Source organism: Streptomyces sp. NPDC032161, from assembly GCF_040636995.1.
Classification (GTDB): domain Bacteria; phylum Actinomycetota; class Actinomycetes; order Streptomycetales; family Streptomycetaceae; genus Streptomyces.
Map to the genome: position 1 here is coordinate 1 of NZ_JBEZVN010000015.1, position 57,671 is coordinate 57,671.

Sequence of the window (57,671 nt, forward strand, 5' to 3'; positions counted from 1 at the left end):
GTCGAGCAGCAGGACGTCCTTGACCTCGCCCTTGAGGACACCGGCCTGGAGCGAGGCGCCGATGGCGACGACCTCGTCCGGGTTCACACCCTTGTTGGCCTCGCGGCCACCGGTCAGCTCCTTGACGAGCTCGGCGACGGCCGGCATACGGGTCGAGCCACCGACGAGGACGACGTGGTCGATCTCGGACAGCTGGATGCCCGCGTCCTTGACGACGTTGTGGAACGGCGTCTTGCAGCGCTCCAGCAGGTCGGCGGTCAGCTGCTGGAACTGCGAGCGCGTGAGCTTCTCGTCCAGGTGCAGCGGGCCCTCGGCGGACGCCGTGATGTAGGGCAGGTTGATCGTGGTCTCGGTCGAGGAGGAGAGCTCGATCTTCGCCTTCTCCGCGGCCTCGCGCAGACGCTGGAGCGCCATCTTGTCCTTGGACAGGTCCACGCCGTGCCCGTTGGCGAACTGCTTCACCAGGTAGTCGACGACGCGCTGGTCCCAGTCGTCACCACCGAGGTGGTTGTCACCGTTGGTGGCCTTCACCTCGACGACACCGTCGCCGATCTCCAGCAGCGAGACGTCGAAGGTACCGCCACCAAGGTCGAAGACGAGGATCGTCTGGTCGTCCTTGTCGAGCCCGTACGCCAGAGCGGCGGCCGTCGGCTCGTTGACGATGCGCAGGACGTTCAGGCCCGCGATCTCGCCGGCCTCCTTCGTGGCCTGGCGCTCGGAGTCGTTGAAGTACGCGGGAACGGTGATGACCGCGTCGGTCACCTTCTCGCCCAGGTACGCCTCGGCGTCACGCTTCAGCTTCTGCAGGATGAAGGCGCTCATCTGCTGCGGGTTGAAGTTCTTGCCGTCCAGGTCGATCTTCCAGTCGGTGCCCATGTGGCGCTTGACCGAGCGGATGGTCCTGTCGACGTTGGTCACCGCCTGGCGCTTGGCGACCTCGCCGACCAGCACCTCGCCGTTCTTCGCGAAGGCGACGACGGACGGCGTGGTCCTGGCGCCCTCTGCGTTGGTGATGACGGTGGGCTCGCCGCCTTCGAGAACGCTGACGACGGAGTTAGTCGTGCCCAGGTCGATGCCGACCGCACGTGCCATTTCAATTCCTCCAGGATGACTACTTGAGCGGAACTCACTCAAGGATGCATGACACGAATCCCAGTGTCAACAGAGTTGAGTCGAGTCGACTCAACTAACGTGCACCCACCGCGCTCGCGTTGATCATCCCGGCCGCCCTGGACAACACTCGCCCGCCCCACGAGCCACACAACCCCTCCCCATCATCACGCCATGGGATCGTTCTGACATAAACCGCCGCGAGTCGTGCAAACCTGGCACTCCGGCCCAACGATCCCACCAGGCAGGTGCGAACAATGCAGAGACAGGGGCAGCGGGGACAACGGGAGCAACGGAGACAACAGGGGCAGGCGCGGTCGCGGGGGCGGCGGCACCTCACGCACCGACCGTCGGCGGCAGCCCTCGTCCGACTCCTGGAGCGCCGCCCGGGACGACTCGCGGGACACCGTCCGGACCGCGCCCCACAGCGGTGTCCGGGGCGGCGTCCGTCGGCCGAGCGCGCCCTGGACCTGACCCTCGGATCGGCCCTGCTGGTCCTCTCCGCCCCGGCGCTCGCCGCGGGCGCCCTCGTCCTCGCGGCACGAAGGCCGCCGGGCGGCATCATCGAGCGCTCGCCACGGGTCGGGCAGGGAGGCAGGGTGTTCGTCCTGTGCTCGCTGCGCACCCGTCGGCTGCGACTCGACGTGCTCTCCCGCCTGCCGCACGTCGTACGCGGGGACCTCTCCCTCGTCGGCCCGGAACCCCTGTCGCCGGACGACCCCCGGTCCCACCCCACGGACACCACCGCCCCCGCCGACCCCACAGGCGCCACCGGACCCGGCAGCCCCGGCGACACATCCGGCACATCCAGCACATCCGGCGCGCGACACTGGCGGCAGGAACTGAAACCGGGCCTCACCGGCCTGGCACAGATCCGCTCCCGCTCCGGAATGCCCTGGGACGAACCCGACCTGCTCGACCAGCACTACGCCGAGCACCGCGGGGTGCGCCTCGACCTGGCCATCCTGGCGCGTTCCGTACGGATTCCGCTGTTCCGGGGCCTTCTCGGGGCGGCCCGCCCCGAGAAGGCTCACCTGAGCGACACAGATCACCGCCGATGCGGCTACAGCGCCGCGGAATATGTGGGTAGTGTCAGCACGGACTGATTAAGTTACTGCTTAGTAGATGCGAGTATTCGCTCGTAGACGCTGGATCCCACCCTCGCAGGCCCGAGGAGCCCCCAAATGCAACTCGCCGCGATCATCGTGTCGCTGGTGCTGACTGTGGTCGGCGTTGCGCTCATCGCCCGAGCAGTCGCGCAGATCTACCGGTTCGTCACACTCGGACAGCCGGTCCCGGCAGGCAGCCGTACCGACAACCCGAAGCAGCGCACGATCACCCTGGTCAAGGAGTTCCTCGGCCATACCCGGATGAACCGGTGGGGGATCGTCGGCTTCGCGCACTGGTTCGTCGCCATCGGCTTCCTGACGCTGCCGCCGACCCTGCTCCAGGCGTACGGCCAGCTCTTCAAGGCCGACTGGGTGCTGCCGATCATCGGCGACTGGACGCCGTTCGAGATGTACACCGAGTTCATCGGCCTGATGACGGTGGTCGGCATCCTCACACTGATCGCCATCCGGCTGCTGAACCTGCCCTCGCGGGCCGGCCGCAAGTCCCGCTTCGCCGGCTCCAAGGCGTGGCAGGCGTACTTCGTCGAGTACGTCATCCTCATCATCGGCCTGGCGATCCTCGCCCTGCGCGGTCTCGAAGGCGCGATCCACCACATCGACGGCTACGAGGCCGGGTACTTCATCTCGTACCCCTTGGTCCTCGCGTTCCAGGGCCTCACGCTCGGCACGCTGCAGAACCTCATCTACCTCGTCGCCGCGATCAAGATCAGCACCTCGCTGATCTGGATGATCACGGTCTCGCTCAACACCAACATGGGTGTCGCCTGGCACCGCTTCCTCGGCTTCCCGAACATCTGGTTCAAGCGGAACGCGGACGGCGAGCCGGCCCTGGGCGCGCTGCAGCCGATGACGTCCGGCGGCAAGGAGATCGACTTCGAGGACCCGGGCGAGGACGATGTCTTCGGCGTCTCGCAGGTCGAGCAGTTCTCGTGGAAGGGCATCCTCGACTTCTCCACCTGCACGGAGTGCGGCCGCTGCCAGTCGCAGTGCCCGGCCTGGAACACGGGCAAGCCCCTCTCCCCCAAGCTCCTGATCATGTCCCTGCGCGACCACGCGCACGCCAAGGCCCCGTACCTGCTGGCCGGCGGCGGCAAGACGATGGAGGGCGAGGAGAAGGCGTCCGAGGAGCAGCTCAAGGATGTCCCGGCCGCGGCGCTCGCGGAGGCGGAGCGCCCGCTGATCGGCACGGTCGAGGAGAACGGCGTCATCGACCCGGACGTGCTGTGGTCCTGCACCACCTGCGGTGCGTGCGTGGAGCAGTGCCCGGTCGACATCGAGCACATCGACCACATCGTCGACATGCGCCGCTACCAGGTGATGATCGAGTCCGCGTTCCCGTCCGAGGCGGGCACGATGCTCAAGAACCTGGAGAAGAAGGGCAACCCCTGGGGTCTCGCCAAGAAGCAGCGCGTCGAGTGGACCAAGGAGGTCGACTTCGAGGTCCCGATCGTCGGCAAGGACGTCGAGGACCTGACCGAGGTCGACTACCTGTACTGGGTCGGCTGCGCGGGCGCACTGGAGGACCGGGCCAAGAAGACCACGAAGGCGTTCGCGGAACTCCTCCACATCGCGGGTGTCAAGTTCGCGATCATGGGCGGCGACGAGAAGTGCACCGGTGACTCGGCCCGCCGTCTGGGCAACGAGCCGCTGTTCCAGCAACTCGGCCAGGAGAACGTGGCGATGCTGAACATGGCGTTCGGCGAGTCCCTCGACGAGGACGGGGGCGCGGACGACTCGACGAAGAAGGCCAAGTCGGCGAAGAAGATCGTCGCGACCTGCCCGCACTGCTTCAACACCATCGCCAACGAGTACCCGCAGCTCGGCGGCGAGTACGAGGTCATCCACCACACCCAGCTGCTCCAGCACCTCATCGACGAGGGCCGGCTGATCCCGGTGACCCCGGTCGAGGGCCTGATCACGTACCACGACCCGTGCTACCTGGGCCGTCACAACAAGATCTACACCCCGCCGCGCGAGATCATGGACAAGGTCCCCGGCCTGCGCCAGCAGGAGATGCACCGCCACAAGGAACGCGGCTTCTGCTGCGGCGCGGGCGGCGCCCGGATGTGGATGGAGGAGCGGATCGGCAAGCGCATCAACGACGAGCGCGTCGACGAGGCCCTGTCCCTCGACCCGGACATCGTCTCCACCGCCTGCCCGTTCTGCCTCGTCATGCTGACCGACTCGGTCAACGGCAAGAAGAACGAAGGCAAGGCGAAGGAGTCGGTCCAGGTGGTCGACGTCTCGCAGCTGCTGCTGGACTCCGTGAAGACCCCGGCCGACCCGGCGGGCGACGCCGAATCGGCGGACGAACCGGAGCCGGAGCCGGTGAAGTAGACCGCCCGGACCGCCCTACGACGGAAGCGGCCGGACCTGCCTCGGGGGCGGGCCCGGCCGCTTCCGCGTTCCCGTGTTTCCCCGCTCCCGCGTTCCCGTGTCCCCGCAGGCACACCCGTTCGCGTACGGGCACGGGTACCGGTACGGCGGAGCCGCCCCCGCCCCCCTCAGCGGGATTCCAGGGCCCCGGCGCCTCCCCGGGTCTCCCCCGGGGTCTCCCTTAGGGGATGTCACAGCTCGGCCGCAATGGCGGGCGGGTTTCCCCGGCCCTCTCACCACACCCGCGCGGACCAGGTACGTTCGACGAGTGGCTGGATTCAGGATCGGACGCGGCCGGGACAACCGCACCCCGCAACAGGCGCAGCAGCAACCGCAGCAGCAGCCGTACGGCACACAGGCACCACCGCCGTACGGGCAGCAGCCATGGCCGCCGGCGGGCGGCAACGGCGCCCCTCCCCCGTACCACCACGGCGGCTACGCCAACGACGGCAACGGCGGCTACCAGGGCGGCTACAACCCCGGTGGCCCCGGGCCCGCTCATCACCCCGGCCACCACGCCGGTGGTCACGGCGAGCCGGAGTACTTCGGCGACCCGTACCAGCAGCAGCCCCACCCCCACGGAGGCCCGCGGCAGGGCGACCCGTACGCCAACTCCCCGGGCCACACCCAGGCGTTCAGCCTCGGCGAGGACCCGTACGGCGACGGCAGCACCTACCGCGCAGGTCAGGCCCCCGCCCAGCCCGCAGGCCCGCGGCTGCACTGGAAGGACCTGCTCAGCGGCATCGTGCTGCGCCCGGGGCCGACGTTCTGGCAGATGCGCGACTACCCCGTCTGGGGCCCGGCGCTGATCGTCACGTTCCTGTACGGCCTGCTCGCCCTCTTCGGCTTCGACCAGGCCCGGGAAGACGCGATCAACGCGACGATCTCCACGGCGATCCCCTACGTCGTCGTCACGGGCGTCTGCTTCGTCATCGGCGGCCTGGTCCTGGGAGCGGTCACGCACACCCTCGCCCGCCAGCTCGGCGGTGACGGTGCCTGGCAGCCGACCGTGGGCCTCTCCATGCTGATCATGTCGATCACGGACGCGCCCCGCCTGATCTTCGCCCTGTTCCTCGGCGGCGAGAACTCCCTGGTCCAGATCCTCGGCTGGGTCACCTGGCTGGCCTCGGCCGCGCTCTTCACCACGATGGTCAGCAAGTCGCACGACCTGCCGTGGCCGAAGGCCCTGGGCGCCTCCGCGATCCAGCTGATCGCCCTGCTGTCGATCATCAAGCTGGGCACGATCTGACCCACGGCACCGCTTCGCACCGCGTCGGCGTGTGCGCGACGGCCCCGGCACCGCACGAAGGTGCCGGGGCCGTCGCACGTGCGGACCGGGCCTGCACGGGCTGCGCGTTCGTGGTCCGCGCCCGCATGCGCTGCGCCGTCGCGGTCCGTGCCCGTATGCGCTGCGCCTACACGGGCCGTGCGTTCGCCGAGGCCGACGGGAGCGACGTCCGGTCCGCCCCGACCCGAAGGGTGTAGCCCTTCGGGATCCCCTCGTCCGGCTTCCCGCTGACCGCCGTAGCGGTCGCCTGGGCGGAGAAGTCGTCCTCGACGGCGAGCATCGGCGTGTACTTGGTCTGCCCTTCACGCACGGACGCGGCCTGTCGCTGTGAGGGCGTGGTGTTGATCGTCACCGTGTCCCCGGGCCGTGCACCGGTCAGCTTGCCCCACACCGTCGCGCACCGCTCGCTGTACCGGATCTCCAGCTGCATCGTGCCGACCCAGTCCTTCTCCAGCGTCCGCGCGCCCACATCGCACCCAGCCGTCCTGGGATCCAGCCCCACGCACGTCTCCGCCGCGCAGGAGGGCGAGGCGGCGGGCCTGGGCGTCGCCGTGCCCGGCGCCCCGGACGCGGCGGGGGGCGAGCCCTTCGCCTCCTCGTCGTCACCGCCTTCGAACACCGAGGTGAGGATCACGGAGGCGACCGCGCCGACGACGGTCACGACCAACGCGCCGATCAACGTCTCGGGCCCGTGACGCCCTGCCCAGCCACGCCATCGGGAGCGGGAGGTCGAGGAGCCACCGGCTCCTTCGGGTAAACCGCTCGGCCCTCCGGGCGACGGAGTGCCGTTCCCCTCTGCCATCTCTCCCCCAGTTCCGCCACAGACCATGGCAAGACCTGTCCGCCTGGAAGGAGAGTGTTCCCCGCCGGACGTCACGGCTACCCCGCACAAGCGCACGCCCGGGGCCCGTCGGGCCAGGCCCGGCGGGCCTGACGTCCACCGTGTCTCAGGCCTCCGCGTCCGCAGGGCCCCAACGTCCGAGTGCGCCGGGTCTCAGGCGTCGAGGACCTGTCCGCCACGCCGTACGACGGGCTTCTCCACGCTCCACGGGAAGTTGATCCAGCGATCGGTCTTCTTCCACACGTACTCGCACTTCACGAGCGAATGCGGCTTCTCGTAGATGACCGCGCTGCGCACCTCGGCCACGTGATCGATGCAGAAATCGCGTACGAGCTTCAGCGTCTTCCCGGTGTCGGCGACGTCGTCGGCGATCAGCACCTTCTTGTCCGAGAAGTCGATCGCATTCGGAACGGGTGCCAGCATGACCGGCATTTCCAGGGTGGTCCCCACCCCGGTGTAGAACTCGATGTTCACCAGGTGGATGTTCTTGCAGTCCAGCGCGTAGGCGAGGCCGCCCGCGACGAACACCCCGCCGCGCGCGATGCTCAGCACGATATCGGGCTCGTAACCGTCGTCGGCCACGGTCTGCGCCAGCTCGCGCACGGCATGACCGAATGCCTCGTACGTCAGATTCTCCCGCACGTCATCGCTCATTCGGTATCACACCTGGGTCCGATGGAAATTCAAGTACGAACGCGACGCGGTCGGCCCGCGCTGGCCCTGGTACCGGGATCCGTACCGGTCGGAGCCGTACGGGAACTCGGCCGGCGAACTCAGCCGGAACATGCACAGCTGCCCGATCTTCATGCCCGGCCAGAGCTTGATCGGCAGAGTCGCGAGATTCGACAGCTCCAGCGTCACGTGCCCGGAGAATCCCGGGTCGATGAAGCCTGCGGTCGAATGCGTCACCAGCCCGAGCCGCCCCAGGGAACTCTTCCCCTCCAGCCGCGACGCGAGATCGTCGGGAAGCGAAATGACCTCGTACGTCGAGGCGAGCACGAATTCACCGGGGTGCAGGATGAACGCCTCGTCCCCGTCCGGCTCGACCATGCGCGTCAGATCGGTCTGCTCGACGGCCGGGTCGATATGCGGGTAACGGTGGTTCTCGAACACCCGGAAGTAGCGGTCGAGCCGCACGTCGATACTCGATGGCTGCACCATCGACGCATCGAATGGATCAATGCGTACACGTCCGGCGTCGATCTCGGCCCGGATGTCCTTGTCTGAGAGAAGCACTCCCCGAGGATACGCAGAACGCGCGGGCCCGCCCCAACCAGGGACCGCCCCGCGCGCCTGTCACCGCTCCCGCCGCGTCATCCGCGGCCTTCCGCTACCGCTGCTCGAACACCACGGGCACGGCATGCCGCAGCCGCGCGCAACGAGGACAGCGAATGAGCCGCCCGGGGCCGATCCGTCCGGACCCGAGCTGCTGCATCGGGAACGAGGCGGTAGCGAAAACGTGCCCTTCGGCACAGCGGACGACGGTGCGCTCCATGGAGTCCATCAAGTCCCTTCCCCATCAAGACGTGGACGAGAACGCCACATTAGGGGATGAACGGGACGCCGCTCCAGGCGGCACTCCGACGCCCTACGCTACGCCCCCAACTCCCGCCCCCAGCGCCCGCATCCACCCCTCGCGCCGACGTCTTCACACACCAAAAAGACCCACGGCGCCGCCGGGGGTCTGGCATGGGGTAGAGTGTGGGACGCTGCACAAGGGATCGATCGAGACGCGATGATCAATGATCACTGTGCTTCGCGGGTGTAGTTTAATGGTAGAACATGAGCTTCCCAAGCTCAGAGCGCGAGTTCGATTCTCGTCACCCGCTCTTTGATGAAGGCCCCGGTCAGCGACCGGGGCCTTCATCGTTGTCCAGCCTGTCAGGTCGGCCGTGTCCTCCGGCGCACCACCGCAGCCGAGCGTCCGGACTGCTGGGGCCCACTCCGGCCGTCCCTGAAGTCACCGGAGCGGGCGGTGGCGGGCGGAGCGGCGGGTGCGCAGGGCCATGTAGAGGAGATCTGCCACGAGCACCGCGATGCCGATGAAGAGCAGGAAGAGGAGTCCGTCGGCGACGGCGCCAATGAGTCCCAGAATGATCGCGACGATGATCAGGGCGAGGAAGAGTGTCATGGGGCCGCCTCCCTGGCGGTCGTCGGCTCAGCGTCGGGCCAGTTGCCGTTCGCCGGTTCGCACCGGGCTCGTAGGCGAGGCCGTAGTGGCGGAAGACGGCTCCCTCGTCCTCGAAGGGCAGGACGCCGTCCGTGCCGATCGAGGGACTCCGTTTCACCAGCTTCTTGATCGTGGGCGACCCGCGCGTACCCCGGCCCCACCGTCGCTCCTCGAGGGGGACGCGGCGGTGCCGGGTGGGCGGGCCCACACGGACCGTGGCCATGGCCGGTTCGTCGGTGCTGGTGTCGACGTAGACGGATTCCAGCTCGCCGATCTTGCGGCCGCCGGAATCCACCACTTCCTGGTGGCGCCACTCGCGGATGTCCGCCATCTGGATCATGCCGCTCCTCCGTGCTCGGCCGTCGGTGGGGGAAGCGTGGCGACGAGGATCTCGGTGGCCTGCGTGATGTTGTCGGCGTGGACCGCGCGGGCCATGGCCGTGCGGGCGGCATCGGGTTCCGTGTCCGGCGGGACGACCATCAGCGCGAAGTGGTCCTTGTCGCCGCGGGTGATCAGGACGGTGTCGTCTCCGACGGGGAAGGAGTCGAGGTGCACGATCCGGTCGTCGATGATCAGGCGCGTCGGTATCGCGTCCCAGGCGGCGGCGTCCAGGCCGACCCGGGTGATGGGTCCGAGGTGTTCGGTCAGGACGGACACCAGCGCGGGAACCTCCTGCTCCACGTCGCGGGTGCGCGGCCACCACGCCCCGTCGAGGACGCCCTGCCGGGAGCGCGTCGTCTCCAGCCGGAGCAGAGCCGTACCGGGTCGAACCACCTGGTGGATCGCGTCCGGAAGGAGCAACGGGGGCGTGGGCGGGATGTCTGAGTCGGCCATGGTGGATCCGCCCGTCTACGGGTGAGCCGCCGTGGCCCTCGCGGGCCCCACCTGTGTGGGTGCCGGGCCGTCGGCGGGGGGACTGTGCCGTCGTTTCACGGTAACTCCGGCTCCCGCATATCCGCCCGTCGCCGCACACTCGTCCGCACGAAACCGGAAGTCTCGCCCCCGTATCAGGACGAAAGCGAGCTGCTCGGACGTACGCTGGAAGTACCGGAAGTACTTCGAGCACCGGCTTCCACGCAGGTGTCGTTTCCGGGGAACACGAAAACCGGGCTGCCGACGGGCAGCCCGGGGGCAGGTTCGCACCATGACCACCACCCTCGACAGAACAGCGAGCCGCGCCCCCTCCCCAGGACTTCCGGCACGCTTGTCGCTCACCCCGAAGACCACGCTGGCCGGCCGGCTCGAGGGCGCCTGGTGGCCCCGTTCACGCGACCTGGCAGCCGAGCTGCCGCCGCTGGCCGACGCCCTCGAAGGGCGTTGGGGACGCGTCACTCGCGTCCTGGTGAATCCCGACCACTGGCCCATCGTCCCGCACAAGGTCGCCGTCACCGCCCACGTCCTGCACGTGGGTTGGTTCACCGAGCAGGATCCCGACAAGATCATCCTGCTCTCCTACACGACCGGCCGCTGCGACCTGCTCGTGATTCCCCCCGAGACCGAACCCGCCTCCGCGGCCCGGCTGATGACCGCCGCCGCCCTGCCCGGAAGCATTCTCACCGCGGGCAGGCTCATGTCCGACGAAGCCGCGACCGGCCGCCGTATGCGGGAGGCCCGAAGCAGCGAAGACGCCTGGGAGAGCGAGGGTGGGGCCGCCCTGGCGCCCCAGCCGCACCCAGCGGCGCACTCGATCGTCGGCGCGCGGATGATCCCCCTGCCGGGGTACATGCGAGTGACGGCGTGGAGGCCGTGATCACCCTCGTGGCAGGCTCGCTTCCGATCGCGCTCGGCATACGTCTGATCCATCGGCTGAACACCCAGCACGACGCACGCACAGCGGCCCACCGCTTCAGCGCTCTCTGCCCCTCCCCGAGCCGTCCCCCCGGCCACGGCCACTCCAGGTCGCCCGAACGAATCGCCGGTCTCGGCGTGCGGGCACCTGGCCCCAACCCCATACCACTCCTCCGACCGAAGGCCGCGGGTGGGCACCCGACACCAGGGACAGCCCACTCGTCGGCCTCTCGCTTCGTCCCGAAGGGAGCACGCTCTTGCACCCCGCCGAGAACGAGCCTCTGCCACAGGCCGGGCACGCCGAGATCCGTATCGTCTCCGCCACCCCCGAGGCCGCCCGCGCGGTCGCCGAAGTGATCCGCCGGTGCTTTGCCGGGGCTGAGCAGCGCAGCTACCCGACGCCGGGCGGCGGCACGCGGCTCCACCTCACCGTCGACACCGAGACCGCAGCCGGACCCGCCCGCTCCTGGCTCGCCACCAGCAGGCCACCCACCGGCACCGGCTCCCACGCCGAGGAACCCTGACCGGCCACGAAGAACCCTGGCCGGTCACGAACGACACCACACGACGACGGGACCACGCGGCCATGGCGACACTCCACGAGCGGCAGCGGTACCGCCGACAGATCCTCCAGGCCCGCTACGCAGCCGCCGAGGGCAACCGCCTGCTCGGCGTCACCGGAGCCGCGCTCAAACACGATCTCCGCATCCCGGAGCAGGACCTTGCTGCCGCCTGCGGCTACCTCGCGGGCGAGGGACTGGTCACCGTCGACTGGAAGCCGGGAAACACACCCGCGATGGTCTCGCTCACCCACCAAGGCATCCGCCTGATGGAGGCGGAGGAGGAAGAGCGCGGCTGAGCCCGTTCGCCTCCGGATCCGGTGGGCGAAAGCTCGGGGAAGGAGGGCGGGGTCACCTGCGGCCGGCGCCCCCGCGCGGTGGTGGCCATGTGGCGTGACCTGCCGCCGAGGAGCATCCTGGAGGACACATCTCTGGTGCGGCCCGCTCCGGTATCCGGTCGCTGCGTGCCCTCGGCACCCGCCCCGTACGGCAGCACCGGACGAGGTCCCCGCCGCCCGGTTGGAGGCAACGGGATGACCGTCGGACGGCTCGGGGAACCCGATCGCTCGGAGAGCTTCGGGGAGGGACTCCTGGGTACGATGCTGGACCGGGCTCACGAGCTGCCGCCCCATCGGATCGGGTCGGTCGTCGCCGAGACAGTGAGCCGGTTGGGGGGCCGGGACCCGCAGATCCTCCTCCAGGACTACGGGCAACAGAAGCTGGTGCCCCTGCACGCCGAAGGGCTGACGGGCGGCGAGCCACTGCCCATCGGCGACTCGGAGGCCGGCAGGTGTCTTCTCACCTCGCGCTTGGTCGAACTGCCGCTGGCCGACGGAGTACGCGTCCACGTATCACTGCTCGACGGCGGCGACCAGGCCGGCGTCCTGGCCGTCACCCTGGACGCGGTCGACAACGACGACCGCCGCATCCTGCGCAGGATCGCGGGCCTGGTCGCCGGACTGCTGCAGACCAAGAACGGCTACACCGACCTCTTCTTCCGCACCCGCCGCAGCGAACCGATGAGCGTCGCCGCGGAGATCCAGTGGTCGCTCCTGCCGCCGCTGACCATGACCATGCCGCGCGTCGCCGTCGCCGGAGTTCTCGAACCCGCCTACGACGTGGCGGGCGACAGCTTCGACTACGCCCTGAACGGCGACACCCTCCACCTCGCCATGATCGACGCCATGGGCCACGGCCTGGACGCGGCCACCATGGCCACCGTCGCCATCGGCGCCTATCGGCACGCCCGCCGCATCAGTATCGAGCTGTCCGAGATCTACCTCTTCATGGACCGTGCGGTGGCCGAGCAGTTCGCCCCCGACCACTTCGTCACCGCGCAGATGCTGCGGCTGGACACGAACACCGGCCGCCTCCAGTGGGTCAACGCCGGCCACCCCGCCCCCATGCTGATCCGCGGACACCGCGTCGTGCACCGTCTGGACAGCCCCACCACCCTCCCCGTCGGCTTCGGAGGGGCACAGCCGCAGATCAGCGACCTGACACTCGAACCCGGTGACCGCATCCTCTGCTTCACCGACGGCCTGATCGAGGAACACGCGAGCGGACAGGAGCAGTTCGGCGAGGACCAGTTGATCGACTGGGTCCATCGACTGGACCAGGTCGACCGAGCAGTACGAACCGTGGCACGCGACCTGTCCCACACGCTCAAACGGGCCCGCGGCGAGACCACCACCGACGACGCCACGCTCGTCCTGGTCGAGTGGCGTGGCTGATCCGCCGTCGTGCCACAACGTGCCAGGAGGGGCGGTGAACAGCGGTCACCAAGGGGGCTTCCGAAAGGATCACGTCTAGACCTCTCCAGGAGCCTCGCACCACCTCCACACCGCCTACTCCCACCTCACGGACGCCACTCTCGAATGCGCCGCGCCTCAGGGGCGCCCCTGACCTGAACCTGGCCATCCGCCCACTCCCGAGGTGCGATGTCAGATGCGTGGTGCAAGGTGGCAAAGGGCGGCGCTGTCGCGGTCTGCCTGGACAGATGAGGAACCTCTGGAGAGAGTGACATGCCGAAGATCCCCAAGGGGCGGCGCGTAGGGCAGGCTGCGGTGAACGCGCTGCGCGCACTGCTTGAGGAGCACGATCACATCGTGCAGGAGATATCCGGGCAGAACGACTTCGGTGAGGATTTCTACGTCACCTTCACCGATGACGGGGACGTCACCAGCGACACGATCAAGGTCCAGGTCAAGGGAGGGGAAAGCTGGCGTCGGGGAAACGGCTACGCCGTGCCCGTCGACCGGCACGGCGACACCTGGTCAGAGGGCAACGTCCCTGTCTACTGCGTGGTGTACGACCCGAACAGCAAGAACCTGTACTGGGCAAACGCCACCCAACAACTCCGCCGCTTCGGCACCTTCAATACACCAGGCTTCATCGGGATCAGCCCCAATGCGGTGCTGGGCGACACCACCATGGACTCCTTCGTCGCCCAGGCACGCCGCTACGTCGGGCGCTATCGGGGCCGGCAAGCCGTCCTCACCCATCTCGGGGAAATGTCCGGAACGGAATTCGACCCAGCAGATCACGTTCTGCACTTCGTCAACGGCGACGACGATGACCTCATCTTCTGGAAGCGCCCGGGCGACGCAGTGGCGACGCTGCTGCTCAGCACCCAGGAATGGGAACCAGCTTGGGTCACCCTGGAATCGCTGATGCGCTCCGAGCTTTCGATGCCGGAGGGCTGGAACGGCCGCAGGATCCCGGACCCCGATCTGTGGACCGCCGAGGACCTGGGGCTGAACCAATCCGAGATCATGTGGGTGGCTGCGTGCTTCGCCTCCACCCGGCAGGCCGACGAAGGCCCGGAGGACGAACTCGTCGAAGCCGTCGAGTGCGAGGGATGCCCCAGTTGCACAGGGGAGGCACCCAAGGAACACGGCAGGATCGAAGCGGACGTCATCCATGCATACGTGCTCGCCCGCGTACTCGACCGCATCGATGCCGAGCCAGACCTCGTGCAGCGCTCCATCGGAGCGATGCGAGAGGAGACCGACCTGGAACCGAACATCGTCGCCGAACTCGGCTCCCTCGAAACCGACCCACGTGTCGTCCGCCAGGTACACAAGCTCAGCCGGGCGACGGTGGAGACGGTGGACGACATCGAGCCGGAGGCATACCGGCTGGCCATTATCTATCTCATCCATTGCATCTACGTAGGTGGCCCCTCGCTCCCCCTCGACGAACAGGTCCGAATCGTCTGGCGCGTCCCCGAGCCCACGACACCCACGTCGCAGGCTCGATGAACGCAAAAGAGGGTGCCCAGTGCCCCGCAGCGGCCTCGCCACCCGCCCAACAGGGAAGGGCCAGCATCCGGGACCGTCGCCGTGGGCGTCCGTGCCTGACGGCGATGCCGTCAGCCACACCGATACTGAGACCGTGCCACAACGTGCCAGTAGCGGTGGTAGGTAGCGGTCAACAGAGGGGCTCAGGCGGCCTGGCGGATGATGCCCCACACGGACGTTTCCCCAGGCCAGGGGCCAGGCATGTACCCAAGTACCGGGTGATTCCCAAGCGCAGAGCGCGAGTTCGATTCTCGTCACCCGCTCCATGACGAAGGCCCGGGCCAGCGACCTGGGCCTTCGTCGTTGTCTAGATCTCTCATGCCCTGCCGTGGCCTCCGCGTGCCCCAACTCGCGGGAATGCCCTGGCTGGAGTGCCTTCCACGTGGTGCTTGCGACGCAGGGACACGAGGCTTTCTCGAATCACGAGACTCACTTCGATCGTCCCGACCGACATCCGACCACCCCTTTACGGCTGGGTGCTCACCCCCTCACCCGGAGCATGGCGTCGTCTCGCATCCTCCAACCCGCTCCGCGCCACGCAAGGCAACATTGAGCGGGCGGCTGTAAGCCGCTGCAAGGACTGCGACGCAACGCAGTAGGGAGACTTCTCACGCCTGGCCGCCATGGCCCCACACACGCGTGCTCCTGCACACCCCTGGGGCCGGGGGACTCTCCTTCACCACGGCCCCGGCGCATCAGGCTTCGCTGACCTGCCTCCCCTGGACCTCTGCCTCGTCCCGGTCGGCAACTTCCTCGCCGCGAAGGCCGGGGTGCACGGAGCGTCCGGGTCCTCGCCATCGGGCTTGCCGCGACTCGGGGACGTACCGGTCCGCGAGCGTGCTTCCGTGGACCGCACTCGCGTCCGGAGCGACGCGCCCGGCAACCGCCTTCTGTGAGGCGGGAATTCGACTCCCGTCACCCGATCCGCGGCGGAGACCGGGATCCGGGGCCTTGTGCGTGCGGCGGGGCGCCGCCGTCACCGGACAGCCGGGCCGGTGGCCAGCCGGGTCGTCACCGCGGTCAGCCAGAGGAGGCCGATCCCCGCACCGGCGGTGAACGCCGCAACGGCGACCGAGGAGGCACCGAATCCGGCGAGGACGGCCATGGAACCAGACGCGAGGCGACGGCCCGGCCACGGTGGCCCCGGGCCGCGAGCGGACGGGCCAGGACGACGAACGCGCCGCACAGCGCCAGGTATCCGAGCATCCCCGCCAGCATGTGGACGGCGCCGTGCGCGCTCATCGCGGCGGTGTCGGGGGCACCGGCGGGGAACCCCGCACCGGCATCGGCCGGGAACAGTGCGGCGGCCCAGAACGAGGCGCCGAACACACCGACGAGGACCGGACCCCAGGTGCCGCCCGCGCCACCGCTCAGCGCCCGGCGCAGCCCGACCGCCCCGGCGACCAACAACGCGCCGGTCAGCAGGAAGTTCACCGTCTGGATCCAGCCCGCCTCGCCGAGGGCGAGCTGGCTGATCGCGTTGCGCGTGAAGTCGAATCCGTCCCGCGCGAGCCCCTGGACGATCCCGGCGGCGAGGAACAGCGGGCCCGCCGCCGCCCCGCCGACCAGGGCGAGCCGTGCCATCGGCCGCGACGCCGGAGCTGCGACGGGGATGGAGTGGGTTGCGCTGAGTGTGTGAGCCATGAGAGGACCTTCCTCGCGTCGCCGGTGTCGCTCATATGACCGACGTCGAGAGGGGAACTCATCGCTCCTTCACGAATCAGCGCGAACGGGAACCGGTCGGCCGGTGGGCCTTCGCCGCTGACCGGCAGGTACCGGGCGGGCCCGGAAGCAACGCTTCCGGGCTCTCCGTACGAGGCCGTCCTCTTCAGGGAAGAGGCCGCGGAAGTGGGCTCAGTAGGTGACGGCCACCGCCTCCGTCGCGGCGGACTCGCTGCCGTCGGCGTAGCGGACCGAGAGGCGGTAGTACACCGTGGTGGCGGACGGCTGGGTGAAGTCCCAGTACGAGGAGCTGGAGTTGCTGGGCGAGGTGTTGATCAGGTCGAACTCCCCCGTCCGCGGGTTCCAGCGGCGGACCAGGATGTCGGTGGCCGGGCTGCCGTTCTCGTTCCCGGTGGTGTCGACGAAACCCCAGGAGATGTAGCCGCTCGCGCCCGCGCCCACGAAGGAGAACGGGCCGCCGGTGGCGGGCGGGGCAGTGGGGCGGAGGTCCAGCGCGGTGACGGCGACGACGGTCGCGCCGGTGTCCGGGGTGAGCTGGTTGCCGTACTGGTCGACGCCGACGACCGCGTAGCGCGCCTCCTGCCCGTCGGCCGGCACCATGTCGTGGAACGTCGTCTCCTTGATCTCCTTCGGGCGCCGGGTCGAGGAGTCCTCGACCGGGGCGTACGTCCACTGCCCGTCGGAGAGGGTGCCGCGCAGCACGCGGTAGTGGGTGAGGCCGGGGGCGTCGCTCGCGTCCCAGGAGAGGGTGACGCCGTTCTCCCCGGGGGTGGCGGTCAGTCCGGTGAGCGCGGCGGGGGCGGTCGTGTTGCCGGTGACGGTGACGGTGACCTTGTCGGAGGAGGGGCCCCCGTTTCCGGCGTGGTCCAGGGAGATGACGTAGTAGATGTACGTGGTGCCGGGCGGCGGGGCGACATCGGTGAAGGTGGTGCCCTTCACGCCCTTGCCGACCTCCTCGGGCGCGGTGCCGGTGGCGGCCGTGGCGCGCCTCCGGAAGACCGAGTAGCCCGCGAAGTCCCTGCTGGTCCCCTCGGAAGGGTCCCAGGTCAGCGTGACGCCCGCCTCGTTCTCCTCGGCCCGCAGGTTGAACGCGGTCTCCACCGGGGGTGTCTTGTCGCGCGTGTAGTACATCGCGTAGGACGAGGCGGCCGATTCGAGGCCGTGCGTGTCGACGGCGGTGACGACGTAGTAGTGGACGTCGCCGGTCTGCGGCACGGGGACGCTGTAGTAGCTGTAATACGTCGGCTCGTCGCCGCTGAGCAGGTTCTCGGGGGTGAGGGCGACGGGGAGCGTCGTCGAGCGGTACACCCGGTAGCCGGCGAGGTCCGGCTCCTTGTTCTCGTCCCAGTAGAGGGTGACCCGGTCCGGGTAGTCCATGGACCAGTTCTTGTCGACGCCCTTCGGGGCGGCCGGGGCGGTCCGGTCGACGGTGGTGATACCGATGTCCGCGGTGCCCGACGAGGTGTTGCCGGCCTTGTCGTAGGCGCGGACCTCGTAGTAGTAGACGTAGCCGTCCTTCGGGACGGTCGTGTCGGTCCACGAGGTGGCCGTCGTCGTCGCGATCGGCTTCGTGGGGAAGGAGGTGCCCTTCAGCCGCCGGTACACGCGGTACCCGGCGAGGTCCATCTCCTTGTTCTTGGCCCAGGAGACCTTCGTGGACGTGCTTGTCGCGTCGTACCTGACGGTGGTGCCGGTCGGGACGAGCGGCTTGACCTTGTCGACGCTCGCCGACGTGCGCGGGGCGTAGCCGAACTTGACGTTCGCGGCGCCGGTCCAGTTGACGTAGTCGACGCGGAGGCTGTGCTTGCCCTTCGGGACGGTCACGTTGACGGTCCTGGTGACCGTGGCGGAGCCGTCCTTCCACACGTCGACCTTGCGGACGCCGTCGAGATAGACGCGGATGCCGTCGCGGGCGGAGACGGTGAACGAGAAGGGCCCACCGGAGCCGAAGTCGCGGCTCATGGACCAGCGCACGCCGAACTTGTTGGCGGGCATGCCCTTGTACCCGGGCGCCCGGGTACCCCAGTTCTCGTTGATCGTGGAGTCGCAGTCCGTGCGCTTGGGCGTCCCGGAGAACGTGGTGTTCGCGTAGAACGTCCGCTTGAAGACGGGCGACGCGCAGGTCACAGCGGCGGCGGAGGCGGAGGGGGCCACACTGAGCAGGCCGCCTGCGGTGGCGAGTACGACGGCGCAGGCCGCGGCGACCGTGGTGCCTCTGGGTCGGTTCATGCGTTCCTTCGGTGTGGATCGGCGGCCGAGAAATCCGGCCAACCACCATGACTCACGGAGTGGTTGCCCGGTTGTAGTGATTGGTGTATTTGGCCCCGCGTCCCGGCAGATGATCCTTCCTGAGGGGCTGCGGACTTGTGGAGTCGCCCGCCCGTGCCCGCCGCCCCTCGCCTTTCCGGAACGCGGTTCGCGGGACGGGGCTCAGAACGGGCGGGTGTACGGGTGCGCCCGCACCCGGTCGTGGATCTCGCGCAGCCACGGCCGTCGCACCGCCGGCAGCCGCGCCAGCGTGTCGAGGAATATGTACGGGTCCGGGCGGAGGAATTGCCAGGCACGTGGCGGCAGCGGGTCGTCGCGCAGCACACCGTCGGGCAGTCCGCCCGTCGCGGGCACCAGGGAACGTTCGTCGTGGAGGGCGAGGTACGTCCACACGCCGGCGGCCAGCGGCACCGTGTCCGCGGCACCGGGCGAGACCCACACCCGCCCGGTACGCGGATGCCGCGGGACCAGGGCGATGTCGGGGGCCGGGTCGGGGGAGGGCAGGCACGGTCCGTCCAGGGTCAGCCTCCTCACCGAACGGACCGGGTTGGAGGGGCCGAGCCCCCTCGTCGGCGGGCCCGGTGGGAGCAGGGCGTCGAGGGCACGGCCGAAGGTGTCCGCGAGGAGACCGGCGGACATGGTCACCCGAGCGCCCGCCGAGGCCGCCAGCAGATGGGCGAGGGACGCGCCGATCGCCGCCCCCCAGCGCGGGTCCCAGGCCCCGGACTGCTCGACCGGTGGCGTGCCACCCTGCTGCTCCCGGATCAGCGTCTGCCAGTCGACCGCCGGGCGGTGGTCCCGGACACCGTCGACGGGGACGCGGCGCACGGCGTGCGGAACGAGCCATGCCGTCTGCCAGTACGAGCAGTCGTCGATGCGGGTCGCCACCGCCCGCCCGCAGTTCGCGCAGGCCACGTTCGGGCCGTCCCGCCCGTCCAGGCCCATGCAGGAGCCGCCGAGCCGGTCCGGGATCAGGACGGTGCCGCGCAGGTCGCCCGGCGCGACGACGACCGCTCCGGGCTCCCCGAAGGACAGGCCGTGAAGCGGCGCGAACACTCCGCGGGCCGCCGCCTCGTCGGGCCCGATCTCCTTCCACGGCCGCCAGGGCGGGCCGGATGGCTCCGGATCGACGGCGTACGTCCCCGATTCCATGAGGGCGGGGAGCAGTTGGTGCCCGTACGTCTGGCGGGCGTGGACGGGAAGCGCGACCGGTGACACGGGAGCCGTCAGGGCGACGCCGCACCGCGCGCACACGAACACATCGGCCATCGGCCCTCCCCCTCCGCCGGACTGATTGTCATGGCCGGACGGAAAGGAGTCCACTCACCGGCAAGGAGTCCAGTCATCGCGGAAAGGAGTCCGGTCATCGCGAAAGCCCAGGCCGTCGGCCTGGGCTCTGCATCATCGGATACGTGGGCGGCTCGTGGCGCGGGTCAGCCGACCCTGCGGACCGGGCTGATCTCCAGCTTGGTGCCGTCCGGGTGGTCGGTCGCGGGCAGGCTGCCGGCCGGCCAGGAGACGGTGACGGACTTGGTCTCGTTCGGCGGCGTGACCACGATCTTGGTCGGGCGGATACCGGAACCACCGGAGTTGTTGACGGGGAAGTAGATGTTGAAGGCCGCCACGTCGCCCGTCTTGATGACGTCCCGGCCCGTGGCGTCGCCGTTGCGGTCCAGGGAGATCGAGGAACCGTCGGCCGTCTTGAGGTCGGCCGCCAACCACGCAGTGCACGGGGAAGGAGTCCACGAAGTCCGCTCGACGACCTTCCAGGGCGGGAGGCCGCGCCCCTTGTCCGCACGGCAGAGCGCGGCGGTCGACGTGGGCAGGTCGATATCGCGGGAAGTCTGCGCCATACGGCCGTAGGCAAGGCCGGAAACGCGGCGGAGCGACCGGAGCCACTCCGCCAGGTCCCTCAGTGCCTTGTCGGCACGGGCGCTCGTCGGGCGCCCCATCCGCGGTCCTCAGCGAGACCGGCGGGGGGGAGCGCCTGGACGAGCCGGCGGACCAGCTCGATCCCGAGCAGGCCGCCGAGGCCCACCGTGGTCGCGGCGGTCTCGATCGGCATGCCGGTCGCGGTAAGGCCGGTGAACAGGCCCAGGACGACGACCACCACGATGACGGGAGCGGCGGGCAGGGACTGGGCGGGACGCTTCGGAGCCCCGACACAGGGAGAGTGCTGCGGCACGTACTTCACGGTCGCCTCTTGGCTGGTAGTTGCTCGACAGACGGCGCCGTACCGATCTCCTGGCCTGGCAGGGCACACAAGATCCGACACCTGCATGGCATGGTCGCGGTTCCCGCCCCGAGGAGTAGGCGCCGCCGGGCGCGGATGCGGGACAACTCCGTGTGCTCATGGGCCCCATGCGGACCTCGTACGGCCTCGTTCCCCGGCGTGAGCAGCGGGGACAAGAATGACGGCGTTTCACGAGCACCTGGGACGAAGTGAAACGCCCTCGTTGGCACGCTTCCTGTCAGCTGCCATTCTCATGCGCATTGGAACAACGCGCACGGAGTCATAAGGAGAGCCGGATGTAGGCTGCCGCGGGTCACTCATCGCCGAGAGCGGGCTGGCTCTGTCTCTTATCAGGCCCATCCATGCCCTTTTGCCCTCGGACACCTGGCATCAGTCTGCCTTCCGCCGACCACCAGGGGTGGGTACCTCCATGCCTTCCGTCTCCCTGAAACACGGTCACCCTGGCCGGAAGTTGCTCGACAGACAACAGGAATAGGGCTGCAGCCTGTGGCAGCAGGTCAGCCCGTAGTGCCACAACAAAACACTCCGACCGGTGCCCGTCCACCAGCCGACGGTCCGGTGTGCGTCATTCCGAACGCGCGAACGGCCCGCGCCATGCAGGCGCGGGCCGTTCGCATGCCGGCCGGACGGGCCCGGTTCGGTTCCGCGGCGGGCGTCGTGCGGGCCGTCCGCCTCGCCGGGGCCCGGCTCGCGGTCGGCGACGGACATCAGCCGTCCACCAGGAGACCAGGAGTCACCGGCCCTCGGCCCGGGTTCCCCTTCCGGTGCCGCCGGGCTCTTCCTCGGCCTCCCGGTCCGTCACGGTCGGCCGGTCGGCGGCGGCGACGAGGTCGGCGAAGGACAGCGGCCGGGCCGGTGGCAGGTCCGGGTCCGGCGGCGGGACGCTCGCGGCATCGGCGGCTAGCCCGTCGAGCGCCAGGTCGAGATGGCGGTGGAGAAGTCCGCCGTCGGCGTCGAGGCGGGACAGCCCACCGGGAAGGGGGCGGGACAGCCGGATCGAGAGCAGCACCAGGTCGCCCATGCCGATGTCGCGGCGGAGCCGGCCGGCCCGGTGCGCGGCGTCGATCAGGCCCTCCACCGCGTGCACGGCACCGGTCCGGACGCGTACCAGCTCCTCGTCGACCACGAGCCCTTCGAGCAGCACGAGGATCACCGCGCCCGCCCGCAGGTCCGCCGCCGCGCGCATGAACCGGCGCACGGCCTCGAAGGCGTCGCCGTCCCCCACCGCGTCCGCCGCGCCGGCCGCTGGAGATCCAGCACCCCGAATTTCCATCGGGTTCAGGCCATATGCCCGGTCGTCGCCCCCGCAGAGCGGGGCACGGCCGGGCCAACCGCGCTGATGGGAGTGCCGGTTCCGACCCAGTATGTGAACATTCCGCGCCAAGAGTGCAACTGGCATGGCGGTCTTGACATTTACCCGAGAGCCCGATGCTAAGATCATCTTACTTCCAGTGGGCTGATGGCATGTGGGGGCATTCCGGGAGGAATGAATTCCTCGGCCCCACTTTCGGAGGGGCCTTCCCCGCGTGACCCGACCGTGGCTCGACCAGCCCGGACCACGGGGCTCATGAGGGAGCGTCAAGCCGTTTCCACAGCCATGGCACTTGAAGTGAGTCTCATGACATTTGTACAGGGCCCGCTCTTCTGGGCGCTGGTTGTCGTAGCACTGGTCGCCGTCGGCGCCGTTCTGCGGGCTCGAAAGACCAATATCGGGCTTCGTAGACAAAACTCCCAACTCCGTGGTGAGCGCGACGCGCTGCAACGGCAACGGGACGAACTCCACGCCGCCCACACCGGTCTGCTGCATCGACAGACCTCCGAACTCGCCGAGGTCCGCAAGGACGCCGAGGAGGAGACCAAGGCCGTTCTGAAGGCGGCCGTCCGTACCCTCCAGGGGCTCGCGGACGAGCAGCAGGTGGTCATCGAGAACGCCCAGAAGAAGTACGGCGACGACCCCGGCATGCTCGCCGACCTGATGGCCATCGACCACGCCAACAGCCAGCTCGGGCGCCGCGCCCAGGGCATCGCGGTGCTGTGCGGCGGCTGGCTCGGTCGCCGCGAGACCTCCGCCTCCGTCTTCGACGTGGCCCGCAGCGCCCAGGGACGTATCCGGCACTTCGACCGGGTCCGGGTCAACGGCCAGGTGAACTTCTCGGTGGTCAGCAAGGCCGTGGAGCCGGTCGCGGTGGTCCTCGCCGAGCTGCTGGCCAACGCCACCAACTACTCCGCCCCCGGCACCCCGGTCGAGATCAACATCCAGGCCGTGCCGAAGGGCGTCTGCCTCATCGTCGACGACGCGGGCCTCGGCATGGGCCAGGAGGAGAAGGACCGCGCGTCGGCGCTCCTCGCCCCCCAGGCCGCGATCAGCGTGTCCAGCCTGGGCATTCCGCCGCAGTTCGGGTTCGCCGTGTCCGGTGTGCTGGCCGCCCGCTACGGCTTCAAGGTCTCGGTGGACTCCGTTTCCCCCTATGGAGGTGTGCGCGCGGTGGTCCTGCTGCCCGACGAGCTGCTCACCGCCGACGCGCCCACTCCCGCGCCGGCCGAGGCAGTCCCGGCCGCCCACGACCCGGGGGTGTCGACGCTGCCGCGCCGCCCGGTGGCCGCGCCTGCCCCGACCCCACTGTTCCCGCCGGCCGCGCAGTCGGCCACCGCCCCTCAGCCCGCGGCGCCCTTCACCACCGCGGGTGGTCTGCCCAAGCGTCGTCGCAAGAGCCCGGTGTCGGTAGTGCCGTCGGCCGAGCCCGCGCCGGTCCGCAGCAACGAGGAAACGGCTTCCCGTCTGGGTGCGTTCCAGCGTGGAACCCGGTCCGGACGTGACACGACGACGATGGAAGGACCCGAGATCCAGTGAACCCCGATCTTTCCTGGGTGCTCAACGATGTGCTCCAGGTACCCGGAGCGCGGCACGCGATCCTCGTCTCCGCCGACGGTCTGCTGCTGGCCAACTCCAGCGAGATCGGCCGGGACGACGCGGAGACCGTGGCGGCGGCGATGAGTTCCATGCAGTCGCTGAGCCGCGCCGTCGCCCCGTTCATCGGGGCCCAGACCCCCGGGCGCTGGCGCCAGACGCTTCTGGAGTACGAGCACGGCTGGATCTTCCTGATCGCCGCCGGGACCGGTGCCTACCTGGCCGCGGCCGCCGCGGCCGACGTGGACATGGAAGCCATGTCGTTCCGCATGCAGCAGCAGGTCACCGCGCTGGGGAAGGCGATGACCACTCCTCCCCGCCTGAACGCCGGAAGCGACATATGACGGCCCCGGGCGAGGAGCAGTCGGTCAACAGCGGCTTCGTCCGTTCCTACGTCATCACCGGAGGACGCGGGCTGCCCGACGCGGAGAACCTCTCACTCGTCACCCTCGTCACCATCGCCCCCGACCGGCAGCCGCCGCCGAACCCCAGCCCCGAGGTCAGGGCCATCTGGGAGCTGTGTTCGGGCGGGTATCTGTCGGTGGCCGAGGTCGCGGGCCGCCTGGGGCTGCCCGTCGGAGTGGCGCGTCTGCTGCTCAACGATTTAGCGGAACAGGGTCATCTGATGCGCCGCAAGGCGCCGCCGCCGGCTCAGCTCGTTGACAGGAAGATCCTCGAAGAGGTGTTGCATGGACTCCACGTCCGGTTCGGCTGAGAACATCTATGTGTCGGACGCGGTGCGGCGTGCGGCGAAGATCCTCGTCGTCGGACACTTCGCCGTGGGCAAGACGACGCTCATCGGCACCCTCTCCGAGATCACTCCGCTGCGCACCGAGGAGCGGATGACGCAGGCCAGCGAGCACGTCGACGACCTGCGCGGCGCGCCCGACAAGGTCACCACGACGGTCGCGCTGGACTTCGGCCGACTGACCCTCAGCGACGAACTGGTGCTGTATCTGTTCGGTACGCCGGGCCAGCAGCGATTCGTCGAACTGTGGGAGGACATGGCGCGCGGCTCGCTGGGCGCGCTGCTCCTCGTCGACCCGGCCCGACTGGCCGACACCTTCCCGGTGATCGACCTGGTCGAGACGTACGGGCTGGAGTACGCGGTCGCGGTCAACAGCTTCGACCCTTACTCCCAGCATGCCGAGGAGGAGCTGCGCGAGGCTCTCGACCTGCTGCCGGACACCCCGGTCGTCTACTGCGACGCCCGGGACGAGAAGTCGTCCGCACAGGCCCTGATCACGCTGGTGCAGCACCTTCTCGCGCGCGTGGCCTGACCCGGCCACCGGTGCTGGTGGGCCTCCCCGCCACCCGTCGCGGTGGGCGTCCCGCCGCGTGGCCGGCCCGCCGTCCGGCGCCTCCGGGCCCGGACAGCGGGCCGGCCCCCGCTCCGACCACCGCCCTCCGATACGGGTGGCCGAGCCCCCATCTCCATCCGTCGTGCGGGCCCATCGGTCCGCGTTCACATCGAGGAATCAACATGGACTCGTCGCCGGGAGCCACCCCGTACAACGCCCCCAGCGGGTGCCCGATGCACGGTGAGCGCCAGACGTCGCTCTACGGGCCGGAGTTCGCGGCCGATCCGCAGCGCGTGTACGACGCGTTCCGCGCACACGGGCCCGCCGCCCCGATCGAACTGGCCCCCGGCGTGGACGCCACCCTGGTCGTGCAGCACGAGGCCGCGCTCCGGGTGCTGCAGAACCCCTCGTACTTCGCCCGCGACTCGCGGCGGTGGGCGGCGCTCCGGGAAGGGCGCATCGCGCTCGACAGCCCGGTGCTGCCCATGATGGCGTACCGGCCGAACTGCCTGTTCACGGACGGCACCGAGCACCTGCGACTGCGCAAGGCGGTCACCGAGAGCCTCTCCCGGCTCAACACCACCCGGCTGAGCCGGGACGTCGAGCGCATCGCCGACTACCTGATCGACCAGTTCATCGAACGCGGCTCCGCCGACCTGCTGGGCGACTACGCCAAGTTGCTGCCGCTGCTGCTCTTCAACCAGCTGTTCGGCTGCCCCGGCGACATCGGCGACCGGCTCACCCGCAGCATGTCCGCGATCTTCGACGGCGAGGACGTGCTGCGGGCCAACGCCGAGCTGACCGAGTGCCTGATGGAGCTGGTCGCGCTCAAGCGGCGGCAGCCCGGCGAGGACATCACCTCCTGGCTCATCCAGCACCCGGCCGGTCTGCGGGACGAGGAGCTGAAGGACCAGCTCGTCATGCTGATGGGCGCGGGCATCGAGCCGGAGCGCAACCTCATCGCCAACGCGCTGCTGCTCCTGCTGTCCGAGGACACGGGAAGCGCGCAGCGGCGCGGCACCGGGATGCTGGTCGAGGACGCCCTCGACGACGTGCTCTGGAACAACCCGCCGATCGCCAACTACGCGACGCACTACCCCGTCCAGGACATGGACCTGGGCGGCGTGACGCTGAAGGCGGACACGCCCGTACTGATCAGCTTCGCCGCCGCGAACACCGACCCGGCGCTCACCGACGCCCGCCAGACCCTGAGCAAGGGCGCCCATCTGGCCTGGGGCGCCGGCCCGCACGTCTGCCCGGCGAAGTCCCCGGCCCAGCTCATCGCCCTCACCGCGATCGAGCGGGTCCTCAACAGCGTTCCGGACCTGACCCTCGCCATTCCGGCCACCGGCGTCGAATGGCGGCCGGGCCCGTTCCACCGCGCCCTGGTGTCGCTGCCCGTGCGATTCAGCCCGAGTGCGCCGCGCCGGGTCGCGAACGTGCCGAACACCGCCGCCGCTTCGCCCGTGTCACCTCGTGTCTCCCCTCTTGACGACGTCACCACGACGCGCCACGACACCGGGGAGCCCCAGAAGAGGAACAAGGGCTGGTGGAGTTCCTTCCTGGACGTCTTCCGGGTGTGAGCGCGGACGACGGGGAGCGGACCGCGCCACGCGCCAGGCGCTGAGCGGTCCGCGACCCGCGATGCGTGATCCGTGATCCGTGATCCGTGATCCGCGCAACGGTCTCGGTCCGCTCAACGGTCCGTGATCCGCGGTACGATCCCGCGACCCGAGTCCGGATACCGGTCGGAAACTTCCGGCCGTCGGCTTCCGAAAGACTCGGCTCCCCGGCGACCGGAATCAGCCGACTTTCGCGCATAACTTGCCTTTTCCGAAAAGGGGATTGGGCACCACTCGGCATATGACAAGAGGTCACGGGGGCATTTCTCTGTGATAGGAGCAACAGGCACGGGGGCTTGGCGAACATATACGGAGGGGTAGGTTCTGGCCGTAACCATGAGCCCGGATCAAGGAACTCTGTGTGAGCGCTGCAAGTGGTACCGAAAGGCCCGCCGACGACCGCCGTGCCCTCATCTCTCTGATACGGCGTCTCAAATCACCGGAGGGACAGGCGGATCCCTACGGCCTGCTCGCCGAGGTGAGGGCCATGGGGGACGTCGTGCGCGCCCCCTGGGACGCGTACTTCGTCACGGGCTTCGACACATGCGGTGAGGTGCTCCGCGGCCGCAACTGGCTGGCACCGGACTTCGCCTGGCAGGAACGCCAGGACGACCCCGAACGCTGGGGTGCGGTCGCCACGCAGGAGATGACCAAGACGCTCTCCCGCCTCAACGCTCCGGAGCACACCTGCCAGCGCCGCAGCCTCGGCAACCTCTTCGACCGCTCGACCATCCAGCGGCTGACCCCGGTCATCGAGGAGCACAGCGCCCGCCTGCTCGACGACCTGGCCGAGAAACTGCGCTGGGGCGAGGCCGACTTCGTCAGCACGGTCAGCGAACAGCTGCCCATCAGCACCATCGGCTCCTGGCTGGGTGTCCCGGCCGCGGACCACCCCCACATCCTGGAGATCACCCACAACCAGGTGCACGCCCAGGAACTGCTCCCCACCAAGAGCGAACTCGCCGTGTCCGCCGAGGCGACCGGGCATCTGCGCGCCTACTTCACCGAGATGGTGCGGCAGCGGCGCGCGCAGCCCGGCAACGACATCCTGACCGGCTGGATCCACCACTGGGACGCGCGGGAACCCGACCGCGAGACGGCCGACGAGATCCTCTACCGTCTCACCATGTTCGTCACCATCGCCTCGCTGGAGACCACCGCGACGCTGCTGTCGGCCATGGTGGGGCTGCTGCTCGGGGAGCCCGGCCGGTGGGCGTGGCTCAGGGAGAACCCCGGGCACATCGACGCGGCGGTCGACGAGGTGCTGCGGTACGACCCGCCCATCCAGATCAACACCCGGGTCGCCGCCGAGGACACCGTCCTGGCCGGTGTCCCGATCGCGAAGGACAGCATGGTCCACGTCATGTACGGCGCCGCCAACCACGACCCGCGGCGCACCGAGAACCCGGACGCCTTCGACATCGAGCGCCGCGGCACCCACCTCACCTTCGGCGGCGGGGTGCACTACTGCCTGGGGGCGGCCCTCGCCCGGCTGGAGGCCCGCACGCTCCTCATCCAGCTGCTGGAACGTTTCCCCACCCTGCGGGTCACGACACCGCCCGTGTACGCGTCCCGGCTGGTCTTCCGGCGCGTGACCTCGATGGGCGTGTCGATATGAAGCTCTCGCTCTCGGAACGCCTGTCCGGGTACCGGCGGCCGCGCACGGTCCGCACCCTGCGCGAGGGCCCGGTCCTGCGCGTGGAACTCGACCGCCCCGAGTCGGGCAACGCCGTCAACGAGGAGATGCTGGACGACCTGCTCGCGATCCTGACCGCTCCGGACCCCGAGGTCCGGGTGCTGGTGCTCAGCGCGGCCGGGGACGACTTCTCCCTCGGCGGGGACCGCAACGAGTTCGCGGACTGGCTCGAGGAGGACCGGGAGGGCCGGGGCATCCGGATCGCGGGCGACAAGGCCCGCCGCGTCTGCGAACTGCTCTCGACCAGCCGGATCGTCACCATCGCCCGGGTCCAGGGCAAGGCGATCGGCGCGGGGATGGCCCTGGCGCTCGCCTGCGACCTGCGGGTCGGTGCCGAAACCGCCAGTTTCCGGCTGCCGGAACTGGCGCTCGGCCTGCCCACCGCCTGGGGCGGCATGCTGCCGCGGCTGATCCATGAACTGGGCGCCGCCCGGACCCGGGAGATCATCCTGACCGGACGGCCCATCGGCGCCGCCGAGGCGTACGAGCTGTCGGTCCTCCAGCGCGTCGTGCCCGAGGACGAACTCGACGCCGCCGTCACCGCGTGGGCCAAGCCCGTCGCGCGCCGCCCGGAGTCCGCGGTACGGATCACGAAGGCCCTGCTCAACTCGTACATGGCCGCGAACCGGATGGCCGATCCCGCGGTCCTGGACTCCGAGCTCATGGCCGCGGTCGCCGCCGCGAGCAGGCGGGCCCGGGACGCCCAGGAGAGCGCGACGGGCGCGGCGCCGGTGCGCTGACCTCCCGTACAAACGTCCGTACGGCAGTGACCGCCGTACCGCGTCCGTACGACATCGGCGCGACGCCGTACCGCGTGCGTACGACATCCGCGCGGCGCCCGCATGACGTCCGTGGCGTGTCCGTCAGGCGTCCGGCGCGTCCGTACCGCCCCGCGCTGTGACATGAGTCACCGACGAGTCACCGGAACCTCCCCGCGGCGCCGGACAGCCAGGGGAGGTGAGCACACATGCGTTACCCGGACACGGCCCGGGGACCCGAGCGCGTTCGCCACCAACACCGCGCGCGACCAGACCCGCGGCAGCCGTCGGACGGCAGCGATCGAGCGGGGGGCGTCAAGCCGCGCAGAACTCGTTGCCCTCCGGGTCCCGCATGAGCCACCAGCGCCCGGCGGGCCCCTTGTCGACCTCCTGGGCACGGGTCGCTCCCAGGCCCTCCAGCCGAGCCACCAGTGCGTCGAGGCCGCCGGGTTCGCCGTGGACGTCGATGTGCAGACGGTTCTTGCCGGACTTGCCCTCGGGCACGTCCTGGAAGAGCAGCCGTCGGCCGCGCCCCACCCCGCTGGTCGCGTCGAACGGGTCCTCGGGGTGGCGGATCGCGGCGTAACCGCGGAAGGTCCTGCGTCCGCCGTGCTCGACGATCGCGTTCTCGTCGATCCGGCCCGCGGCCAGCAGCCGCTCGACCAGAGCGCTGGGATCCTCCACCTCGTACTCCAGGGCCGCGGCCCAGAAGTCCGCGAGAGCCGACGCGTTCGCGCTGTCGATGACCAGTTTCCAACCCAATGCCATGTAACCGATTTTATTGGTTACACCGTGCCTCCACAACCGGAGTCGGACCGGACTCGGACCGGACTCGGACCGGATTCACGGGCGCCCACCGTCTCGCCTCGTCATCCTGTGCGCCCGTCGGCCGTCCTGCGCGAGGGGGAGGACGGACGTGCCGCGTACTGCGGCGACAGTACGCAGGAGTCCATGCAGGTGAACGACGACGATGACGCCCCCGTTCACGAAGGATCGAGGTATTCCTCCGGCCCCGCCGTGCGCCCGACGTGCCACCGGCGTGCACCGTCGCGCCCGGGCACAGGCCGTGTGCACCGGTCCGCGTACGGCCCGCACGCGGCTCACGCGCGGCCGGAGCACGGCATCCGTGCCGCCGATCCGTCGCCCGAACCAGACTGGAGCGCCTCTTCGTGGCTACCTTCCTCTACCGGCTAGGCCGCTTTTCCTTCCGGAGGCGACGACTGGTCGCCCTGCTCTGGGCGGTGGTCCTGGCCGCCTGCGCGTTCGCGGCGGCCAAGGCGCCGACCGCCCCCGAGGACGGGTTCTCGATGCCCGGCACGGAGTCGCAGAGGGCGTTCGACCTGCTGGACGAACGCTTCCCCGGCCAGAGCTCCAACAGCGCCGACGCCCGTATCGTCTTCGTCGCCCCCGAGGGCCAGAAGGTGACCGCGGACACGAACAGGGCGGCCGTCGAGCGGGTCGTCGCGGACGTGGCGGGCGGCCCGCAGGTCAAGGCCGCCCTCAACCCGTTCGACATGGCCGGGGCCGTCAGCAAGGACGGCCGCACCGCGTACTCGACCATCACGTACGACGTGCAGAGCGTCGACCTCACCGACGCCACCACCAAGGCGCTGGAGGACGCCGAGGAGGACGGGCGCAAGGCCGGGCTGACCGTCGAGCTCGGCGGCTCGGCCCTCCTGCCGGACTCCGAGGCCGGCGGCGCGACGGAACTCGCCGGCGTCGTCGTCGCCGCGGTCGTCCTGCTCGTCACGTTCGGCTCGCTCGCCGCGGCGGGGCTGCCGCTGCTCACCGCGATCGTGGGCGTGGGCGCGGGCGTGGCCTCGATCATCGCCGCCGGGATGTCCACCACGACCACCACGCTCGCCATGATGCTGGGGCTCGCGGTGGGCATCGACTACGCCCTGTTCATCGTCTCGCGCTACCGATCGGAACGCGCGGAGGGCCACGATGCCGAGGAGGCCGTGGCCCGGGCCGCGGGAACGGCGGGTTCCGCCGTGGTCTTCGCCGGTCTCACCGTGGTCATCGCCCTCGCGGGACTGTCCGTCGTGAACATTCCGGTCCTCACCAAGATGGGCCTGGCCGCGGCGGGCACCGTCGTGATCGCCGTCCTGGTCGCGATGACGCTGCTGCCCGCGCTGCTGGGCTTCTTCCGGACGGCCGTACTGCCGCGTGCCGACCGGAACGCGTCCGGGAACGGGCGTGCACGCCGCGGGCGCCGCGCCGGAGCGTCCGGGGCCTCCGGGAGCACGAGCGGCACGGATGGCGCCGCCCGGCCCGACATGGGCACCCGCTGGGCCCGCTTCGTGATCCGCCGCCCCCTCGCGGTCCTCGTGCTCGGGGTCCTCGGCCTCGGCCTGATCGCCGTACCGGCGCTCGACCTCCAGCTCGGCATGCCCGGCGACGAGTCGCAGCCCACCTCCAGCACCAAGCGCCGTGCCTACGACGCGCTGGCCGACGGCTTCGGCCCCGGCTTCAACGGGCCGCTCACCGTCGTCGTCGACGCCAAGGGGTCCGACGACCCGAAGGCCGCGGCGGCGCACGCCACGAAGAAGCTCGCCGCCACCGACGGCATCGTGGCCACGACGCCCCCCGCCTTCAACAAGGCGGGCGACACCGCGGTCCTCACCGCCGTGCCCGCCACCGGGCCGAGCTCCGAGAAGACCACGGACGTCGTCCACACCATCCGCGACAAGGCGCACGGCCTGGAGGCCGACACCGGCGCGAAGATGCTCGTCACCGGCACGACGGCGGTGAACATCGACATCTCGCAGAAGCTCTCCGACGCTCTGGCGCCCTACCTCACGCTCGTCGTCGGTCTGGCCTTCCTGCTCCTGATGATCGTCTTCCGTTCGCTGCTGGTCCCGCTCAAGGCGGCGCTCGGCTTCCTGCTGTCGGTGGCGGCGGCCTTCGGCGTGATCGTCGCGGTCTTCCAGTGGGGCTGGCTCGCCGACGTCCTCGGCGTCGAGCAGACCGGGCCCATCATGAGCATCACGCCGATCTTCCTGATCGGTGTGGTCTTCGGCCTGGCCATGGACTACGAGGTCTTCCTGGTGACCCGGATGCGAGAGGCGTACGTCCACGGCGAGCGGCCCGGCCAGGCGATCGTCACCGGGTTCCGGCACAGCGCCCGGGTCGTCGTGGCCGCGGCGGTCATCATGATCGCGGTGTTCGCCGGGTTCATCGGGATGAGCGAGGCGATGATCAAGATGATGGGCCTGGGCCTCGCCGCGGCCGTCTTCTTCGACGCGTTCGTCGTCCGCATGACGATCGTCCCGGCCGTTCTGGCCCTGCTCGGCGACCGGGCGTGGCGGCTGCCCCGGTGGCTGGAGAAGGTCGTTCCCCGGGTGGACGTGGAGGGCGAGCGGCTGAGCCGGAGCGGTCCCGCGGCCGTGCACGCCGAAGCGAGGGCGGCGGGGACGTGGCCGACGGGAGCGGAGCCGACGGGCACCGAGAAGGACTCCGAGCACGGTCCCGTGCGCGTATGAGCCCTCCCCGTACGGGCCGACTCCCCGTACGGGACCTCGTACACCTTCGGGACGAGACACGCCCCCTCGGGACGAGGCACACCCTCGGAACGGGATGAGGCGCGGGGTGCCCGGAGGCCGTCCGCCGTACGTCACGACGGACGACTCCGGATACCTTGCGCAAAACGGACGGCCGCGTCGGCGACCATGGTGGGACCGAGAAGGAAAGAAGAGCGCATGTTCACCGACTGGCGGCTGTGGGCCCGGCGCCACCCCCGGGCTGTCGACGCGGCGGTGGCCGTGCTGCTGTGGGCCTTCGCGGTCTTCTCCAGCACCGTGACCGACGCCCGGATCGTCCGCGGCCCGGCACCCTCCTTCGCCCTGGCGGCCGCCGTGCCCTCCGCCGTCCTGCTGCTGGGACAGCGCACCTACCCGCGCACCATGGTCGTGGTGACGACGCTGTGCGGCAGCGCCCTGGGCCTGATGGGCAACGACATGGGCTTCGACCCCTCGCCGAGCCTCACCGGCGCGGCCCTGGTGGCCCTGTACCAGCTGGCCCTGCTCACGGACCTCCGTACGACCTCGGTGTACACGCTCGGGGCGGTCGCCACCCTCGCCACCGTCTCGGTCGTCTGGGGCGACGGCGCGCTGCTGCGACCGGACCGGATCGGCATCCTCTCCTGCGTCTTCCTGGCGGGTGCGGTCGGCGAGTCGGTGCGCAGCCGCCGCGACTACGTGGCCGCCGTGGAGGCACGGGCCGAGCTCGCGGAACGCACCCGCGAGGAGGAGGCACGCCGCCGGGTGAACGAGGAACGGACCCGGATCGCCCGCGAGCTGCACGACATCGTCGCGCACCACATCGCCCTCGCCCACGCGCAGGCCTCCACCGCCTCGTACCTGCTGCGCAACCGGCCGGAGCAGGCGGGGCAGATGATGGACCAGCTCGCCGGGACCACCTCCTCCGCACTGCGCGAGCTGAAGGCGACCGTGGGGCTGCTGCGCAGCGAGGACGACCCCGAGACACCGCTGGAGCCCTCCCCCGGACTCGCCCAGCTACCGGAGCTGATCGCCTCGTTCGAGCAGACGGGTCTCACCGTCCAGGTGTCGGTGGAGGGCACGGTGCGACCGTTGTCGCCGGGCGCGGACCTCACCGCGTACCGGATCGTGCAGGAGGCGCTGACCAATGTCACCAAGCACGCGGGGTCCGCGACGGCCTCGGTCCGGCTCGGCTACTCGCGCCGGTTGCTCACGCTCACCGTCACCGACGACGGACACGAGCCGCAGGCGTCGGGCACGCCCGGGTACGGCCTCATCGGCATGCGTGAACGGGCCCTGTCCGTCGGCGGCCGGCTGTCCGCCGGGCACCGGGCGGCCGGCGGTTTCGAAGTGACCACGGAGCTCCCCCTGGAGTCGCAGACCGAGCCGGAGAAGGACGCGGAGACGGCGACGGGCGCGACCGTGGCCACGAAGGCGACCGCGGGGGCGTCTGTGGCCACGGGGGCGACCGCGGAGGCGGCCACGGAGACAGAAGCAGAGGTGGCCGCGGAGGCCGGGCCGAAGGTGGACACGGCGGCGGGAAGGGCGGCAGGAGCGGGGAGGGCGCGGCCCGAACCGTTCCGGAACGATGACGACACGCACGGGACGAGAGGACGGCACGGTGACGATCCGGATACTGCTGGCCGATGACCAGGCACTGCTCGCCGGGACCTTTCGGCTGCTGATCGAGGCGAACGACGACATGGAGGTCGTCGGCGTCGCGGCGGACGGCCGCGAGGCGGTGGAGCAGGCCCGCGCCACGCTGCCGGACGTCGTCGTGATGGACATCCGCATGCCGGGACTCGACGGTGTGGCGGCGACGGAGCTGATCTGCCGCGACGAGACGCTGCGCGGAACCCGCGTCCTCATCCTCACCACGTTCGAGATCGACGAGTACGTGACCCGGGCCCTGCGCGCGGGCGCCAGCGGGTTCCTCGGCAAGGGCGTCGCCCCCGGGGAACTCCTGGACGCCATCCGCACGGTGGCCGCAGGGGACACCCTGCTGTCGCCCACCGCGACCAAGGCCCTGATCGGCCGATACCTCGCCCTGCCCGAGGGCAGGGTCGCCGCGCCCGACGTGCTGGGCGTCCTGACCGCACGCGAGCGCGAGGTCATGGCGCAGGTGGCCGAGGGCCTGTCGAACGACGAGATCGCCGAGCGGATGCACGTCAGCCCGCTGACCGTACGCACCCATGTCGGGCGGGCGATGACGAAACTGGGGGCCCGGCACCGGGCCCAACTCGTCGCGATGGCCTACCAGTCGGGGCTGGTGCGGGTGGACCCGCCGCGGCCCGGAGACGACTTCCAGAACGCGGGGCGCTGAACGCGGGCCGACGGGCACAAGCCGACGGACCACGTCCGATGAGCCTCCGTTCCGCGGGCCCCGCTCCACGGGCACCCGTTCGGCGAACCTCCGTACGGGTACCCGTGCCCGACGGTCTCACGGCCGCGGACGCCGCCCGCCCCACGGGCCTGATTCCGCGACCCCCACGAGTTCTCCCTCCTCCGCGCCCCGGCAGCCGCACCGGTGCCGGGGCCGCCCGAGGTTCGCCTCGATGCCGTCCAGGGCCCGCCGGAGCATGGCGATCTGCGCCCGCAGGGCCTCGGTCGCCTCGGCCGCGTCGACCACCTCGACCGCCTCGGTCGCCTCGGTCGTCGGCCCGACGGCCCGCGACATCGTGGCGGCACCGGACGCCGTGACGGCCTCGGAAGTCGTGGCGGCACCGGACGCCGTGACGGCCTCGAAAGTCGGGACGGCCTCCGCATTCGTGGTGGGCTCGGGGATCGCGGTGGCACCGTAGATCGCGGCGGCACCGGAAGCCGCGGCGTTCTCCTCCCTCTCGCGCGTCATCTCCAACTCGCGTGCTTCTTCCAGCGAGTTGATGACGACACCGATGAGGAGGTTGACGAGCAGGAACGAGCCGAGCAGGACGAACGACGCGAAGTACACGATCGTCCAGCGGGAGATCTCCAGCCCTTCACGGACCGCGTCCCCGAGACCGTCGAGGGTGATGAGGAGGAACAGGCTGAGCGCCGCACGACCGAGCGAACCGAAGTGCTCGGGGTTGTCGTCCGCGAAGAACACCCAGCCGACCATGGCGTACACGTACAGCAGGAGCGTGCCGACGAGCAGGAAGCTCAGGGTGCCGGGCAGGCTCTTGCCCACCGCCACGATGACGATGCGCAGTTGGGGCAGGAAGCGCGCGGCGCGCAGCACCCGGGCCAACCGCAGCAGCCGCAGCACGGTGGCGTTCTCGCGGGCGAACGGCAGGAAGGCCAGGGCGACGACGAGGACGTCGAACATGTTCCAGGGGTCCCGGAAGAAGTCCCCGGGCCGGTCGGCGTGGGCGGCGCACCGCAGCAGGATCTCGACGGTGAACGCGCAGAGAAAGGCGTACTCCGTCGCCTTGAGCGCGCCGTGCCACTGCTGCACGACGCCGCTGTAGGTCTCGATGCCCAGCAGCGCCGCATTGGTCACGATGAGGCAGAACACGGTGCCGGTGAAGGCCGGGGAGTCCACGATCCTGCGGCCACGCACGGCGATCGCGTGCCGTAAGGGTGCGGCGACCTGTTCGGACATGGTGTGACTCGGCTCCTCGCATCCTCGCAGGTGGTTGCCCCCGCGGGCCGGTCCGCTCACCGGCCGAAGTGGATCTTAGACCGAGCGTTCACGGCCGGTACGGGCGTCTCCGGCGCGCGGCCCCGCGGCCCGATCGCTAGCGTGGGACTGCGGACGAACTCGTTGATAACGGGACAGACGCACAGAGAGCGGATGAACCCATAGAGGGCGAAGGAGCCGGAGCCATGGCTGTACGAGCGGAGGGCACACCGTGCTGGGCCGACGCGATGTTCCCCGACCTGGAGGCGGCGAAGCGCTTCTACGGTGACGTGCTGGGCTGGACGTTCGGCGAGTCCGCGGAGGAGTACGGCAACTACACGCAGGCGTACGCCGACGGCAAGGCGGTCGCCGCCGTCGTGCCCCCGATGCCCGGCCAGGAGGGCCCGGCGGCCTGGTGCCTGTACCTCGCCTCGCCGGACGCCGCCGCCACCGCCGCCAAGATCCGTGACAACGGCGGAGAGACGCTGATGGACCCGATGCAGGTCGGTGGGTTCGGCACGATGCTGCTGGCCCGCGACCCGGCGGGCGTCGTCTTCGGTGTGTGGCAGGCGGGCTCCCATGAGGGCTTCGAGGCCCATGGGGTGCCCGGCACGTTCTGCTGGGCCGAGGTCTTCACCCGGGAGCCCGGGAAGTCCGACGCCTTCTTCTCCGCCGTCTTCCCGTACTCCATGGCGAAGATGGAGGACGAGCACGTCGACTTCAGGCTGTACAAGATCGGCGACGAGACGGTCATGGGACGGATGCGGATGGGCGACGACTTCCCGCCCGAGGTGCCGTCGCACGTGAACGTGTACTTCACCGTCGCGGACTGCGACGCGGCCGTGGCGAAGGCGACCGAGCGCGGCGCGGTCCTCCGGTTCGGCCCGATGAGCATGCCGTTCGGCCGCTTCGCCGCACTGACGGACCCGCAGGGTGCGGCGTTCTCCGTGATCGACATCCACACGACCGAGGGTGAGATGCCCAAGATGTCCCCAGTGTCCTGACCTGCTCCGACGGCCCGGTCCCGGCTCCCCCGGTGGTTCCGCCCGAGCCGCGGGCCGGTCGCGGGGCGGTCGCGAGCCGGTCGCGGGTCCGTACCGGGCCCGAGTTGCGGGCCCGTCACGCATGGGGTTGTTTCGAAGGGGGAGGCGGGCGCGTGCCCGCGTGGTCCCCGGCCGCCCGGCCGGGTTCCCGGCTCCCCCGGTCGGTTCCCCGGCTCCCCGGTTGGGGGTGACACACCGTGCTGTTCGTCGACCGCGCGGACGCGGGACAGCAGCTGGCCGAGGCGCTCCGCCATCTGGAGCGTGAGAACCCCGTCGTCCTGGGGCTGCCGCGCGGCGGGGTCCCGGTGGCCTTCCAGGTGGCACAGACGCTCGGTGGTCCGCTCGATGTGATCGTGGTCCGCAAACTCGGCGTGCCCCATCACGAGGAGGTGGCGTTCGGCGCCATCGGGGAGGGCGGGACACGGGTCCTCAACGAGGAGGTGGTCAGCCGTCTGCGGTCCGGAAAGCAGGATCTCGCCGCGGTCGAACGGGTCGAGGCGGCGGAGCTGGTGCGCCGCGCACAGGCGTACCGCGCGGGCAGGCCGCGGATACCGGTCGAGGGCCGGACCGTGATCGTCGTCGACGACGGTGTCGCGACCGGCGCCACGGCCGAGGCGGCCTGCCGGGTGATACGGGCCCAGCACCCGGCCCGTGTGGTGGCGGCGTTTCCGGTGGCGCCCCCGGACGCGGTGATCCGGCTGCGGGAGTGCGCGGACGAGGTGGTGTGCCTGTCCGTGCCGCCCCTGTTCTACGCCGTCGGGGAGTGGTACCGGGACTTCTCGCAGACCTCCGACGACGAGGTCGTCGCCCTGCTGGCGCGCGCCCGGTACGGCGGACACGTGACACCGGGCAGCGACGGCGACGGCTGACGCCCGGCGGAATCGGCGACGGCTGAGGCTCCCGGCAGAAGCGGCGACGGCTGATGCGCTCCGGACACGGCGACGGGTGACGCACGGCAGCGGTACGCGTCACCACCTCCCCCACGCGTACCGCTGCCCGACGGGTGAGGGCCGACGGGTGCCGCCGCCCCGACGGCCGACGGGTGGCGCCGTCGCGGCTCGATCAGTTCGGGCAGTAGGTGTCCCGCTCGGGCCGCGTGCCCGTCGTCAGGAAGGCGCTGACCGCGCTGTCGCCGCAGGCGTTGCCGTTGCCCAGGTACACGCCGTGCCCGCCCTGCTCGACCGCGACCATGCGGGCCCGGTCGCCGAACGCCGCGCGCATCTTCAGTGCGCCGGAGTACGGGGTCGCCGGGTCGCGCAGATTCTGGATCATCAGGATGTTTGACGGCCCCTGGTCCGTGATCCGGGTCGGCGGTTCCGCGGGCGCGTCCTTCCAGAAGGCACACGGGGTGATGTTCACCGGCATCCCGGCGGTCAGCGGGTGCTCGGCGCGGTCGGCGGCGACGGCGCGCCGGTACTCCGGGAGGGCGGCCGGCCAGCGGACGTCGTTGCAGATCACGGCGATCGAGACCGCCACCGCCTGGTCCGGCAGCGGCTGGACCAGCTCGGCGGGCAGGACCGGCTTCGCGGAGTCGTCCCCGGCCGCCCGGACGAGACCGGCGAGTCCGGCGAAACCCCTGTCGCCGCCCGGGGCGTTGCTCCCGTCGCCGTCCAGGGCGTTCTGCAGTGCCTGCCGCAGCCGGTTGCCGGTCAGCGGAGCGCCCGGCGTGGTGGACTCCCTCGGCTCACGGTCCAGCCGCTCCGCCAGCGCGAGCACCAACGGGCGTACGTCCTCCGCCCGTTCGGCCAGCCGAAGCCCCTCCACCTCCCTGGCCGGGTCCGCCGCCCATCGCGCGAAGTCGGGGAACCGGTCGTCCACGCCCACCGACGTGTTCGCCAGCCAGCCCCGCGCCACCCGCGACGGGTCGGGGTCCCCATTGCTGTCCAGCACCCAACGGTCCGTGCGGTGCGGGTACTTCTGGGCGTACACCGCACCCACGTAGGTGCCGTACGAGATTGCCCAGGCGGAAAGCTTCTCCTCGCCCAGCGCCTGCCGGAAGCGGTCGATGTCCCGTACCTCGTTGGCCGTCGTGAAGCTCCGCAGCAACGGTCCGCCGTTGCGGGCGCACGCCTCGGCGATCCGCCGCGACCGTGCCACGTTCTCGTCGATCGACCCGTCGGCGGCGGGCCAGGACCGCAGGGCCACCATCCCCCGGTCCGCCGCCGGGAGTTCACAGCCCGCCTTCGCGCTTCCGCCGACGCCGCGCGGGTCGAGGCCCACGATGTCGTAGCGCCCCCGCGTCTCCCGCAGCAGCCGCTCCGCCTTCTGCGTCACCCGCTGCACCCCGGACGAGCCGGGCCCTCCGGCGATCACCAGCAGCGTCCCGCGCCGCTCCGACGGCCGGTCACCACGCACCCGGGTCACCTTGAGGCCGATGCGCGGGCCGCGCGGGGCGCGGTAGTCGAGCGGTACGGGAAGTTCGGCGCACTCCTGGGTGGTGGGGCCGCCGGGCTGGGCGCAGGGCTGCCAGTCGAGGGCGGGTAAGTCGCTGCCCGCGCGCACCCCCGGGGCCATGCCGCCCGCACGCGCCCGTGAAGACGCGCCGGCGCTGTCGGCATGCGCCGGTGGAGTCACGGCCCCGGTCAGGGCGGTCGCGGTGACGGCGGCGGTGACGGACAGGGCGACGAAGGCGAGGGAACTGCGTTGGGTCGTCATGTGGAAACCCTCGCCCGACCGGGCACGAGGGCCCATCCGGGAGCCCCGAGGAACCGGGGTGGGGCATTCCCCCGCGCACCCTGGTGGCCGGGTGGCTTTCGGGCGGCCCGACGGGTCCGACGCGCCGGGCGGCCCGCACGCGCCGAGCGGGGCCCCGGCCGGATTCAGCGGCCGTTCTTGCCGAACAGGAGCTTCCACGGCGCGAGGGCGGATTCGATCTGCACTCCCAGTCCGAGTTTCGACTGGCCGGCGACCCGCTCCTCGAATCGGATCGGCACCTCGACGATCTTCAAACGGCGCCGGACCGTGCGGTGGTTCATCTCCACCTGGAAGGAATAGCCGTTGCTGCGCACCGAGGACACGTCGATCGCCTTCAGGGTCGACGCACGCCATGCCTTGAAACCCGCGGTGGCGTCCTTCACCCGCAACCGCAGGATCGCGTTGACATAGAAATTCGCCCACGCCGAGAGCGCCTTGCGGTGCCAGGGCCACTCGGTGGCGAGCGAACCGCCCGCCACATAACGGGAACCGATCACCACGGCGGCGTCCTCGGCGAAGAGCGTCTCGATCATCACGGGGAGCCGCGACGCGGGATGGGACAGATCCGCGTCCATCTGGACCACGACGTCCGCGCCCCCGTCGAGCGCACGCGTCATCCCCGCGACGTAGGCACGGCCCAGCCCGTCCTTCTCCTTGCGGTGCAGCACCTCCACCGCTCCGGCGGGGTCCGCCGCCAGTTCGTCCGCGACCGCGCCGGTGCCGTCCGGCGAATTGTCGTCCACCACGAGAATGCGCAGACCGGGCAGTCCCAGACCGGTCAGGAGATCCACGAGGACGGGCAGGTTGTCCCGCTCGTTGTAGGTGGGCACCACCACCACGATCTTCGGTGAGTCCTTCGCCCCGGCGCTGTTCTCGTGTCCCATTTCCCGCTTCCCCGCGTCCCTTTACCGTTTTCCCCGTGCCCTGCGTTGCACGTTCCGCATGCCCTGCGTTGCGCGCTGCGCGACCCGTAATCCGCGACCCGCGTCACACGTTCCCGTGATCCTCCCCGGGCTCTACCGGCCTCCCGCCTCGGGTTCTCCTCGGAGTCCCCTCGAACTCTTCGCGCGATCTCCGGGTGCTTCCCCGCACGGGATCGCGCGAGCCCAAGGGCTGTCCCGTAATCCCTGGCGGGCGCGCGACGACAGCTGCGGCGCCGCGCCGCGTTGTCGGAACACCCGCATACGTCCAGTATGCGGGCGCCCCTCCGCCTTGCGATGCACCGCATCCGACGCCGCGCGCCGACCCACCAGGGTGTACGGGACAGCCCTTGGCATCCGGGGATTCCTCGGGCCGGTCGCGGAAAGCTCCCGGAATTCGTCGCGCTTTTCCCCCGGACATCCGCCGGTGCCGTGGGTCGGCACACGCCGGGAAGAGGGACGACGCGGTCACGACCGAGGCCACGTCCATGCCGTACCGCGCTGCGTCCGCGCCGTGCCGTTCGATGCCTGTCGGCGTCCCCCGCCCTCGCGATGCGAGGCGATGGCGGGGGAACGCCGTTGAGGCGGAGCCGAAACCGGCGTCGGGCGATTCAACCCGTGACACGCCGACAGCGGTCCGTCAGCCGTCGATCCTAGAACCCGCGCCCGCACCCCTCGGGCACCACGCCCCACAGCCGCACCGCACTCCACTCCAACGGCGCTCGGCCGGGACCGTCGCGGGCGCGGCGCGCGGCCGGATCGCGGAGACAGGCGCAGGCACGGCGTGCGGCCCGGCCTCCGGGCGGCGGTCCGCTCCGTACAATCCGCGTACGGAACCAGGGCACGGCCCACGCGAGGACCACGGCGTGGCCGTGCGACCGTGTGACCGCCCGGCCGACGGCACCTGCGCGCACGACGCACCCGATGCGCCCGGCAGTACCCCCGAGAGCGAGAGGTCCCCCCGTGGCCGTGGACGACACCGCGCCGCAGCCCCACGACACCGCTCGGCCGCCGCAGGACACGGCTCCGCGCCCCCGCCCCGTCACCGTCGTCACGGGTGGCAGCCGCGGCATCGGCGCCGCGACCTGCGTCCGCCTGGCGTCCGACGGGCACGACCTCGTGCTCGGCTACGTGCGCGACGCCGATGCCGCGGAACGGACCGCCGACGCGGTCCGGGCCACGGGGGCGCGCTGCCTCACGGTGCGCGTGGACACCTCCGTGGAATCCGACGTGGAACGGCTCTTCGACCTCGCGGCCGCACGGCTCGGCCCGGTCACCGGCCTGGTGAACAACGCCGGGGTGACGGGCCCGCTGGGGCGGCTCGTCGACACCTCGACGGACACCCTGCGCCGGGTCCTGGACGTCAATCTTCTCGGCGTCCTGCTGTGCTGCCGACGCGCCGCGAAGGACATGGTCACTGCCGGAGCGGGCGCGATCGTCAACGTCTCCTCGGCAGCCGCCACCCTCGGCAGCCCCGGCGACTTCGTCCACTACGCGGCCACGAAGGCGGGCGCGGACGCGTTGACGGTGGGGCTGTCCAAGGAACTGGGGCCGGACGGCATCCGCGTCAACGCCGTCGCCCCCGGAATGATCGACACCGAGATGCACGCCGAGGCGGGCGACCCGGACCGGGCATACACCGCCGCGGCCGGGATCCCGCTCGGCCGGCCGGGCACGGCACCGGAGATCGCGTCCGCCATCGCCTGGCTGCTGTCGGACGAGGCGTCCTACGTGACCGGAGCGGTGCTGCGGGTCGCGGGCGGACGGTAGCGCCACGGGCCCGGGAGAGCCCCTCCCGACGGTCGCCGACCACGGCCCGACGGCCCACGACCACCGCCCGTCCGACGACCGGTGCTCCTGCCCGACGACCGCCTCACCCGGGCGGGCGGTGGCGGAAAAACCACCGTTGAACCGATCACCCCCGGGGTACAGGTGCCCCGTGCCGAACTTCGAGATCACCACCGCGAGCGCCGACGACCTCGTCATGCTGGCCGACTGGGCCCACGCGGAGGGCTGGAACCCCGGACTGACCGACCGCCACGCCTTCTACGCCACCGACCCGCGCGGCTTCCTGATCGGCCGGCTCGACGGCGATCCGGTCTCCTGCGTCTCCGTGGTCCGCTACGGCACCAAATTCGGGTTCCTCGGCTTCTACCTCACCCGGCCCGAACTGCGGGGCCAGGGCTACGGGATCCGGACCTGGCGGGCCGGCGTGTCCCGGCTCCAGGGGCGCGACGTGGGGCTGGACGGCGTGGTGGCCCAGCAGGGCAACTACCGGAAATCCGGGTTCCGTTCCGTCTGGACCAACATGCGCTACGAGGGCCGTCCGGCCGATGTGCCGTCCGCGCCTCCCGGCACCGCGCTCGTCGACGCCCGCGGTATCCGGTTCGATCAACTGGCCGCCTACGACCGGCGTTTCTTCCCCGCCGAGCGCGACTGCTTCCTCGCGTCCTGGATCGCCGGACCGGCCCACGCCTCGCTCGCCGCCGTCCGTGACGGGGAATTGCGGGGCCTCGCCGTACTGCGCCCCTGCCGCACGTCGTCCCGGATCGGCCCGGTGTACGCGGAGTCCCCCGAGGTGGCCGGTGCCCTGATCGGCGCACTCGCGGCCGGTGATCCGGACACCCCGGTGGCGGTCGACGTGCCCGACGTCAACCCGGCCGCCGTCCGGCTCGCCCAACGGCTGGCCCTCACCCCGTCGTTCGAGACGGCCCGGATGTACACCGGCCCGTCACCGGACATCGACCACCCCGGGCTGTACGGCATCACCAGCCTGGAACTGGGCTGAGGCACCGGGCTGAGGCACCGCGTCGACGGATTGCGCGCGCGGCCGACCCCGGGCCCGCCGTGTGCACACAGCGACGAGCCCACGCCGTATCGGCCGCCCATGCCTGAGAGCCCGACCCCGCAGAACCCCGCCTCGTAGAACGCCGGCGCCTCGGTTCGCCCGCAGCCGGGAACCCCGGGCGCCCGACTCAGGTGAGCGGGTGCGACGTCCGGCCGGACGCCTCGTCGATCTCGTCGTGCGCCTTCGTCAGCATCTTCATCGCCAGTTCGTTGAGTGCTCTGGCTCCCGCGATCTCCTCGCCGACCCTCGGCTGTTCCTTGTCGGAGGGGTGACGGCTCGCGTACCCGTGTGCGCGTACCTCGGCCCCGTCCGGCAGCCTCACCAGAGCGGCGGCGCGGGTGCGGTGACTGTCCTCCTCGAATTCCAGATCCACATGCCACCCGACAGCTGTGTGCATCATCTCGATCACCTCCCTACCAGGGTGCGCCCGTTCCGCCGCCCCTGCACCACGGCACACCCCCGCGAACCGGGTGTACGAACGGCTCGGCTTCCGGGCCCGGGGGTCGACGGTCTACCGGTTCCCGACGGACGAGCCGGGGACGATCAGGCGGCCCGGGGCGCCTGAGTCGGGGACGGCCCCGTCGGGAGCGAGCCGGTCCAGGTCCAGGGTGCCGTGCGTCGCCGGGGCGGCCGGCGGGAGCCGGAGCGCCGTCGCGATCTCCTCGGGGAGCGGGCCGCGGCCCAGCAGGCCGGTGACGATCCGGGTCGTCAGCGTGTGCCAGGCACCGGCACGGCGCAGCATCGCGTGATCACTGTTCCGGATCGCGACCAGGCAGGAGCGGGCCCCGGCGCGGCGGGCACGGACGGTGAAGGACCGGGATTCCCCGGGGCTGGTGACGCGGTCGCGGGTGCTGTGGAGGAGGACGACGTCACGGCCGGCGAGCTGGGCGACCGGATCGTCCGCCGGGCACCAGGGGGCCAGGCCCACCACGCCGCGTACCAGCGGATGACCGGCGGCCCGGAGGGCGGCGCGGGCGCCCATCGAGTGCCCGACCAGGACCACCGGGAGCTCGCCCGCCTCGCGCCGCAGGGTGTCCAGGGCGCGCAGCGTGTCGTGGAGCGGGTCCTCCCGGGAGCCGTTCCAGCCCTGATGGGCGTAGCGGGCGGTGCGCACCAGGACGTCCCCGGCGCCGCCGCTGTCCATGGCTCCGTCGTCGCGGGCCGTCGCCCGGCCGACGGCCCGCGCGAACGGCCGCATCCGGACGGCGGGCAGGTTCAGGAGGCCGGGCGGGGGCGGGCCCAGGCCCGTCTCACGGCCGCCGTGCAACAGGAGCACGGCGGCGGCCGGCGGTCGACTGCTGGTCATGCGCACCTCCCTTCGCGCCTCCGCACGTATGCCTGTGCGGTACCCCGCTCCCTGTCGAGCATGCGGCACGCGGCGCGGCCGTGTCGCCGGACCGCCGGAGATCACCGGTCGGACGGACGCCTCGGGCCGGTCCGAGGCGCCACGAAAAGCGCGGCACCGCGACTGTCCACAGGGTGTGGACAGCGCGGAAGCCCCGAACCTCGGACGCGTACCCCGTACGCCGCCGGGACGCGGCCCGCACGGGGGCCGCGCCGACGCCCGGCGATGGCCCGGCATCCGGCATAAAGAGACCGTAAAAGTTTTCCGGCTTCCGGCAATGTGTTTCGGCCGTCCCGTATGGGATCATCCAGCCAGTTCGACGGAGATGTTCGGGGGAAGCATGTTCGGAGGATTTCGAGGACCGAGAGAGGTGATCGCGTGACCCTGTTCCTCGGTCTCGGTATCGCAGGGGTCGTCCTGCTCGTCCTGTCGCTGGTCTTCGACGGCATTCTCGAAGGTCTCTTCGGCGGTGTGCTGGACGGTCTCTTCGACGGGCTCCTGTCCCTGCCCGTCATCGCGGGGTTCCTGTCGATGCTCGGCTTCGGCGGCGCGATCGTGCTCGGCACCACGGGCGCCGGTACGGTCGTGGCGACCATCGGCGGCGTGCTCGCCGGAATCGTCGCGGCGTGGCTCACCTGGAAGTTCAGCCGGGCGCTGATGCGTGATCAGACCAGTGTCACTCCGCGCGGGGAGGATCTCGTCGGCACGTCCGGGTCGGTCGTCACGGCCATCCCGGCCGACGGCTACGGCGAGGTCCTGCTGCGGCTGGCGGGCCAGCCGGTGAAGCTGGCGGCGAAGAGCGCGGTGCCGGTCGGACGCGGTACGGAGGTCTGGGTGGAGGCCGTGCTGTCCACCACCTCGGTCGCCGTGCGGCCCGTCGAGCACTGACCCCACCGAGCCGGGACACCATCCGTCGGACCACCACGGCCACCACCGCACCACAAGCACCACCACCCGCAATCGAACTGCCGTCCCGCAGGGAGGCAGGGGGGACACCCTTATGAGCCCAGTCGTGACCGCAGTCGTCGGAGTCGTCGTACTCCTGGTACTGCTCGCCCTCGTCGTCATCACCCGCTACAAGGTCGCGGGGCCCAGCGAGGCGTTCATCATCACCGGACGCCGGGGCAAGAAGTCGACCGACCCGGTGACGGGCCGCACCAGCATCGACAACAGCGGCCAGAAGGTCGTCGTCGGCGGCGGCGTCTTCGTCGTCCCGTTCGTCCAGCAGAAGTTCACCCTCGACCTGTCCAGCCGGCACATCCCGGTGGCCGTGCGCGGGGCCGTCACCCTGCGCGGGGTGAAGTCCAACCTCGAAGGCGTCGCGATCGTCAAGGTCGGCGGCAGCGAGGAAGCGATCCGGGCCGCCGCCCAGCGGTTCCTCCAGCAGCAGGACGGCATCGTCGGCTTCACCCAGGAAGTGCTCTCCGGCGCGCTGCGCGCCATCGTCGGCCGGATGTCGGTCGAGGACATCATCCGGGACCGCGCCGCGTTCGCCGGGCAGGTCGCGGAGGAGGCCGAGGCCAGCCTCTCCGGCCAGGGCCTGATCCTGGACGCCTTCCAGATCCAGGACATCACCACCGAGGGCTCCTACCTCGAAGACCTCGGCCGCCCCGAGGCCGCCCGTGCCAAGCAGGAGGCGGACATCGCCGAGGCGAACGCCAAGCGCGCCTCGGAGCAGGCCCGGCTGAAGGCCGCCGAGGAGATCGCCGTCGCCGAGCGGACGTTCTACCTCAAGCAGGCGGAGATCAAGGCCGAGACGGAGGCCGCCGCGGCCAAGGCCAACGCGGCGGGCCCGCTCGCCGAGGCGGCCCGTCAGCAGGAGGTCCTCGCGGAGCAGGAGAAGGTCGCCGAGCGGCAGGCCGCACTGACCGACCGCGAACTCGACACCAAGGTCCGCAAGCCCGCCGACGCCGCCCGTTACCAGGCCGAGCAGGAGGCGGAGGCCCGCCGGATCGCCCAGGTGAAGGAGGCCGAGGCGGACGCCGAGCGCGCCCGGCTGACCGGTCAGGGTGAGAAGCTGCACCGCTCGGCCCTCGCCGACGCCGTGCGCATCGAGGGTGAGGCGGAGGCCGCGGCCATCGGCGCCAAGGGTGCGGCCGAGGCCGAGGCGATGCAGAAGAAGGCGGACGCCTTCGCCCGGTACGGCGACGCGGCCGTGCTCCAGATGCTGGTCGAGGTGCTGCCGCACGTCGTCGCCAAGGCGTCCGAGCCGCTGAGCGCCGTCGACAAGATGACCGTGATCTCCACGGACGGTGCGAGCCGGCTGTCGCGCACGGTCACCGACAACGTCGCCCAGGGCATGGAACTCCTCAGCTCCACCACGGGCGTCGACCTGGCAGCGCTGCTGAAGAACCTCAAGGGCGGTACGGCCGCCCCCGCTTCGGACGGCGCCGCACCGTCCGGCGCGTCCGCCCGGCCGACGGGCGGGGCCGATGCCGCCCCCGCCGACGGGAAGATCGAGATCACCGACTGACCGGGCCCGTCCAGTACGACCTCGCCCACGATTGGCAGTGGGAGAAGGAGCGGCGTCTGGGGCCTTCGAATCCAAGGCGGAGGAGGGAGTCGACGCGGAGCGTCGGGGACTGACGACAACGCCGGAGGCGGAGGTCCCAGACACCGCGACGCCGCTGACAATCGTGGGCGAGGTCGTTACGCCCGTACGTGCCCGGCCGGTATCGCACCGGCCGGGCACACGCATGTCAGGAACCCCCCGCGCCGCTGCCCACCGCTCCCGCGTCCCGGCCCCCGCACCGGCGCACCGGAGGCGGCGGGACCCTCCGGATAAGGTAATGCGCGGATAAAGAGATCACCAAGAGTATCGATATGTCGCCACATCCCTCAGGAGGAAGCCATGGGAACCCACCGCACCACGCTGCCCGGAGTCGGTGTCCAGTACGACTACACGACCGAGTCGGGTCAGCACATCTCCGTCGTCGTGCACCACGACGGGCGCCGGTTCATCGGCTTCTACGACCAGGACGATCCTGATTCGTGCCGCCTCTCGGTACCACTGACGCCGCAGGAGGCGACCGGCCTCGCGCACCTCATCGACGCGGCGCCCATCGACGCGGTACGCACCGAGGGCATCGACCTGGTCACCGAGCACATCCCGCTCGGGACGCGCTCCCCCTACGGCGGACGGCTGCTCGGGGACACCCGGGCGCGCACCCGCACGGGGGCCTCGATCGTCGCGGTGCTGCGGACGCACAGTGCGCATCCGTCGCCCGGGCCGGACTTCCGGCTGGCCATCGGGGACACGCTCGTCGTCGTCGGAACCAGGGAGGGCGTCGATGCGCTCTCCGAGATCATCGCGGAGGGCTGACAGTGCATGACATGACCGCTTTGCTGGTGGAGCTCGGCTCCGTCATTCTGGGGCTGGGAATCATCGGGCGGTTCGCCGGGCGGATAGGACTCTCGCCCATTCCCCTGTATCTGCTGGCGGGGCTCGCCTTCGGGGAAGGCGGGCTCCTGCCCCTCGGCGCCAGCGAGGAGTTCACCGCCGTCGGCGCCGAGATCGGTGTCATTCTGCTGCTGCTCCTGCTGGGCCTGGAGTACAGCGCCTCGGAGCTGGTGACCAGCCTCAAGACCCAGTACCCCTCCGGGGCCGTGGACTTCCTCCTCAACGCGACCCCGGGAGCGGTGGCCGCGCTGCTGCTGGGCTGGGGACCTGTCGGGGCCGTCGCGCTCGCCGGGGTCACGTGGATCTCGTCGTCCGGGGTGATCGCCAAAGTGCTCGCGGACCTCGGACGGCTCGGGAACCGGGAAACGCCCGTCATCCTCGGCGTCCTGGTCATCGAGGACCTCTCGATGGCCGTGTACCTGCCGCTGCTGACCGCGATGCTCGCGGGAGTGGGCTTCGCCGGAGGCAGCATCGCCCTGCTCATCGCCCTCGGCACCGTCGGGTTCGTGCTCTACCTGGCCCTGCGTCACGGACGGCTGATCAGCCGGGCCGTGTCCTCCGACAACCCGGAGATGCTGCTGCTGGTCGTGCTCGGGCTGACGGTCCTGGTGGCCGGTGTGGCCCAGGAGTTGCAGGTGTCCGCGGCCGTCGGCGCGTTCCTGGTCGGGATCGCGCTCTCCGGCGAGGTCGCCGAGGGCGCGCGCAAGCTGCTCACCCCGCTGCGGGACCTGTTCGCCGCCGTCTTCTTCGTGTTCTTCGGTCTCTCCACCAACCCGGCCGAGATCCCGCCGGTGCTGCTCCCGGCCGCGCTGCTGGCCGTCGTCACGATCTTCACCAAGATAGCCACCGGCTGGTACGCCGCCCGCCGGGCCGGAATCGGGTCGAAGGGACGCTGGCGGGCCGGCGGAACGCTCGTCGCCCGCGGCGAGTTCTCCATCGTCATCGCCGGACTGGCCGTGGCGACCGAGCCCCGGATCGGGCCCATCGCCACCGCGTACGTCCTCATCCTCGTGATCGCCGGACCGCTCACCGCCCGCTGGACCCAGCCGATCGCGGCCAAGGTCCTGAGCCGACGCGGTCGTACCGCCGATGCGGGCACCACCAACACCGCGGATGCCACGAACACCCCGAGCGCCACGGACGCCATGAACAGCACGAGCGCCGCGAGCGCTGCGGACGCCTCGGGAGCCACGGTCCCCGCCGCGCGGGAGGAGATCCCGGCCTCCGCCGACTAGTGCCGTGACCGGCACCAGGGCATATTTCGGAAGTCCCGTCCGGCCCAGCATCTCGACCGACCGCATCCACCGCCCCGGCCGCCCGGTCGACGCCCGTACTCACGTGGCGTCGCCGGGCGGCCGGGGCGCTTCGCAATCAGGGCACTTCGGGCTCCGGGGCACTTCTCCCGACAGCCACTCGTTGCGCTCAGTGCTGCACACGGAACACGGAGAACACTCCGGGAACACCCTCCTGCTAACTTCTACACGCCTGTAGAGTTCAGTTGGTTCCGGCAACACAACGCAACGCAACGTATGGAGACGACATGGCACTGTGGGATCGGATCAAGGAATCCGCTTCGTCGATGCAGTCGCAGCTGGAAGCGAAGAAGAACGACCTGAAGAGCGGGGCGTTCCGTGATGCGAGCATGGCCATGTGCGCTCTCGTCGCGGCCGCCGACGGTTCCGTGGACCCGTCCGAGCGCCAGCGTGTCGCCTCGCTGATCGCCTCCAACAACGTTCTGCAGAACTTCCCGGCGGACGACCTCCAGCGTCGCTTCAACGACTACGTGAACAAGCTCACCGCCGACTTCGACTTCGGCAAGGTCTCCATCCTCCAGGAGATCGGCAAGGCGAAGAAGAAGCCGGCCGAGGCGCGTGCCGTCGTCCAGATCGGCATCGTCATCGGCGGCGCCGACGGCGACTTCGACGCGTCGGAGCGGGCCGTCGTGCGGGAGGCGTGTTTCGCGCTCGACCTCCCGCCGCACGAGTTCGACCTGTAGGGCCTGTCTCCGAACCGGCCCTGGTCCTCGATCCCCTTCCCGGCGGACCGGTCACCCCGGCCCGCCCGCGTACCGCCGGACGACCACGGACCGGACGATCACCGGTCCGCGTCCGGCAGGCCGGGGGTGTTCAACTCCCCCGATGGGCACCCCCGGCCGCTTTCCCTCCGGCGCCCGCGTCACAGCTCTTTGGCCGGCCAGTCCAGCAGCCGGGCGCCGATCACCGCCGTCTGCAGCGTGTAACGGTGCATCGGGTCGGCCGGATCGGCCCCGGTCAGCTGGTGGATCCGCTCCAGACGGTAGGTCAGCGCCCGCACGCTCAGCGACAGCCGCCGGGCCGTCTCGGCGGCGACGCAGCCCGCGTCGAAGTAGGTGATGAGCGTGTTGAGCAGGGGCTCGGCCCCGCCGCGCGCCCGCTGGAGCGGGCCCAGTTGACCGCGCACCAGGTCGGCCATGGCCTGCCGGTCCCGGGTCAGCACCGGATAGACCAGCAGATCGGCGGCGTACAGCACCGGATCGTCCAGATCCATCCGCTCCGCGAGATCGAGCGCGTCGAGCGCCTCGTCGTAGGAGTGGACCACGCCCCCCGGGCCCGGATGCGGACGGCCCACCGCCACCCGGCCGCCGTCCGTCGCCGCGTGCGCCTGCTTGGCGAAGTAGCGCAGCACATCGGGCTGGCTGGCCGGCGCGATGCAGACCAGCCGCCCGTCCTTCGTCGTGATCAGGATCTTCCGGCCGCTGAACCGCGCGAGCAGCGCCGACTCGACCGCGCGGGGCACGGAGTCGGGCTCCGTGTACGCCTCCGGACCGGTGGCCACCGCGACCGCGTGCGCACGGGAGAGTCGCAGCCCGAACCGGGTGGCGCGCTCGGCGAGCCGGCCCAGGTCGCTGCGCCCGTACAGCAGGTCGTCGATGAACTCCCGGCGCGCCGCCTCCTCGCGCCGCACCGTCATCCGCTGGGCCCGTTCGAAGCCCTCGGCGAAGGCGTCGACGGCCTGCTCGACCGCGGCCAGTACGGAATCGGTCGTCGCGGCGTCGGCCGAGGGGCCGCACGGCCAGTCGGCGCGGGTCGCCGCGAGATGGAGGCCGACCAGGGCGCGTATCTGGAAACCCGCCTCGGCGGCCCCGCGTCCCATGGCCCGACGGGCGTCCAGCTCGTCCCGGGTCAGCCGACGGCCGGTGGCGGCGACCTCGGCCAGGATGCGGGCATAGTCACCCAGATATTCGTCGGGAATCTCCGGCGCGGCCACACGTACCCCTCACTTCATGACGAGACTCTGACACTCATCCAACACCACGCGACACTGCCGGTGCTCGGCATCAAGAATGTACAAAGATTGCCGGATTCCGGCAGTGCCGTCCCGAGGCCCCGAATGGCACGATCGGCCCAGCACCACGGGGGAACACGGGGGATGCACGGGGGATGGCCCGGCCGTCGCGGCACCGCCATGCGCGGGCCGCGGCGCCGGGGTCACGCATCGCCGTCACCGGACCCCGCCAGGACAGACAGGGGTGGACCGATGCAGGAATTCCTGAGCGCGGCGACTGCCTTTCCGGCCGTACTGTTCGGAGCCGCGCTGGCCGTGGTCGTCTTCTTCTGGCTGCTCGTGCTGGCCGGCGCCGCCGACCACCACTCCTTCGACGGGGACCTGGACACCGGCCTGGCCGGGATCGGCGGAGTGCCGGTCACCGTCTCGGTGTCCGTGATGGTCGTCGTCGGCTGGTTCACGAGCCTGACCGGTACCGTCCTGCTGCATCGCGGCGGGGCCACCGGCACCCTCCGCGCGGTGCTCGCCTGCGCCGTGCTCGTCGGGTCGCTCCTGATCGCCTGGACCGTCACGCGGGCGCTGGTGAGTCTGCTGCGTCGCCGCCTGCCCGAGGTGCCTCCTCCATCGCGGCAGGACTTCCTCGGCCGGGTCTGCACGATCCGTACCGGTTCCGTGAGTTCCGACTTCGGTCAGGCCGAGGTCGTTGCGGACGACGGTTCCACCGCGATCGTCCAGGTCAGGCTGTTGAGTCCGCCGGACGGGTCGCTGCTCGTCGCGGGCAGCGCGGGGCTGCTGTACGCGTACGACGACGACGGCGAGTTCTTCTGGGTCTCGCCGTACGACAGGGCCCTCGATCCGGGCCCGCCGGGACGGACCGAGCAGCCGGAGCAGCCGAAAGGGCTTGAACGGCTGAAGTGGTCGGAACGGCCGGAACGGCCGAGGGCGCAGGTTCCGCCGGGATCGCGCCGCGCCCGGCGCCCGGTCGCCCGGCCCGGTACGCGACGTACCGCACACCACTCCGGCTGACCGGTCGGCCGTACGGTCGGCCGCTGCGCCGGTACCGGCCCGAGGGGCGACTCGCGGGATGCCTCGCGGAACGCCGTCGCCGACCGCGACCGTCCACCGCCGGACACGTTCCGACGACCCTGAACTGAACTGAACGTGACTGAACGTAAGAACGAAAGGGACTGACCGGGACTGAGCGGGGCCACACGGGGCTCCCGGCCGGACGGGCCGGCCTGCCCCTCCCCCGCTCCTCCGTCCGCCTTCCGCACCAGCCGTCAAGGACTGCCATGGATGCCATCACCCTGGGCTTCGGCGTACTCGTAGCCGTCGTCCTGCTCATCGCCGTCGCCCTCCTCCTCGTCATCAGCCGACTCTTCCGCAAGGTCGAGCAGGGCAAGGCGCTGATCATCTCCAAGACCAAGAAGGTCGATGTCACCTTCACGGGGGCCGTCGTACTGCCGGTGCTGCACAAGGCCGAGTACATGGACATCTCGGTGAAGACCATCGAGATCCGCCGTACCGGGCGCGAGGGCCTGATCTGCAAGGACAACATCCGCGCGGACATCCACATCAACTTCTTCGTACGGGTCAACAAGACGGTCGAGGACGTCATCAAGGTCGCCCAGTCCATCGGCACGGAGCGGGCCAGCGACAAGGTGGCGATCCAGGAGTTCTTCGGCGCGAAGTTCGCCGAGGCGCTCAAGACGGTCGGCAAGCAGCTGGACTTCGTCGACCTGTACACCAAGCGCGAGGAGTTCCGGGACCGCATCATCCGGGTCATCGGCACCGACCTGAACGGCTACCACCTGGACGACGCGGCGATCGACTTCCTGGAGCAGACGCCCATGGCGCAGCTCGACGGCGCCAACATCCTCGACGCGCAGGGCATCCGCAAGATCACCGAGCTGACGGCGATCGAGCACGTGCGCACCAACGAGTACCAGCGCACCGAGGAGAAGGAGATCACCCGGCAGAACGTCGACGCCCGGGAGACGATCCTGGAGCTGGAGCGCCGGCAGTCCGAGGCCGAGATCAAGCAGCGCCGCGAGGTCGAGACGCTGCGGGCCCGTGAGGAGGCGGCGACCGCCAAGGTCCAGGAGGAGGAACGGCTGAGCGCCCAGGCCGCGTTCATCCGTACCGAGGAGCAGCTCGGCATCCAGCGCGAGAACCAGGCCCGGGAGGTCGCCGTCGCGCAGAAGAACCGCGAGCGGGTCATCGCCGTGGAGAACGAGCGCATCGAGAAGGACCGGCTGCTGGAGGTCATCGGGCGCGAGCGGCAGACGGAGCTCGACCGGATCGCCGCGACGAAGGAGGTCGAGGCCGAGCGCCGAGAGGTCGCGGACGTCATCCGGGAGCGCATCGCCGTGGACCGTACGGTCGCGGAGCAGGAGGAGTCCATCAAGACGCTGCGGGCCGTCGAGGAGTCGGAGCGCACCCGCAGGTCGGTCATCATCGCCGCCGAGGCGGAGGCGCAGGAGAAGCTGGTCAAGGACATCAAGGCCGCCGAGGCGGCGGAGGCCGCGGCCTCCCACCTGGCCGCCGAACAGCTCACGCTCGCCGAGGCCCGGCTGAAGACCGCGGACCTGGACGCCCAGGCGAAGCTGCGGCTCGCGGAGGGTGTCCAGGCGGAGTCCGCCGCTCCCGGCCTCGCGGAGGTCCAGGTGCGGGACGCGGCCGCCGCCGTCATCGAGAAGACCGGTCTCGCCGAGGCCGAGGCGGCCTCCGCACGGCTCAGGGCCGAGGCGGAGGGGGCCAGGCTCAAGGCCCTCGCGGAGGCGGAGGGCACCCAGGCCCAGGCGGCGGCCGACGCGGCGATGATCGGCGAGAAGCTGAAGGCCGAGGCGGCCGGGCTCACCGAGAAGGCGGCGGCGATGGCGGCCCTGGACGACGCCTCGCGCGGGCACGAGGAGTACCGGCTGCGGCTCGCCGCGGAGAAGGAGATCCGGCTGGCCGGGCTCGACGTGCAGCGGCAGGTCGCGGAGGCTCAGGCCACGGTGCTGGCCACCGGGCTGGAGAACGCCGACATCGACATCGTCGGCGGGGAGTCGGTCTTCTTCGACCGGCTGGTCTCCTCCATCTCGCTGGGCAGGAGCCTGGACGGGTTCGTCGAGAACTCGGACACGGCGAAGGCCCTGGCCGGACCGTGGCTGGACGGCACGTCCTCGTTCACGGACGACCTGACCCGGATGGTGGGTTCGGTGACCACGGGGGACGTGCGGAACCTGACGGTGTCGGCGCTGCTGACGCGGCTGATGCGGGCACCGGGGGCCGGGATCGCGCCGGAGCAGGTACGTCAGCTGCTGGCCGCCGCCCGGGAGTCGGGCCTCGCGGACCTGCCGGTCGCCGCGCTGACGGGGGCCGTCGGCGCGGGTGTCGCGGGTACGGCCGCCGGAAACGGGGCCGAGGCCGGGGCTGCCGGTACGGGTGCCGGGACCGAGGCGGCGGTGAACGCACCGGCCGCCGGGCCGCACGGCGCGGACGCGGACGCGCGCGCGGCCCGGAACGGGGCGCCGGTCGCGTAGGCACGCTCGTCCGGATCGGGCCGGTTCCGCGGGCACCGCTCACCGCGCCCGCGGCCCGGTCCGGGCGCCGCGAACGGCCAGGAACCCGTCCGGGGCAGGGCGACAGGGACCTGCCCCGGACCTCCCCGGGCCCGTCCGGTGACCGCCGAACCGTCCCCCGGCACCGGGCGGGCCCACGCCGCAGGCCGCCCGCCACCGCAGCCCATCCCGCACCACCGCCCCACCACGGAACCGCCCCCGCGCCCCACGGGCGCCCCGCGCATCGCACCCCGCTCCTCCGCACCACCGGCCGTCCCCACCCCACGGGCCGCGCCACCACCCGCACGGGCGCCCCGGCACCCCGCACACCTCACAGAAAGCCGCACGCATGGACACCGACACCACGACCGCTCCGTCGGCCGGCGGCCCCGTGGACGCGGGGACGTACGACGTGCTGCGCCGCCGGCTCCACGACCGGGCCGCCGATCTCGCGGCCCGCGCCGAGGCGCTCAACGTCCGCCGCACCGAGGAGTTCGGCTCGACCGGACTCCACCTCACCGGCACCGAGCGGATCCACACCGCCCAGGCGTGCGTGCCCCGCGACCTGGTGGCCGTGGGCGGGCGGCTCCTCTTCGGCTTCGAGCGGGGCCCCGGGGCGGCGGACCCGGCCGAGGTGAACGACGTACTCGCCCTCTACGGGCCGGAGTCGGCCGCACCGGACCCGTATCCGGGTCACGACGGCGGCGTGCTCGACGACAAGGGCTTCGTCCGTGAGTTCACCACCCTGCACCGCTACTACCGCGACGCCCGCCTGCTGCGGCTGCGCCGCGTGGACGGGAAGCTGCTCGCCGTCTTCCGTACCGGCGAGAACGCCGACGGCATCCGGGTGCTGCGCTGGGCGCTCGGCCCCGACGGCTCGCCCGGTGCGTTCCTCGACGCGCGCGGCGACCGCGACCACGTCTTCCCGCCCTCCCACGACTTCACCTGGACCGTCGCGGGACGCGAGTCCCACGTACCGGGCCGACACCCGCACATCGCCGTCGGCGGGGACGCGGACGGACCGGGCGGCGCCATCCTCTTCGTCGACACCCTCGGCGGCAGCCTGACCGTCAAGACCGTCAACGACACCGACACCCCCGAGGGGATCTACGAGGAGCCGGTCGCCGAACCCCTCCAGTCCCTCGCCGACGCCGACGTCGAGCACGCCGCCGTCGGACCGCTGGTCCTGCTCCGGGTGCGCCCGTACAACGAGGAGAACTGGCGGTACCTGGTCTTCAACACGCTGCTCGGCAGCGTGACACGCCTCGACGGCATCGGGCCCGCATGCCACCGGCTCCCGGAAGACCAGGGGATCATCTTCCCCGGCGGCTACTACCTCACCACCGGCACAGCGAAGACCTTCGACATCGCCGAACCGCTCACCGCCCCGGTCTTCGAGGGCGCCGTCCGCTCCCCGAACGGGGAGGACGTGCTCTACGTCTTCCGCTCCCCCGACGACGGCCGCGGCCTGCTCCTCCCCTACAACCTGATCCGGCAGGAGGTCGCCACCCCGCTCCAGGGGCGCGGCCACGCCCTGCTCGACGACGGCACGCTGATCCTGCTGAAGGCCGGTGCCGGGGGCGACGAGCCGGCCCGCGTCCACCCCGTGCAGCGCTGGCGGACCCCGTACGTCTCCGACACCCACGCCGCCTCCCGCCCCGCCGGGACCGGCCCGCTCGCCCGGATCGGCAACGCCGATCTGGTGCGCGGCGTCTCCGACCTGCTGGCGCTCGCGCACAGCACCGAGCAGATCACCGGCACCACTCCCACCGCCGCCGCCGGATACGCGCAGCTGGTCGCCGACTGCACCCGGGCCACCGACCGCTACCACTGGCTCGCCGATCCCGAACTGGGCCGTCTCGACGCCCCGTTGGCCGAGCTGCGGGAGACCGCTCAGCAGATCATCGGCGAGTTCGAGACGGTACGGGAGCTGACCCGGCAGGCCGCGGACGCGCTGACCGGGGCCGCCGACCGGATCACCGCGCTCGTCCGCCGCGTCCGCGGCGAGGCCCCGCGCTCGGCCGCCGACTGGGTCGGACAGCTCACCGCACTCAGGCGTGTTCAGGGCCACTTGGCGACCCTTGCGGAGATGCGGTACGCGGACACGGAGCGGATCGCCGAACTGACCGCCGCCACCGCCGAGGACATCGAGTCGGCGGGACGCCGCGCCGTCGCGTTCCTCGCCCGGGACGACGCGTTCGCCGACCACCACGCCGACATCGCCCGTCTGACCGACGAGGCGTCCGCGCTCACCACCGTCGTCGACGCCGCCGCCCTGGGCGACCGGCTGACCGGGATGACGGAGGGCCTGAGCACCGTCACGGACGTCGTCGCCGGGCTCGACATCGGCGATGCCACGGTCCGTACGTCCATCCTGGAGCGGATCGCGGAGGTCCTGGGCGGGGTCAACCGGGCCCGGGCCACCCTCGACGCGCGCCGCCGCGAGCTGCTGGAGCACG

General features: G+C 71.0%; 45 protein-coding genes, 1 tRNA gene and 5 pseudogenes (1 of these 51 running past the window's edge). 31 read left to right on the plus strand and 20 right to left on the minus strand.

Features of this window, described 5'->3' with window-relative positions:
• Positions 1-1,092 (minus strand): Hsp70 family protein (locus AB0E67_RS23270; protein WP_362029999.1); only part of this gene is annotated, 1,092 nt, incomplete at its 3' end.
• Positions 1,093-1,367: 275 nt separating this feature from the next.
• Between AB0E67_RS23270 and AB0E67_RS23275 the strand changes: the two genes are divergently transcribed.
• The 3 genes from AB0E67_RS23275 (at position 1,368) to AB0E67_RS23285 (ending at position 5,865) form a co-directional block, all read left to right on the plus strand.
• Positions 1,368-2,216 (plus strand): sugar transferase, encoded by an 849-nt coding sequence (locus AB0E67_RS23275; protein ID WP_362030002.1) that lies wholly within the window; start codon positions 1,368-1,370, stop codon positions 2,214-2,216.
• Positions 2,217-2,294: 78 nt separating this feature from the next.
• Positions 2,295-4,577: a (Fe-S)-binding protein gene (locus AB0E67_RS23280; RefSeq protein ID WP_362030005.1), complete on the plus strand. Its 2,283-nt coding sequence runs from the start codon at positions 2,295-2,297 to the stop codon at positions 4,575-4,577.
• A gap of 307 nt (positions 4,578-4,884) precedes the next feature.
• A complete protein-coding gene (locus AB0E67_RS23285) occupies positions 4,885-5,865 on the plus strand; it encodes a Yip1 family protein (protein WP_362030007.1) in 981 nt (326 codons plus the stop codon).
• Positions 5,866-6,031: 166 nt separating this feature from the next.
• Here the strand turns inward: AB0E67_RS23285 and AB0E67_RS23290 are convergent, their stop codons facing one another.
• From AB0E67_RS23290 to dcd, 3 genes are all read right to left on the minus strand, one after another.
• On the minus strand, positions 6,032-6,565 hold the full coding sequence (locus AB0E67_RS23290; protein ID WP_362030256.1) for a DUF2690 domain-containing protein: 534 nt from the start codon (positions 6,563-6,565) through the stop codon (positions 6,032-6,034).
• Between the two features lie 333 nt (positions 6,566-6,898).
• Positions 6,899-7,399 (minus strand): phosphoribosyltransferase, encoded by a 501-nt coding sequence (locus tag AB0E67_RS23295; RefSeq protein ID WP_362030010.1) that lies wholly within the window; start codon positions 7,397-7,399, stop codon positions 6,899-6,901.
• A 6-nt stretch (positions 7,400-7,405) separates the two neighbouring features.
• Positions 7,406-7,981: a dCTP deaminase gene (gene dcd, locus AB0E67_RS23300; RefSeq protein WP_351524201.1), complete on the minus strand. Its 576-nt coding sequence runs from the start codon at positions 7,979-7,981 to the stop codon at positions 7,406-7,408.
• 522 nt (positions 7,982-8,503) lie between these two features.
• Here dcd and AB0E67_RS23305 point away from each other — a divergent pair.
• A tRNA-Gly gene (locus AB0E67_RS23305) sits at positions 8,504-8,574 on the plus strand.
• A 131-nt stretch (positions 8,575-8,705) separates the two neighbouring features.
• Here AB0E67_RS23305 and AB0E67_RS23310 read toward each other — a convergent pair.
• The 3 genes and pseudogenes from AB0E67_RS23310 to AB0E67_RS23320 all read right to left on the minus strand — a co-directional run bounded on the left by AB0E67_RS23310 (position 8,706) and on the right by AB0E67_RS23320 (position 9,749).
• Complete coding sequence (locus AB0E67_RS23310; protein ID WP_181924584.1) at positions 8,706-8,876, minus strand: hypothetical protein; 171 nt, start codon at positions 8,874-8,876, stop codon at positions 8,706-8,708.
• Positions 8,877-9,144: 268 nt separating this feature from the next.
• Positions 9,145-9,255: pseudogene (locus AB0E67_RS23315) on the minus strand (PRC-barrel domain-containing protein); the annotation flags it as partial.
• Positions 9,252-9,749, minus strand: coding sequence for a DUF5994 family protein (locus AB0E67_RS23320; RefSeq protein WP_362030014.1), 498 nt, complete (start codon positions 9,747-9,749; stop codon positions 9,252-9,254). The gene AB0E67_RS23320 and the pseudogene AB0E67_RS23315, both read right to left, overlap by 4 nt.
• A 310-nt stretch (positions 9,750-10,059) precedes the next feature.
• On the opposite strand from AB0E67_RS23320, the gene AB0E67_RS23325 reads away from it, so the two are divergent.
• From AB0E67_RS23325 to AB0E67_RS23345, 5 genes are all read left to right on the plus strand, one after another.
• A complete protein-coding gene (locus tag AB0E67_RS23325; RefSeq protein WP_362030016.1) occupies positions 10,060-10,665 on the plus strand; it encodes a DUF5994 family protein in 606 nt (201 codons plus the stop codon).
• A gap of 295 nt (positions 10,666-10,960) precedes the next feature.
• On the plus strand, positions 10,961-11,227 hold the full coding sequence (locus tag AB0E67_RS23330; RefSeq protein ID WP_362030019.1) for a hypothetical protein: 267 nt from the start codon (positions 10,961-10,963) through the stop codon (positions 11,225-11,227).
• Positions 11,228-11,289: 62 nt separating this feature from the next.
• Positions 11,290-11,562 (plus strand): hypothetical protein, encoded by a 273-nt coding sequence (locus tag AB0E67_RS23335; RefSeq protein ID WP_362030022.1) that lies wholly within the window; start codon positions 11,290-11,292, stop codon positions 11,560-11,562.
• Positions 11,563-11,796: 234 nt separating this feature from the next.
• The gene (locus AB0E67_RS23340; RefSeq protein ID WP_362030025.1) at positions 11,797-12,996 is read left to right on the plus strand and encodes a PP2C family protein-serine/threonine phosphatase; all 1,200 of its coding nucleotides are present in this window, start codon (positions 11,797-11,799) and stop codon (positions 12,994-12,996) included.
• Positions 12,997-13,287: 291 nt separating this feature from the next.
• Positions 13,288-14,526: a DUF4365 domain-containing protein gene (locus AB0E67_RS23345; RefSeq protein ID WP_362030028.1), complete on the plus strand. Its 1,239-nt coding sequence runs from the start codon at positions 13,288-13,290 to the stop codon at positions 14,524-14,526.
• Between the two features lie 1,015 nt (positions 14,527-15,541).
• On the opposite strand, the pseudogene AB0E67_RS23350 reads toward AB0E67_RS23345, so the two are convergent.
• From AB0E67_RS23350 to AB0E67_RS23375, 6 genes and pseudogenes are all read right to left on the minus strand, one after another.
• Positions 15,542-16,149 (minus strand): annotated as a pseudogene (locus AB0E67_RS23350) (DUF998 domain-containing protein).
• Positions 16,150-16,419: 270 nt separating this feature from the next.
• Positions 16,420-18,477 carry a PA14 domain-containing protein gene (locus tag AB0E67_RS23355; RefSeq protein ID WP_362030031.1) on the minus strand — a complete coding sequence of 686 codons (2,058 nt, stop codon included), beginning with the start codon at positions 18,475-18,477 and terminating at the stop codon, positions 16,420-16,422.
• A 201-nt stretch (positions 18,478-18,678) separates the two neighbouring features.
• Entirely contained in the window at positions 18,679-19,785 is a 1,107-nt protein-coding gene (locus tag AB0E67_RS23360; RefSeq protein ID WP_362030034.1) for a hypothetical protein, read from the minus strand.
• Between the two features lie 164 nt (positions 19,786-19,949).
• The gene (locus AB0E67_RS23365) at positions 19,950-20,369 is read right to left on the minus strand and encodes a DUF4232 domain-containing protein (protein ID WP_362030037.1); all 420 of its coding nucleotides are present in this window, start codon (positions 20,367-20,369) and stop codon (positions 19,950-19,952) included.
• A 59-nt stretch (positions 20,370-20,428) separates the two neighbouring features.
• Positions 20,429-20,701 carry a hypothetical protein gene (locus AB0E67_RS23370; RefSeq protein WP_362030040.1) on the minus strand — a complete coding sequence of 91 codons (273 nt, stop codon included), beginning with the start codon at positions 20,699-20,701 and terminating at the stop codon, positions 20,429-20,431.
• Positions 20,702-21,503: 802 nt separating this feature from the next.
• Positions 21,504-22,043 carry a hypothetical protein gene (locus tag AB0E67_RS23375; protein ID WP_362030043.1) on the minus strand — a complete coding sequence of 180 codons (540 nt, stop codon included), beginning with the start codon at positions 22,041-22,043 and terminating at the stop codon, positions 21,504-21,506.
• Between the two features lie 345 nt (positions 22,044-22,388).
• On the opposite strand from AB0E67_RS23375, the gene AB0E67_RS23380 reads away from it, so the two are divergent.
• From AB0E67_RS23380 to AB0E67_RS23410, 7 genes are all read left to right on the plus strand, one after another.
• Entirely contained in the window at positions 22,389-23,621 is a 1,233-nt protein-coding gene (locus tag AB0E67_RS23380; protein WP_362030046.1) for an ATP-binding protein, read from the plus strand.
• On the plus strand, positions 23,618-24,022 hold the full coding sequence (locus tag AB0E67_RS23385; RefSeq protein WP_073789056.1) for a roadblock/LC7 domain-containing protein: 405 nt from the start codon (positions 23,618-23,620) through the stop codon (positions 24,020-24,022). The genes AB0E67_RS23380 and AB0E67_RS23385 overlap by 4 nt, the downstream gene beginning before the upstream one ends.
• A complete protein-coding gene (locus AB0E67_RS23390; protein WP_351517666.1) occupies positions 24,019-24,393 on the plus strand; it encodes a DUF742 domain-containing protein in 375 nt (124 codons plus the stop codon). Before AB0E67_RS23385 ends, AB0E67_RS23390 begins: the two co-directional genes overlap by 4 nt.
• Positions 24,368-24,958, plus strand: coding sequence for an ATP/GTP-binding protein (locus tag AB0E67_RS23395; protein WP_073789060.1), 591 nt, complete (start codon positions 24,368-24,370; stop codon positions 24,956-24,958). The genes AB0E67_RS23390 and AB0E67_RS23395 overlap by 26 nt, the downstream gene beginning before the upstream one ends.
• A gap of 203 nt (positions 24,959-25,161) precedes the next feature.
• On the plus strand, positions 25,162-26,562 hold the full coding sequence (locus tag AB0E67_RS23400) for a cytochrome P450 (protein ID WP_362030051.1): 1,401 nt from the start codon (positions 25,162-25,164) through the stop codon (positions 26,560-26,562).
• 526 nt (positions 26,563-27,088) lie between these two features.
• Positions 27,089-28,219, plus strand: coding sequence for a cytochrome P450 (locus tag AB0E67_RS23405; protein ID WP_362030259.1), 1,131 nt, complete (start codon positions 27,089-27,091; stop codon positions 28,217-28,219).
• The gene (locus AB0E67_RS23410) at positions 28,216-29,037 is read left to right on the plus strand and encodes an enoyl-CoA hydratase/isomerase family protein (RefSeq protein ID WP_362030054.1); all 822 of its coding nucleotides are present in this window, start codon (positions 28,216-28,218) and stop codon (positions 29,035-29,037) included. The genes AB0E67_RS23405 and AB0E67_RS23410 overlap by 4 nt, the downstream gene beginning before the upstream one ends.
• A gap of 333 nt (positions 29,038-29,370) precedes the next feature.
• On the opposite strand, the gene AB0E67_RS23415 is transcribed toward AB0E67_RS23410, so the two are convergent.
• On the minus strand, positions 29,371-29,823 hold the full coding sequence (locus AB0E67_RS23415; RefSeq protein WP_362030057.1) for a VOC family protein: 453 nt from the start codon (positions 29,821-29,823) through the stop codon (positions 29,371-29,373).
• A 401-nt stretch (positions 29,824-30,224) separates the two neighbouring features.
• Here AB0E67_RS23415 and AB0E67_RS23420 point away from each other — a divergent pair, with 401 nt between their 5' ends.
• From AB0E67_RS23420 to AB0E67_RS23430, 3 genes are all read left to right on the plus strand, one after another.
• Positions 30,225-32,540, plus strand: coding sequence for an MMPL family transporter (locus AB0E67_RS23420; RefSeq protein WP_362030060.1), 2,316 nt, complete (start codon positions 30,225-30,227; stop codon positions 32,538-32,540).
• Between the two features lie 216 nt (positions 32,541-32,756).
• Positions 32,757-34,205 (plus strand): sensor histidine kinase, encoded by a 1,449-nt coding sequence (locus AB0E67_RS23425; protein WP_362030063.1) that lies wholly within the window; start codon positions 32,757-32,759, stop codon positions 34,203-34,205.
• Positions 34,177-34,878, plus strand: a complete 702-nt coding sequence (locus AB0E67_RS23430) for a response regulator transcription factor (RefSeq protein ID WP_362030066.1) — start codon at positions 34,177-34,179, stop codon at positions 34,876-34,878. The genes AB0E67_RS23425 and AB0E67_RS23430 overlap by 29 nt, the downstream gene beginning before the upstream one ends.
• Positions 34,879-35,418: 540 nt before the next feature.
• On the opposite strand, the pseudogene AB0E67_RS23435 reads toward AB0E67_RS23430, so the two are convergent.
• Positions 35,419-36,135: pseudogene (locus tag AB0E67_RS23435) on the minus strand (ion transporter); the annotation flags it as partial.
• Between the two features lie 224 nt (positions 36,136-36,359).
• Between AB0E67_RS23435 and AB0E67_RS23440 the strand changes: the two are divergent.
• The gene (locus AB0E67_RS23440) at positions 36,360-37,157 is read left to right on the plus strand and encodes a VOC family protein (protein WP_362030069.1); all 798 of its coding nucleotides are present in this window, start codon (positions 36,360-36,362) and stop codon (positions 37,155-37,157) included.
• 236 nt (positions 37,158-37,393) lie between these two features.
• Positions 37,394-38,020 (plus strand): annotated as a pseudogene (locus AB0E67_RS23445) (phosphoribosyltransferase); the annotation flags it as partial.
• 238 nt (positions 38,021-38,258) lie between these two features.
• Here the strand turns inward: AB0E67_RS23445 and AB0E67_RS23450 are convergent.
• A complete protein-coding gene (locus AB0E67_RS23450) occupies positions 38,259-39,851 on the minus strand; it encodes an alpha/beta hydrolase (RefSeq protein WP_362030072.1) in 1,593 nt (530 codons plus the stop codon).
• A gap of 164 nt (positions 39,852-40,015) precedes the next feature.
• Positions 40,016-40,774, minus strand: coding sequence for a polyprenol monophosphomannose synthase (locus AB0E67_RS23455; RefSeq protein ID WP_362030074.1), 759 nt, complete (start codon positions 40,772-40,774; stop codon positions 40,016-40,018).
• A 999-nt stretch (positions 40,775-41,773) separates the two neighbouring features.
• Between AB0E67_RS23455 and AB0E67_RS23460 the strand changes: the two genes are divergently transcribed.
• Together AB0E67_RS23460 and AB0E67_RS23465 are read left to right on the plus strand one after the other, a co-directional pair.
• Positions 41,774-42,580, plus strand: coding sequence for an SDR family oxidoreductase (locus tag AB0E67_RS23460; RefSeq protein WP_362030077.1), 807 nt, complete (start codon positions 41,774-41,776; stop codon positions 42,578-42,580).
• A 169-nt stretch (positions 42,581-42,749) separates the two neighbouring features.
• On the plus strand, positions 42,750-43,598 hold the full coding sequence (locus AB0E67_RS23465) for a GNAT family N-acetyltransferase (RefSeq protein WP_362030080.1): 849 nt from the start codon (positions 42,750-42,752) through the stop codon (positions 43,596-43,598).
• A 187-nt stretch (positions 43,599-43,785) separates the two neighbouring features.
• Here the strand turns inward: AB0E67_RS23465 and AB0E67_RS23470 are convergent, their stop codons facing one another.
• Together AB0E67_RS23470 and AB0E67_RS23475 are read right to left on the minus strand one after the other, a co-directional pair.
• Entirely contained in the window at positions 43,786-44,058 is a 273-nt protein-coding gene (locus tag AB0E67_RS23470; RefSeq protein ID WP_073789143.1) for a DUF1876 domain-containing protein, read from the minus strand.
• 111 nt (positions 44,059-44,169) lie between these two features.
• Positions 44,170-44,964, minus strand: coding sequence for an alpha/beta hydrolase (locus tag AB0E67_RS23475; protein ID WP_362030083.1), 795 nt, complete (start codon positions 44,962-44,964; stop codon positions 44,170-44,172).
• A 417-nt stretch (positions 44,965-45,381) separates the two neighbouring features.
• Here AB0E67_RS23475 and AB0E67_RS23480 point away from each other — a divergent pair, with 417 nt between their 5' ends.
• The 5 genes from AB0E67_RS23480 (at position 45,382) to AB0E67_RS23500 (ending at position 50,399) form a co-directional block, all read left to right on the plus strand.
• Positions 45,382-45,891 carry a hypothetical protein gene (locus AB0E67_RS23480; protein WP_351517649.1) on the plus strand — a complete coding sequence of 170 codons (510 nt, stop codon included), beginning with the start codon at positions 45,382-45,384 and terminating at the stop codon, positions 45,889-45,891.
• Positions 45,892-46,003: 112 nt separating this feature from the next.
• Complete coding sequence (locus AB0E67_RS23485) at positions 46,004-47,476, plus strand: SPFH domain-containing protein (RefSeq protein ID WP_362030086.1); 1,473 nt, start codon at positions 46,004-46,006, stop codon at positions 47,474-47,476.
• A gap of 378 nt (positions 47,477-47,854) precedes the next feature.
• The gene (locus AB0E67_RS23490) at positions 47,855-48,325 is read left to right on the plus strand and encodes a TrkA C-terminal domain-containing protein (protein WP_073789085.1); all 471 of its coding nucleotides are present in this window, start codon (positions 47,855-47,857) and stop codon (positions 48,323-48,325) included.
• A gap of 2 nt (positions 48,326-48,327) precedes the next feature.
• Positions 48,328-49,638 carry a cation:proton antiporter gene (locus AB0E67_RS23495; RefSeq protein ID WP_362030088.1) on the plus strand — a complete coding sequence of 437 codons (1,311 nt, stop codon included), beginning with the start codon at positions 48,328-48,330 and terminating at the stop codon, positions 49,636-49,638.
• Positions 49,639-49,943: 305 nt separating this feature from the next.
• Complete coding sequence (locus AB0E67_RS23500) at positions 49,944-50,399, plus strand: TerB family tellurite resistance protein (protein ID WP_351517644.1); 456 nt, start codon at positions 49,944-49,946, stop codon at positions 50,397-50,399.
• A gap of 179 nt (positions 50,400-50,578) precedes the next feature.
• On the opposite strand, the gene AB0E67_RS23505 is transcribed toward AB0E67_RS23500, so the two are convergent.
• On the minus strand, positions 50,579-51,649 hold the full coding sequence (locus AB0E67_RS23505; protein ID WP_362030091.1) for a helix-turn-helix domain-containing protein: 1,071 nt from the start codon (positions 51,647-51,649) through the stop codon (positions 50,579-50,581).
• A gap of 270 nt (positions 51,650-51,919) precedes the next feature.
• Here AB0E67_RS23505 and AB0E67_RS23510 point away from each other — a divergent pair.
• From AB0E67_RS23510 to AB0E67_RS23520, 3 genes and pseudogenes are all read left to right on the plus strand, one after another.
• Positions 51,920-52,531: pseudogene (locus tag AB0E67_RS23510) on the plus strand (hypothetical protein); the annotation flags it as partial.
• Positions 52,532-52,959: 428 nt separating this feature from the next.
• On the plus strand, positions 52,960-55,194 hold the full coding sequence (locus tag AB0E67_RS23515; protein ID WP_362030093.1) for a flotillin family protein: 2,235 nt from the start codon (positions 52,960-52,962) through the stop codon (positions 55,192-55,194).
• A gap of 367 nt (positions 55,195-55,561) precedes the next feature.
• Positions 55,562-57,671, plus strand: partial view of a DNA repair ATPase gene (locus AB0E67_RS23520; protein ID WP_362030096.1) — the 5' portion only. It continues 2,984 nt past the right edge of the window; the window shows 2,110 of its 5,094 coding nt (coding positions 1-2,110); its start codon is at positions 55,562-55,564; the stop codon falls past the right edge of the window.

Coding starts and splice junctions, on each gene's coding strand:
- AB0E67_RS23275 (WP_362030002.1), top strand. CDS start 1,368: ATGCAGAGACAGGGGCAGCGGGGACAACGGGAGCAACGGAGACAACAG.
- AB0E67_RS23280 (WP_362030005.1), top strand. CDS start 2,295: ATGCAACTCGCCGCGATCATCGTGTCGCTGGTGCTGACTGTGGTCGGC.
- AB0E67_RS23295 (WP_362030010.1), bottom strand. CDS start 7,399: ATGAGCGATGACGTGCGGGAGAATCTGACGTACGAGGCATTCGGTCAT.
- AB0E67_RS23310 (WP_181924584.1), bottom strand. CDS start 8,876: ATGACACTCTTCCTCGCCCTGATCATCGTCGCGATCATTCTGGGACTC.
- AB0E67_RS23320 (WP_362030014.1), bottom strand. CDS start 9,749: ATGGCCGACTCAGACATCCCGCCCACGCCCCCGTTGCTCCTTCCGGAC.
- AB0E67_RS23325 (WP_362030016.1), top strand. CDS start 10,060: ATGACCACCACCCTCGACAGAACAGCGAGCCGCGCCCCCTCCCCAGGA.
- AB0E67_RS23335 (WP_362030022.1), top strand. CDS start 11,290: ATGGCGACACTCCACGAGCGGCAGCGGTACCGCCGACAGATCCTCCAG.
- AB0E67_RS23340 (WP_362030025.1), top strand. CDS start 11,797: ATGACCGTCGGACGGCTCGGGGAACCCGATCGCTCGGAGAGCTTCGGG.
- AB0E67_RS23345 (WP_362030028.1), top strand. CDS start 13,288: ATGCCGAAGATCCCCAAGGGGCGGCGCGTAGGGCAGGCTGCGGTGAAC.
- AB0E67_RS23355 (WP_362030031.1), bottom strand. CDS start 18,477: ATGAACCGACCCAGAGGCACCACGGTCGCCGCGGCCTGCGCCGTCGTA.
- AB0E67_RS23360 (WP_362030034.1), bottom strand. CDS start 19,785: ATGGCCGATGTGTTCGTGTGCGCGCGGTGCGGCGTCGCCCTGACGGCT.
- AB0E67_RS23365 (WP_362030037.1), bottom strand. CDS start 20,369: ATGGCGCAGACTTCCCGCGATATCGACCTGCCCACGTCGACCGCCGCG.
- AB0E67_RS23375 (WP_362030043.1), bottom strand. CDS start 22,043: ATGGAAATTCGGGGTGCTGGATCTCCAGCGGCCGGCGCGGCGGACGCG.
- AB0E67_RS23380 (WP_362030046.1), top strand. CDS start 22,389: ATGACATTTGTACAGGGCCCGCTCTTCTGGGCGCTGGTTGTCGTAGCA.
- AB0E67_RS23390 (WP_351517666.1), top strand. CDS start 24,019: ATGACGGCCCCGGGCGAGGAGCAGTCGGTCAACAGCGGCTTCGTCCGT.
- AB0E67_RS23395 (WP_073789060.1), top strand. CDS start 24,368: ATGGACTCCACGTCCGGTTCGGCTGAGAACATCTATGTGTCGGACGCG.
- AB0E67_RS23400 (WP_362030051.1), top strand. CDS start 25,162: ATGGACTCGTCGCCGGGAGCCACCCCGTACAACGCCCCCAGCGGGTGC.
- AB0E67_RS23405 (WP_362030259.1), top strand. CDS start 27,089: ATGGGGGACGTCGTGCGCGCCCCCTGGGACGCGTACTTCGTCACGGGC.
- AB0E67_RS23410 (WP_362030054.1), top strand. CDS start 28,216: ATGAAGCTCTCGCTCTCGGAACGCCTGTCCGGGTACCGGCGGCCGCGC.
- AB0E67_RS23415 (WP_362030057.1), bottom strand. CDS start 29,823: ATGGCATTGGGTTGGAAACTGGTCATCGACAGCGCGAACGCGTCGGCT.
- AB0E67_RS23425 (WP_362030063.1), top strand. CDS start 32,757: ATGTTCACCGACTGGCGGCTGTGGGCCCGGCGCCACCCCCGGGCTGTC.
- AB0E67_RS23440 (WP_362030069.1), top strand. CDS start 36,360: ATGGCTGTACGAGCGGAGGGCACACCGTGCTGGGCCGACGCGATGTTC.
- AB0E67_RS23450 (WP_362030072.1), bottom strand. CDS start 39,851: ATGACGACCCAACGCAGTTCCCTCGCCTTCGTCGCCCTGTCCGTCACC.
- AB0E67_RS23455 (WP_362030074.1), bottom strand. CDS start 40,774: ATGGGACACGAGAACAGCGCCGGGGCGAAGGACTCACCGAAGATCGTG.
- AB0E67_RS23470 (WP_073789143.1), bottom strand. CDS start 44,058: ATGATGCACACAGCTGTCGGGTGGCATGTGGATCTGGAATTCGAGGAG.
- AB0E67_RS23475 (WP_362030083.1), bottom strand. CDS start 44,964: ATGACCAGCAGTCGACCGCCGGCCGCCGCCGTGCTCCTGTTGCACGGC.
- AB0E67_RS23485 (WP_362030086.1), top strand. CDS start 46,004: ATGAGCCCAGTCGTGACCGCAGTCGTCGGAGTCGTCGTACTCCTGGTA.
- AB0E67_RS23490 (WP_073789085.1), top strand. CDS start 47,855: ATGGGAACCCACCGCACCACGCTGCCCGGAGTCGGTGTCCAGTACGAC.
- AB0E67_RS23500 (WP_351517644.1), top strand. CDS start 49,944: ATGGCACTGTGGGATCGGATCAAGGAATCCGCTTCGTCGATGCAGTCG.
- AB0E67_RS23515 (WP_362030093.1), top strand. CDS start 52,960: ATGGATGCCATCACCCTGGGCTTCGGCGTACTCGTAGCCGTCGTCCTG.